Source organism: Ruegeria sp. CL7, from assembly GCF_056536445.1.
In genome coordinates, this window is record NZ_JBQFPQ010000005.1 from 57672 (window position 1) to 112316 (window position 54645).

At 59.5% G+C, this 54645-nt stretch carries 62 protein-coding genes (2 of these 62 running past the window's edge); 37 read left to right on the forward strand and 25 right to left on the reverse strand.

Annotation, left to right across the window (positions count from 1 at the left end; translation table 11 throughout):
- A protein-coding gene (locus tag ACR0LI_RS13595; RefSeq protein WP_171724317.1) for a DMT family transporter crosses the window boundary here: on the reverse strand, positions 1–456 show its 5' portion. 429 nt of this gene lie to the left of the window's left edge; 456 of the gene's 885 nt are visible here — the first part of the coding sequence; it begins with the start codon at positions 454–456; its stop codon lies beyond the left edge, outside the window.
- A 173-nt stretch (positions 457–629) separates the two neighbouring features.
- Between ACR0LI_RS13595 and pgsA the strand changes: the two genes are divergently transcribed.
- From pgsA to ACR0LI_RS13610, 3 genes are read left to right on the forward strand one after another with little or no spacing between them, the layout of a single operon-like run.
- Positions 630–1298 carry a CDP-diacylglycerol--glycerol-3-phosphate 3-phosphatidyltransferase gene (gene pgsA, locus ACR0LI_RS13600; protein ID WP_117872882.1) on the forward strand — a complete coding sequence of 223 codons (669 nt, stop codon included), beginning with the start codon at positions 630–632 and terminating at the stop codon, positions 1296–1298.
- 3 nt (positions 1299–1301) lie between these two features.
- Complete coding sequence (gene moaD / locus ACR0LI_RS13605; protein WP_210093373.1) at positions 1302–1547, forward strand: molybdopterin converting factor subunit 1; 246 nt, start codon at positions 1302–1304, stop codon at positions 1545–1547.
- A 3-nt stretch (positions 1548–1550) separates the two neighbouring features.
- On the forward strand, positions 1551–1994 hold the full coding sequence (locus tag ACR0LI_RS13610; RefSeq protein ID WP_480718685.1) for a molybdenum cofactor biosynthesis protein MoaE: 444 nt from the start codon (positions 1551–1553) through the stop codon (positions 1992–1994).
- A gap of 35 nt (positions 1995–2029) precedes the next feature.
- Here ACR0LI_RS13610 and ACR0LI_RS13615 read toward each other — a convergent pair whose 3' ends face one another.
- Entirely contained in the window at positions 2030–2749 is a 720-nt protein-coding gene (locus ACR0LI_RS13615; RefSeq protein WP_480718686.1) for a helix-turn-helix transcriptional regulator, read from the reverse strand.
- 84 nt (positions 2750–2833) lie between these two features.
- Here ACR0LI_RS13615 and ACR0LI_RS13620 point away from each other — a divergent pair, with 84 nt between their 5' ends.
- Entirely contained in the window at positions 2834–3265 is a 432-nt protein-coding gene (locus ACR0LI_RS13620) for a RidA family protein (protein ID WP_480718687.1), read from the forward strand.
- 11 nt (positions 3266–3276) lie between these two features.
- Here ACR0LI_RS13620 and ACR0LI_RS13625 read toward each other — a convergent pair whose 3' ends face one another.
- From ACR0LI_RS13625 to ubiA, 3 genes are all read right to left on the reverse strand, one after another.
- Positions 3277–3597: a hypothetical protein gene (locus tag ACR0LI_RS13625; RefSeq protein WP_117870533.1), complete on the reverse strand. Its 321-nt coding sequence runs from the start codon at positions 3595–3597 to the stop codon at positions 3277–3279.
- Between the two features lies 1 nt (position 3598).
- Entirely contained in the window at positions 3599–5536 is a 1938-nt protein-coding gene (locus ACR0LI_RS13630) for an OmpA family protein (RefSeq protein WP_480718688.1), read from the reverse strand.
- Between the two features lie 64 nt (positions 5537–5600).
- Positions 5601–6563 carry a 4-hydroxybenzoate octaprenyltransferase gene (ubiA, locus tag ACR0LI_RS13635; protein ID WP_171724312.1) on the reverse strand — a complete coding sequence of 321 codons (963 nt, stop codon included), beginning with the start codon at positions 6561–6563 and terminating at the stop codon, positions 5601–5603.
- Between the two features lie 12 nt (positions 6564–6575).
- Here ubiA and ACR0LI_RS13640 point away from each other — a divergent pair, with 12 nt between their 5' ends.
- From ACR0LI_RS13640 to ACR0LI_RS13675, 8 genes are all read left to right on the forward strand, one after another.
- Positions 6576–7301, forward strand: coding sequence for a 16S rRNA (uracil(1498)-N(3))-methyltransferase (locus ACR0LI_RS13640; protein WP_480718689.1), 726 nt, complete (start codon positions 6576–6578; stop codon positions 7299–7301).
- A 9-nt stretch (positions 7302–7310) separates the two neighbouring features.
- The gene (locus tag ACR0LI_RS13645) at positions 7311–8036 is read left to right on the forward strand and encodes an endonuclease NucS domain-containing protein (protein WP_171724310.1); all 726 of its coding nucleotides are present in this window, start codon (positions 7311–7313) and stop codon (positions 8034–8036) included.
- Positions 8033–8560 (forward strand): hypothetical protein, encoded by a 528-nt coding sequence (locus tag ACR0LI_RS13650; RefSeq protein ID WP_171724309.1) that lies wholly within the window; start codon positions 8033–8035, stop codon positions 8558–8560. Before ACR0LI_RS13645 ends, ACR0LI_RS13650 begins: the two co-directional genes overlap by 4 nt.
- A 66-nt stretch (positions 8561–8626) precedes the next feature.
- Positions 8627–9997: a glutamate--cysteine ligase gene (locus ACR0LI_RS13655; RefSeq protein ID WP_152456747.1), complete on the forward strand. Its 1371-nt coding sequence runs from the start codon at positions 8627–8629 to the stop codon at positions 9995–9997.
- 70 nt (positions 9998–10067) lie between these two features.
- Entirely contained in the window at positions 10068–11141 is a 1074-nt protein-coding gene (gene pheS / locus ACR0LI_RS13660) for a phenylalanine--tRNA ligase subunit alpha (protein WP_171635078.1), read from the forward strand.
- A 529-nt stretch (positions 11142–11670) separates the two neighbouring features.
- Positions 11671–12465, forward strand: coding sequence for a CE1 family esterase (locus ACR0LI_RS13665; protein ID WP_171724308.1), 795 nt, complete (start codon positions 11671–11673; stop codon positions 12463–12465).
- Between the two features lie 78 nt (positions 12466–12543).
- Complete coding sequence (gene pheT, locus ACR0LI_RS13670) at positions 12544–14940, forward strand: phenylalanine--tRNA ligase subunit beta (RefSeq protein WP_171635071.1); 2397 nt, start codon at positions 12544–12546, stop codon at positions 14938–14940.
- A gap of 81 nt (positions 14941–15021) precedes the next feature.
- Positions 15022–15468: a YtoQ family protein gene (locus ACR0LI_RS13675; RefSeq protein WP_171119768.1), complete on the forward strand. Its 447-nt coding sequence runs from the start codon at positions 15022–15024 to the stop codon at positions 15466–15468.
- Positions 15469–15518: 50 nt separating this feature from the next.
- Here the strand turns inward: ACR0LI_RS13675 and ACR0LI_RS13680 are convergent, their stop codons facing one another.
- Positions 15519–16217, reverse strand: coding sequence for a glutathione S-transferase family protein (locus tag ACR0LI_RS13680; protein ID WP_480718690.1), 699 nt, complete (start codon positions 16215–16217; stop codon positions 15519–15521).
- A 210-nt stretch (positions 16218–16427) separates the two neighbouring features.
- On the opposite strand from ACR0LI_RS13680, the gene ACR0LI_RS13685 reads away from it, so the two are divergent.
- Positions 16428–17240 carry a mechanosensitive ion channel domain-containing protein gene (locus tag ACR0LI_RS13685; protein WP_174829446.1) on the forward strand — a complete coding sequence of 271 codons (813 nt, stop codon included), beginning with the start codon at positions 16428–16430 and terminating at the stop codon, positions 17238–17240.
- A gap of 189 nt (positions 17241–17429) precedes the next feature.
- Here ACR0LI_RS13685 and ald read toward each other — a convergent pair whose 3' ends face one another.
- A complete protein-coding gene (gene ald, locus ACR0LI_RS13690) occupies positions 17430–18548 on the reverse strand; it encodes an alanine dehydrogenase (RefSeq protein WP_152456755.1) in 1119 nt (372 codons plus the stop codon).
- Between the two features lie 135 nt (positions 18549–18683).
- Here ald and ACR0LI_RS13695 point away from each other — a divergent pair, with 135 nt between their 5' ends.
- On the forward strand, positions 18684–19142 hold the full coding sequence (locus ACR0LI_RS13695; RefSeq protein WP_152456756.1) for an Lrp/AsnC family transcriptional regulator: 459 nt from the start codon (positions 18684–18686) through the stop codon (positions 19140–19142).
- Between the two features lie 3 nt (positions 19143–19145).
- Here ACR0LI_RS13695 and ACR0LI_RS13700 read toward each other — a convergent pair whose 3' ends face one another.
- The gene (locus tag ACR0LI_RS13700) at positions 19146–19985 is read right to left on the reverse strand and encodes a CPBP family intramembrane glutamic endopeptidase (protein WP_480718691.1); all 840 of its coding nucleotides are present in this window, start codon (positions 19983–19985) and stop codon (positions 19146–19148) included.
- 280 nt (positions 19986–20265) lie between these two features.
- Here ACR0LI_RS13700 and ppk2 point away from each other — a divergent pair, with 280 nt between their 5' ends.
- Positions 20266–21183 (forward strand): polyphosphate kinase 2, encoded by a 918-nt coding sequence (gene ppk2, locus ACR0LI_RS13705; RefSeq protein ID WP_371419726.1) that lies wholly within the window; start codon positions 20266–20268, stop codon positions 21181–21183.
- Positions 21184–21250: 67 nt separating this feature from the next.
- On the opposite strand, the gene ACR0LI_RS13710 is transcribed toward ppk2, so the two are convergent.
- Complete coding sequence (locus ACR0LI_RS13710) at positions 21251–22228, reverse strand: CAP domain-containing protein (RefSeq protein WP_480718692.1); 978 nt, start codon at positions 22226–22228, stop codon at positions 21251–21253.
- A gap of 297 nt (positions 22229–22525) precedes the next feature.
- Complete coding sequence (gene rpsU, locus ACR0LI_RS13715; protein WP_005614280.1) at positions 22526–22732, reverse strand: 30S ribosomal protein S21; 207 nt, start codon at positions 22730–22732, stop codon at positions 22526–22528.
- A gap of 111 nt (positions 22733–22843) precedes the next feature.
- Here rpsU and ACR0LI_RS13720 point away from each other — a divergent pair, with 111 nt between their 5' ends.
- Together ACR0LI_RS13720 and ACR0LI_RS13725 are read left to right on the forward strand one after the other, a co-directional pair.
- Complete coding sequence (locus tag ACR0LI_RS13720) at positions 22844–23536, forward strand: COQ9 family protein (protein ID WP_171635060.1); 693 nt, start codon at positions 22844–22846, stop codon at positions 23534–23536.
- 61 nt (positions 23537–23597) lie between these two features.
- Positions 23598–24584, forward strand: a complete 987-nt coding sequence (locus tag ACR0LI_RS13725; RefSeq protein WP_480491831.1) for an NAD(P)H-quinone oxidoreductase — start codon at positions 23598–23600, stop codon at positions 24582–24584.
- Positions 24585–24614: 30 nt separating this feature from the next.
- On the opposite strand, the gene ACR0LI_RS13730 is transcribed toward ACR0LI_RS13725, so the two are convergent.
- On the reverse strand, positions 24615–25472 hold the full coding sequence (locus tag ACR0LI_RS13730) for a DUF2189 domain-containing protein (protein ID WP_480718693.1): 858 nt from the start codon (positions 25470–25472) through the stop codon (positions 24615–24617).
- A 192-nt stretch (positions 25473–25664) separates the two neighbouring features.
- Between ACR0LI_RS13730 and ACR0LI_RS13735 the strand changes: the two genes are divergently transcribed.
- A complete protein-coding gene (locus tag ACR0LI_RS13735; protein WP_171635052.1) occupies positions 25665–26648 on the forward strand; it encodes a quinone oxidoreductase family protein in 984 nt (327 codons plus the stop codon).
- 39 nt (positions 26649–26687) lie between these two features.
- On the opposite strand, the gene ACR0LI_RS13740 is transcribed toward ACR0LI_RS13735, so the two are convergent.
- From ACR0LI_RS13740 to ACR0LI_RS13780, 9 genes are all read right to left on the reverse strand, one after another.
- Positions 26688–27221: an outer membrane protein gene (locus ACR0LI_RS13740; RefSeq protein WP_480718694.1), complete on the reverse strand. Its 534-nt coding sequence runs from the start codon at positions 27219–27221 to the stop codon at positions 26688–26690.
- 260 nt (positions 27222–27481) lie between these two features.
- The gene (locus tag ACR0LI_RS13745; RefSeq protein ID WP_171635047.1) at positions 27482–27958 is read right to left on the reverse strand and encodes a YHS domain-containing (seleno)protein; all 477 of its coding nucleotides are present in this window, start codon (positions 27956–27958) and stop codon (positions 27482–27484) included.
- A gap of 183 nt (positions 27959–28141) precedes the next feature.
- The gene (locus tag ACR0LI_RS13750) at positions 28142–28411 is read right to left on the reverse strand and encodes a hypothetical protein (protein WP_171635045.1); all 270 of its coding nucleotides are present in this window, start codon (positions 28409–28411) and stop codon (positions 28142–28144) included.
- Complete coding sequence (gene plsY / locus ACR0LI_RS13755) at positions 28408–29013, reverse strand: glycerol-3-phosphate 1-O-acyltransferase PlsY (protein WP_171635042.1); 606 nt, start codon at positions 29011–29013, stop codon at positions 28408–28410. The genes ACR0LI_RS13750 and plsY overlap by 4 nt, the downstream gene beginning before the upstream one ends.
- Positions 29013–30293, reverse strand: a complete 1281-nt coding sequence (gene pyrC, locus ACR0LI_RS13760) for a dihydroorotase (protein WP_171724302.1) — start codon at positions 30291–30293, stop codon at positions 29013–29015. The genes plsY and pyrC overlap by 1 nt, the downstream gene beginning before the upstream one ends.
- Positions 30290–30676 (reverse strand): hypothetical protein, encoded by a 387-nt coding sequence (locus tag ACR0LI_RS13765; protein ID WP_480718695.1) that lies wholly within the window; start codon positions 30674–30676, stop codon positions 30290–30292. The genes pyrC and ACR0LI_RS13765 overlap by 4 nt, the downstream gene beginning before the upstream one ends.
- Positions 30661–31179 carry a hypothetical protein gene (locus ACR0LI_RS13770; protein WP_480485840.1) on the reverse strand — a complete coding sequence of 173 codons (519 nt, stop codon included), beginning with the start codon at positions 31177–31179 and terminating at the stop codon, positions 30661–30663. The genes ACR0LI_RS13765 and ACR0LI_RS13770 overlap by 16 nt, the downstream gene beginning before the upstream one ends.
- Positions 31176–32111, reverse strand: a complete 936-nt coding sequence (locus tag ACR0LI_RS13775; RefSeq protein ID WP_050604003.1) for an aspartate carbamoyltransferase catalytic subunit — start codon at positions 32109–32111, stop codon at positions 31176–31178. Before ACR0LI_RS13775 ends, ACR0LI_RS13770 begins: the two co-directional genes overlap by 4 nt.
- 59 nt (positions 32112–32170) lie before the next feature.
- The gene (locus ACR0LI_RS13780) at positions 32171–32785 is read right to left on the reverse strand and encodes a scavenger receptor class F, member 2 (protein WP_171171233.1); all 615 of its coding nucleotides are present in this window, start codon (positions 32783–32785) and stop codon (positions 32171–32173) included.
- Between the two features lie 83 nt (positions 32786–32868).
- On the opposite strand from ACR0LI_RS13780, the gene ACR0LI_RS13785 reads away from it, so the two are divergent.
- From ACR0LI_RS13785 to ACR0LI_RS13810, 6 genes are all read left to right on the forward strand, one after another.
- Positions 32869–33636 (forward strand): uracil-DNA glycosylase, encoded by a 768-nt coding sequence (locus tag ACR0LI_RS13785; protein ID WP_480718696.1) that lies wholly within the window; start codon positions 32869–32871, stop codon positions 33634–33636.
- On the forward strand, positions 33633–34232 hold the full coding sequence (locus ACR0LI_RS13790) for a metallophosphoesterase family protein (RefSeq protein ID WP_171635026.1): 600 nt from the start codon (positions 33633–33635) through the stop codon (positions 34230–34232). The genes ACR0LI_RS13785 and ACR0LI_RS13790 overlap by 4 nt, the downstream gene beginning before the upstream one ends.
- Complete coding sequence (locus ACR0LI_RS13795) at positions 34229–34849, forward strand: LysE family transporter (RefSeq protein WP_171724297.1); 621 nt, start codon at positions 34229–34231, stop codon at positions 34847–34849. Before ACR0LI_RS13790 ends, ACR0LI_RS13795 begins: the two co-directional genes overlap by 4 nt.
- 6 nt (positions 34850–34855) lie before the next feature.
- Positions 34856–35398: a molybdenum cofactor biosynthesis protein B gene (gene moaB, locus ACR0LI_RS13800; protein WP_480718697.1), complete on the forward strand. Its 543-nt coding sequence runs from the start codon at positions 34856–34858 to the stop codon at positions 35396–35398.
- Positions 35399–35504: 106 nt separating this feature from the next.
- Positions 35505–36953, forward strand: a complete 1449-nt coding sequence (locus ACR0LI_RS13805) for an efflux RND transporter periplasmic adaptor subunit (protein ID WP_171724295.1) — start codon at positions 35505–35507, stop codon at positions 36951–36953.
- A gap of 5 nt (positions 36954–36958) precedes the next feature.
- Entirely contained in the window at positions 36959–40360 is a 3402-nt protein-coding gene (locus ACR0LI_RS13810) for an efflux RND transporter permease subunit (protein WP_209834714.1), read from the forward strand.
- On the opposite strand, the gene ACR0LI_RS13815 is transcribed toward ACR0LI_RS13810, so the two are convergent.
- Positions 40327–40776 carry an NUDIX hydrolase gene (locus ACR0LI_RS13815; RefSeq protein ID WP_209834712.1) on the reverse strand — a complete coding sequence of 150 codons (450 nt, stop codon included), beginning with the start codon at positions 40774–40776 and terminating at the stop codon, positions 40327–40329. The genes ACR0LI_RS13810 and ACR0LI_RS13815 overlap by 34 nt on opposite strands.
- Before the next feature lie 4 nt (positions 40777–40780).
- Positions 40781–41593, reverse strand: a complete 813-nt coding sequence (locus tag ACR0LI_RS13820; RefSeq protein WP_371732240.1) for a protein-disulfide reductase DsbD domain-containing protein — start codon at positions 41591–41593, stop codon at positions 40781–40783.
- Between the two features lie 145 nt (positions 41594–41738).
- Between ACR0LI_RS13820 and ACR0LI_RS13825 the strand changes: the two genes are divergently transcribed.
- Positions 41739–42293 carry a YqgE/AlgH family protein gene (locus ACR0LI_RS13825; RefSeq protein ID WP_171724292.1) on the forward strand — a complete coding sequence of 185 codons (555 nt, stop codon included), beginning with the start codon at positions 41739–41741 and terminating at the stop codon, positions 42291–42293.
- Here the strand turns inward: ACR0LI_RS13825 and ACR0LI_RS13830 are convergent, their stop codons facing one another.
- Positions 42294–43244, reverse strand: coding sequence for an L-threonylcarbamoyladenylate synthase (locus ACR0LI_RS13830; RefSeq protein WP_480718698.1), 951 nt, complete (start codon positions 43242–43244; stop codon positions 42294–42296).
- Between the two features lie 138 nt (positions 43245–43382).
- On the opposite strand from ACR0LI_RS13830, the gene ACR0LI_RS13835 reads away from it, so the two are divergent.
- The 7 genes from ACR0LI_RS13835 (at position 43383) to ACR0LI_RS13865 (ending at position 49887) form a co-directional block, all read left to right on the forward strand.
- Entirely contained in the window at positions 43383–45086 is a 1704-nt protein-coding gene (locus ACR0LI_RS13835; RefSeq protein ID WP_171635005.1) for an acyl-CoA dehydrogenase, read from the forward strand.
- The gene (locus tag ACR0LI_RS13840) at positions 45086–46132 is read left to right on the forward strand and encodes an MBL fold metallo-hydrolase (protein WP_210093398.1); all 1047 of its coding nucleotides are present in this window, start codon (positions 45086–45088) and stop codon (positions 46130–46132) included. The genes ACR0LI_RS13835 and ACR0LI_RS13840 overlap by 1 nt, the downstream gene beginning before the upstream one ends.
- Before the next feature lie 4 nt (positions 46133–46136).
- Positions 46137–46589, forward strand: a complete 453-nt coding sequence (locus ACR0LI_RS13845; RefSeq protein ID WP_170346311.1) for a DUF6173 family protein — start codon at positions 46137–46139, stop codon at positions 46587–46589.
- A 56-nt stretch (positions 46590–46645) separates the two neighbouring features.
- Positions 46646–48487 (forward strand): glycerophosphodiester phosphodiesterase, encoded by a 1842-nt coding sequence (locus ACR0LI_RS13850; RefSeq protein ID WP_480718699.1) that lies wholly within the window; start codon positions 46646–46648, stop codon positions 48485–48487.
- Positions 48474–49013 carry a hypothetical protein gene (locus ACR0LI_RS13855; RefSeq protein ID WP_171206075.1) on the forward strand — a complete coding sequence of 180 codons (540 nt, stop codon included), beginning with the start codon at positions 48474–48476 and terminating at the stop codon, positions 49011–49013. The genes ACR0LI_RS13850 and ACR0LI_RS13855 overlap by 14 nt, the downstream gene beginning before the upstream one ends.
- 89 nt (positions 49014–49102) lie before the next feature.
- Entirely contained in the window at positions 49103–49237 is a 135-nt protein-coding gene (locus ACR0LI_RS13860) for an aa3-type cytochrome c oxidase subunit IV (protein WP_050604020.1), read from the forward strand.
- A 17-nt stretch (positions 49238–49254) separates the two neighbouring features.
- Complete coding sequence (locus tag ACR0LI_RS13865; RefSeq protein WP_171206074.1) at positions 49255–49887, forward strand: hypothetical protein; 633 nt, start codon at positions 49255–49257, stop codon at positions 49885–49887.
- Here the strand turns inward: ACR0LI_RS13865 and ACR0LI_RS13870 are convergent.
- Both ACR0LI_RS13870 and ACR0LI_RS13875 read right to left on the reverse strand, forming a co-directional pair.
- Complete coding sequence (locus ACR0LI_RS13870; RefSeq protein WP_480491857.1) at positions 49876–50208, reverse strand: AzlD domain-containing protein; 333 nt, start codon at positions 50206–50208, stop codon at positions 49876–49878. The genes ACR0LI_RS13865 and ACR0LI_RS13870 overlap by 12 nt on opposite strands.
- Positions 50205–50921: an AzlC family ABC transporter permease gene (locus ACR0LI_RS13875; RefSeq protein WP_480718700.1), complete on the reverse strand. Its 717-nt coding sequence runs from the start codon at positions 50919–50921 to the stop codon at positions 50205–50207. The genes ACR0LI_RS13870 and ACR0LI_RS13875 overlap by 4 nt, the downstream gene beginning before the upstream one ends.
- A gap of 49 nt (positions 50922–50970) precedes the next feature.
- Here ACR0LI_RS13875 and ACR0LI_RS13880 point away from each other — a divergent pair, with 49 nt between their 5' ends.
- The 5 genes in view from ACR0LI_RS13880 to ACR0LI_RS13900 are tightly spaced (at most 20 nt apart) and all read left to right on the forward strand, a layout consistent with a single transcriptional unit that may run on beyond the window.
- A complete protein-coding gene (locus tag ACR0LI_RS13880) occupies positions 50971–51858 on the forward strand; it encodes a formate dehydrogenase accessory sulfurtransferase FdhD (protein ID WP_480491946.1) in 888 nt (295 codons plus the stop codon).
- The gene (locus tag ACR0LI_RS13885) at positions 51855–52394 is read left to right on the forward strand and encodes a hypothetical protein (protein ID WP_480491859.1); all 540 of its coding nucleotides are present in this window, start codon (positions 51855–51857) and stop codon (positions 52392–52394) included. Before ACR0LI_RS13880 ends, ACR0LI_RS13885 begins: the two co-directional genes overlap by 4 nt.
- The gene (gene mobA, locus ACR0LI_RS13890) at positions 52391–53035 is read left to right on the forward strand and encodes a molybdenum cofactor guanylyltransferase MobA (RefSeq protein WP_480491861.1); all 645 of its coding nucleotides are present in this window, start codon (positions 52391–52393) and stop codon (positions 53033–53035) included. The genes ACR0LI_RS13885 and mobA overlap by 4 nt, the downstream gene beginning before the upstream one ends.
- Positions 53032–53523 (forward strand): molybdopterin-guanine dinucleotide biosynthesis protein B, encoded by a 492-nt coding sequence (mobB, locus tag ACR0LI_RS13895; protein ID WP_480491862.1) that lies wholly within the window; start codon positions 53032–53034, stop codon positions 53521–53523. Before mobA ends, mobB begins: the two co-directional genes overlap by 4 nt.
- A 20-nt stretch (positions 53524–53543) precedes the next feature.
- A protein-coding gene (locus ACR0LI_RS13900; protein WP_480718745.1) for a molybdenum cofactor synthesis domain-containing protein crosses the window boundary here: on the forward strand, positions 53544–54645 show its 5' portion. Its footprint extends 944 nt past the window's final position; only the first 1102 of its 2046 coding nucleotides appear in the window; it begins with the start codon at positions 53544–53546; its stop codon lies beyond the right edge, outside the window.

Sequence of the window (54645 nt, forward strand, 5' to 3'; positions counted from 1 at the left end):
GCTGTCTCCGGTGGGTTGCAGGATGACGACAACGCCGATCATGCCGACAAAGATAGCGCTCCAACGCCGCCAACCGACTGTCTCGCCGAAGAACAACGCGGCGCCTGCTACAACGACCAGAGGCGTGGCTTGCAGAATCACCGTGGCCGAGGACAACGGCGTTAGTGCGATGGCCAGAACATAGAACAACCGACCAAAGACCTCGAACAGCACCCGAATTTTCATCGGGCGGGACAGAACGTCAGGTTGCAGCAGCCGCTGCCCGCGGGCCCGGGCCACCGCAGCGAAAATCACCGACCCGCCCGCGCCGAAAAAAACCAGGACCTGCCAGATCGGCAGCGCGGCTGAGGCTGCCTTCAGCAACGCATCCTCCAGCGCAAAACCGGCCATCGCGGCAACCATCCAGAGGCTGCCAATCATGTTTGACCGTGTGTCGGTTTGAATATGCGCTGTCATCTGGTACTTTCCGGCTGGGCTTGCGCGGCAATCTGACCGCAAAGCCGGGAAAGGCCAAGAGGTACTGTTCTGAGACGTCGGGCCTGCGGCGCTTTGACCAAGCGTTTGTGAGTGATGCAGTTTTTTGTCTGATTGGCTTTTCTGTCCCGGACCGGCGATATAGGGTCCAAGCCATGAAGTGGAATTTACCTAATCTCCTGACCGTCCTGCGCCTGCTGGCCGCGCCCGGGCTGGCAGTTATGTTTCTGTATTTCACCCGTCCCTATGCGGACTGGTTTGCACTGATCCTGTTCCTGTCAGCGGCGATTACCGATTGGTTCGATGGGTATCTGGCCCGCGCATGGAAGCAGGAGACCAAGATCGGAGCGATGCTGGATCCGATCGCCGACAAGGCTATGGTGGTGATCGCGCTTATGATCCTTGTGGGCTATTCGACCGAGCACTGGACGCCGTGGCTTGTCCTTCCTGCAACCGTGATCCTGTTTCGCGAAGTCTTTGTCTCGGGCCTGCGGGAATATCTGGGCGATGTGGCCGGGACGCTCAAAGTCACCAAACTGGCCAAATGGAAGACCACGGCCCAGATGGTCGCCATCGCGGTTCTGTTTTCGCAGGGTATCTTCGAGCACTATGCCGTGATGGCAAGTTTTGGCATGGATGCCGAGCTGGTCGAGCAGATCATTGCGGGTCAGGTCGAAGACGTGAACCACCTGCGCCTGAATGTCGATGGCATGTATTGGGCGGGTCAGGTCGGGCTGTGGCTGTTGTGGATTGCGGCTACGCTTACATTGATCACCGGCTATGACTATCTACGTAAGGCCATGCCTCATCTGAAGGAGAGCTAACCGATGGATGTTCTGTATTTCGCCTGGGTGCGCGAACGCATCGGCTTGCCAAAGGAAAAGGTCGAAACGCAAGCGGCCACGGTCAGCGAATTGGTGGCAGAACTGAGCGCTCGGGAAGAGCGCTATGCCGCGGCATTTGCCGATCTGTCCGCGCTGCGCGTTGCGTTGGATCAGGAGCTGTCGGATTTCGATGCGTCGCTGTCAGGTGTTCGGGAAGTTGCGTTTTTCCCGCCGATGACGGGCGGTTGACCGATGCGGATCGCGGTTCAGGAGGAGGCATTTGATCTGGGGGCCGAGGCCAATGCCTTTGCCGCCGGGTATGATTCCAACGGCGCCATCGTCACCTTCACCGGCGTTGTGCGTGATCTGGCGAGCGGTGATCTGGATGTGATGGAGATCGAGCACTATCCCGGTATGACCGAACGCGCCCTGACCAAGATCGCCGAAGAGGCGCAGGCGCGTTGGGCATTGGGCGATGTGCTGGTGATTCACCGCCATGGACGTCTGGCCCCGGGCGACAAAATCATGATGGTGGCCACCGCTGCACGGCATCGCAAGGATGCGTTCGAGGCGGCGGAGTACCTGATGGATTACCTGAAATCCCGTGCTCCCTTCTGGAAGAAAGAAATCACCCGGTCGGGTGCGGAATGGGTTGCCGCCAAGGATGAGGATGAAGACGCGCTGACCCGGTGGTGAGGATGCGTCGAGCGGGCGGATCGGCTGACGCGGCCTTATTTCGGCAGATCATTGAACGGGCAAACATCGTCTTCGAACGGAACTCTCTTGCGGCGGAACATGGCACCCTCAACGCATTCCGGGTCGCTGATCCTGTCCATGCGGAAATGCCGAAAATCATCCCGCTGCGGATCCCAGGCAACCAGGTACCAGAGCGGTGGCAGGATCAGCATAGCTTGCGGTTCAACTTCGCGAAAACTCTGGACACCTTTGGCGTCGCGATAACCAAAGCGCAGGTAAAGCCGGTTCAGAAACGCCTGTTCGAAGGCGGGCAGAAGGGCCGCATCCATGGGTCCGAGGTCTGACAGGTTCTGCTGAGGCGACAATTGTCCAACGTAGAGGCAATCGAGAAAGCGACGCAGATCGCGCACCCGGTCCGCTGGCAGGGATTTTTCGATCTTGGCCAGACCTGCATCCGCCAGATCCGAGAACGGCAATGCACGTGCCGCCCGCATTGACGCCACGCCGAGCAGCAGGGCAAAAACCTCGGTTGCCGACAACCGGGCGGTTGTTTGGACGGATTGCGGATCAAGTTGCAGCCCGCCACCCCGGCCACATTCGGAATAGATTACAAATCCCTGATCACGCAGTGCAGCGATGTCGCGCAGGATGGTGCGGCGCGAGACGCCGACCTCTGCGGCCAGCGCATCTACGGTGGAACTGCTGTTGCGTCGTAGGATACGGGCGATGGCGTCTTGTCTGGTCGCGGCTTTCATTAGCCCAACCTAGCATATTCAGTGACAAAATTTGGCACTAATACCGTCTAGACCTGTCCTTGCACCTCAGCAAGGATTTCGAACATGACACTTGAAAAACAAAATCTCGAAACGACCCTGCGTCCTCAGATCGTCAATCCCGGACACCTCCACGACCCATCCCCGAACGGCTATAGCACCGCCGTTGTAACCCCGAGCGCCGGTCGGTTGGCCTTTGTCTCGGGTCAGGGTGGGCAGGATCAAACCGGAGCGTTGTCGCCGGATTTCGGCGCGCAGGTCGAACAGGCCTATACCAATCTCAAGGCGGTGATCCACGCGCTTGGGGCGCAGTGCGATCAGGTTGTGAAGTTGACGGTTTACGTGGTGGACCACGACTTGTCGAAACTCGGCCTGCTGACTGACGCCGTCAAACGCGTGTTTGGAGATACTCTGCCAGCGCAAACCCTGGTTCCGGTGCCAAAGCTGGCAATCGAACCGATGCTGTTCGAAGTTGAGGCTGTCGTTTACCTGAACTGATACTGTAGCGTCTAGTCGGCGTTGTTGATCCGACCGCGCATTTCCTCGGCCTCTTGCCGCGCGGCGCGCAGACCGTCCATGGCTGCGGCCAGTTCTGCCTCTGTCTGGGTCAGCTGGTTGGTCAGCTCGGCTTCACGTTGCTGAAGATAGGTTATGGCCTGATCGCGGGTTTCTTCCGCTTCGTGCAGTTCCTGGCTCATGCGATCCAGATCGGCAACGTCGCTTTGGCGGACGCGGGACAGGCGGTGTGCCAGCCAGTTGGCAAACCAGCCCATGCAGAAGGCCGCAAACAGGATGACGGCTGTGGCAATGATGAATTCGGTTCTGTTCAACTTACTGGTCCTCTGCGTCCGTGTCTGGTGCGGTCGATTCGGTCTGATCCGTTTCAGGCGCGTCAGCCTCAGCCCCAGCCTCGGCCTCAGCCTCGAGCGCTTCGAGACCTGTTTCGGAGGCTTCGACCGGCTCGGGACGGATCAGCCGGAACTCGATCCGCCGGTTGGCTTCGCGGCCTTCTTCGGTGTCGTTGTCCGCGATGGGCTGTGTTTCACCATATCCAACGGCAGTGTAGCTGCTGGTGGGAATGCGCCGCCCGCGCAGCTCGTTCAGAATCGATTGCGCCCGTGCCTGGCTGAGCTGCTGGTTCATCTCTTCGCGGCCCTGGCTGTCGGTATGGCCCTGGATCTCCAGCCGGATCGGCCCGCAGTCGCGCAGGATGTCGGCGATCTGGTTCACCGTATCGCGCGAGTCGGATGCGATCGTCGCTGATCCGGGTTCGAACGCAATTTTGCTGACGGTCTGGATTTCGGCGATCTGCGCTTCGCAGACTTCAGGATCGGGCAGCGCGTCTTCGGGCTCTGGCGGAGGCTGATAGGTGATCGTCAGGGTGAATTCCTGCCCTTCGCCCAGCTTGTCCGACAACTGACCTGCGATACGGGCCTTGGCATCCTCTTCATGGCTGAGGCCGGTCAGTTCGACCGAGCCTGGTGTTACGGTCAGGGCCCCGTTGTGAAGCTGGGCCAACGCCTCGAGGCCGGCCAGAACACGCACCGGCCAATCTGCCGGAAGCCCCGGCGCGATGCGGGTCGCGGTATAGACCTGATCCGAGCCGAAGGCCGCGCGGGCATAGCTGTCGACCATGTCCCGCAACGTTTCATCCCCCAGGCGCCCTCGTAGTTGCACAAGCCCTTCGGGGCTGCGGGTCGCCGAGAACTCGACGGGTCCGGTCTGTTCGCTGGTTTCAGGTCCCGGCAGCACGGCATGCAGGGCAAAGACCTGAGGCAACGCTGTTTCAAGTTCACCTACAACCCGGTCGAACAAGGCTGGATCCGTGCCTTGCGCCGCAACCAGGGTGATGTCCGCATCCGACATCGTGACCGAGCCTTTGCCGATTCTGGCCAGTGCCTGAATGCTCTTCTCGGCGGCTTCGGGCCAGCGTGGCGAGGGCTCGCCCAGACCGATGGTGCAGGAATATGTTCCCGACAAGCCGGCATCGCGCGCAGCGGTCACGATCCGGTCGCGTGCTTTTGCATCTTGTGCCGAGCAGGCGTCAAATTGCCCACCGTTTTCGTTGATCAGAAAACGCAGCGTAAAGGGCGTTATGACGGGACGAGGTGCCGAGATCGCCAGCCCGATCCGCAGGCTGGGCGGCGCGGCGCGGGTCAGATCGCGTTCGAGACGTTGTTTTTCCTGTTGGCTGTCCGCAATGGCGGTGATTTTGACCAAATCGGCGTTTGCGGAAATTTTGGCACGTGGCAGGCTGGCAAGCGCCTCGATGGCATATGATATCGCGGCATCCCAACCGTCGGGCTTGGGGTAATCCGCGGTTTCCATCAGGTCCGAAACTGCGATGTTGCGGTCGAGGTTGCCCAGCCTTCTGATCAGGGCATCTCTGTCTTCGCTGGCCGGGATCAGGCCGATGATCGAGATGCCGTGATCGTTGCGCAGAATTTCCGCCGAAAAGCGCGGCGGCGCCAGGGCAGAGGTCGCTTCAACCTCCATTTCATCGATTACGCGGGACGCATCGACCTCGGTTCCGGCTGCGGTCAGTGCGTTGAACCGTGTCGCCTCATCGGGTGCAATCCCGGTCAGGACCACGCGTAAGCCGTCCGACTCGACCTCGGCCCAGTCGTGCCCTTTGAGGTCAAGCGCCCGGCGCACGGCGAATTCCGATGTCTCTTCGATCTTTGTGACGGCATAGCTGGCTGCCAAAAGCGACAGCCCGGCTGATACAAGAAAGATCAGGGAAACAACGATAAAATACGGCAGACGCATATTTGGGTTTGACACTCCTCAGGCGGTTGGGCCGATCTTTACAGGCCACGTTCAGCAGGTGCAATCAGAGCAACAGGGCGACGCAGAGGAAGATCAGCGGAATCAAGCCAGTGTCGCGGTTGACCCTGAACAATTGCAACAGCCTGGCATTGTCTTCGATGTCCAGCGCGCGGAGTTGCCACATCATGTGCCAGCCCATTGCCCAAGGCCCACAGAGCGCAACACCCAATGCCAGCATCGAGGTCTCCGGCACCCCTGCATCGACGATGGCCAGCCCCATCAGCGACACGGTCGCCACCAAAAAGTACTTCAGCCACCGCGCTGTATCGGCTCCGAACAGACGAGCGGTTGATTTGATGCCGATCAGTTCGTCATCCTCGGCATCCTGATGCGCATAGATGGTATCGTAGAACAGGGTCCACGCGATTCCAGACAGGTAAAGCGTCACCGCTGGCCATCCCACGGAACCGCTATGGGCCGCCCAGGCCAGAAGGGCGCCCCAGTTGAAGGCCAGCCCCAGAAACACCTGAGGCCACCAGGTAAATCGTTTGGCAAACGGATAGATCGTCACGGGCAACAGGGACAGAACACCCATTGCGATTGCCGCCTGATTGAAGCTGAGAAGGATACCAAGCGCCAGAATGCATTGCAGGATCATCCAGACCACGGCCTGCCGGACACTGACCTGACCCGACGGAATCGGGCGCGAGCGTGTGCGTTCGACCTGCCCGTCGAATTCCCGGTCCGTAATGTCATTCCACGTGCAACCGGCGCCCCGCATCAGGAAGGCCCCAAATGCGCATCCCACGGCGATCCACAGATCTTCCCAACGCGGCTGACCATCATGCAGGATCGCCAGCGCCAGCCCCCACCAACAGGGAATCAGCAGCAGCCATGTCCCGATGGGCCGGTCCGCGCGGCTGAGGCGCAGATAGGGGCGGGCAAAGGCCGGGGCGTGGGTGTCGACCCAGTTGCCGCTGACGGCATCGGCGACTTGACCATCTGGTGTTGGGGCATTGCCTTGCATATGTAGGGTCTCATGAGTGCGAAGATCAGACTGTATGTAGAGCAGCCCTTGGGTCAGGGGCAATCGGTTCCTTTGACGCGCGACCAGGCGCACTACCTCTTTGGTGTCATGCGCCTTGCGGTCAAAGGGCAGGTCGCCCTGTTCAACGGACAGGACGGAGAGTGGTTGGCCGAAGTCTCCGAGGCGGGAAAACGCGGCGGGACGCTGACTTGCCTTGAACAGACGAAACCGTTGCAGTTGCCGCCCGATCTGTGGTTCCTGTTCGCGCCCATCAAAAAGGCCCGCACCGATTTCATCGTGGAAAAAGCCGCCGAAATGGGTGCGGCGCGTATCCTGCCTGTTCAGACCGAGTTCACCAATTCCGAACGCATCCGTCAGGACCGCTTGCAGGCCCATGCCGTCGAGGCGGCCGAGCAGTGCGGCGGAACCTTCGTGCCCGAGGTTGCCGATTTGCAGCGGTTGGATCGGCTGCTGGATGCATGGCCCGAAGATCGGCAACTGATGTTCTGCAACGAAGCCGAGGTTGGATCGGCCCTGCGACTGGCCGCCAATGAAAAAGGACGGCCCTGGGCGATTCTCATCGGCCCGGAAGGCGGGTTTTCGGACAGGGAACGCGCGCGTCTGACAGGGTTGCCATTCGCGCATGTGGTCAGCCTTGGCCCTCGTATCCTGCGGGCCGACACGGCAGCGGTGGCTGCATTGACCATGTGGCAGCAGGCGCTGGGGGATTGGGGTTAGGTTGGAACAATGAAAGCGCAATATCGGGATTGGCTTGTTGCCGAGGGCTATGCAGAAAACACCTGTGTCGCTCAAATTCACCGGGTCCAGAAAGTCGAAGCGCATTATGGCTCATTGGACGAAGCCTTTGACCTTGGGAAACTGGAAGACGTTCTGGCAAGTCTGAGCTATTCGACTTCGGACGAGCGCAGCGACAAAGAGAACCCCTCACGGATTCCGATCAATGGAAATCTGCGAAACGGGTTGCAATCCTACAAGAACGCAGTTCAGCGCTACGCACGGTTCTTGCGTGAAATCCAAGCTGGAACCAGTTTGACAGCCGCGAACGAAAGACTTGAAACTACAGGACAGACGAAGCCTGAAAGGCAGCGGTTTACGCTTGAGCGAGATATGCAAACCGCAATTCGGCAAAATATCTCTTTGTTGGATACCGGATTCGAAATCGTGGATGACGGTGCTGAACGGGCAGTGGCCTCGGGCTTTATCGATATTCTGTGCCGCGGCGCGGATGGCAGCCTGGTCGTTGTGGAGTTGAAAGCCGGCAAAACCGATTCGAAGGTTGTCGCCCAGATATTGGGGTACATGGGTGATTTGGTCGAGGAAGGCGAAGAAGCCGTCAGAGGGATTATCGTCGCTCATGAGTTTGACCGGCGCACGATCTCGGCCTCAAAGGCAGTCCCCAACCTAACGTTGGTTCGTTACTCGGTTTCGTTTGCGTTCGAGGCTTTGTCATGAGTTTCATCCGACCCGAGGCAAAACTGGCCCTGTGGCGCTGGCGCGAAGTGCTGGTTGCCGGGTTTGTCCTGATCCTCGGTCTCAGCTGGATCAACGGGCCCGGTGGTCTGCTGGGGTGGATCGGCTGGCTGCTTGTCGCTGTCGCAATCGCCCTGGCGGTGATCGGGGTGCAGCGCGCAAGGTTCAGAACCGGCACTGGCGGACAGGGTGTCGTGACCGTCGATGAAGGTCAGATCACCTATTTCGGCCCACTGGATGGCGGCACCATCGCCACGCGCGAGATTGAGCGGCTGGCGCTTGATCCGACCTCGACGCCGGCGCATTGGGTGTTGGAACAACCGGGTCAGGCGGTGCTTCACATTCCTGTGAATGCGGAAGGGGCCGAGGCGCTGTTCGATGTCTTCTCGGCGCTGCCGGGTCTGAAAACCGAGCATATGCTGGCCGAACTGAACGGTGGATCGGCCCATCCGGTCGTGATTTGGGAGCGTACGCCCTCGCGCCCTCCACACCTTCGGCTGCATTGACACTGGCGCGGTTTGCCCCCACGACTGGCCAAAAGACAGACACATCAGGATCGGAGCACGGGTCTCATGTCCATCCCCCAGTCCGGCGGCGGACCAATCGAACGCCACGAGCAATTGGCCGAATATCTGGAGTCGGGCTGCAAGCCCAAGGCAGACTGGCGCATCGGCACCGAGCATGAGAAGTTCGGCTACTGTAAAGACACGCTGAAACCGTTGCCGTTTGAGGGTGCGCGATCCATCGTGGCGGTGTTGGAGGGCCTGCGCGACCGGCACGGTTGGGCCGAAGTCCGTGAAGCGGGTCATCTGATCGGTCTGGAAAAGGATGGCGCCAATGTCAGCCTGGAGCCGGGCGGCGCGCTGGAGCTGTCGGGTGCTCCGCTCGAGACCATCCACGAAACCTGTGATGAGGTGAACACCCACCTGCGCGAGGTGAAGGACATCGCTGATGAGATCGGCGTGGGTTTCATCGGTCTGGGCGCGGCACCGACCTGGACACATGAGGAAATGCCGCTGATGCCCAAGGGGCGGTATCGGCTGATGAATGACTATATGGAAAAGGTCGGCACCATGGGCCGCGCCATGATGCGACGGACCTGCACGGTTCAGGTTAACATCGATTTCGGGTCCGAGGCCGACATGGTGCAGAAACTGCGCGTGGCGTTGGCCTTGCAGCCGGTGGCAACGGCGTTGTTTGCGAACTCGCCCTTTTTCGAAGGCAAGGTAAATGGCCAGAAAAGCTGGCGCAGTTACATCTGGCGGCATCTGGACGATGCGCGTACGGGCATGCTGCCTTTCGTGTTCGAAGACGGCTTCGGGTTCGAGCGTTACGTGCAATACGCGCTCGATGTTCCGATGTATTTCGTCTATCGCGATGGCCAGTACATCAATGCGCTGGGCATGTCGTTCCGCGACTTCCTGAAAGGCGAACTGCCCGCTCTGCCAGGTGAAACGCCCACGCTCAGCGATTGGGCCGACCACCTGACCACCGCCTTCCCCGAGGCGCGGATCAAGAAATTCATGGAAATGCGCGGGGCCGATGGCGGCCCATGGCGTCGTCTGTGTGCCTTGCCCGCCTTCTGGGTTGGCCTGACTTACGATCAAACGGCCCTGGACGCGGCCTGGGATCTGGTCAAAGGCTGGGATACCGAGACCCGCGAGGCGCTGCGTGTCGCGGCTGCCAAAGACGGCCTGCAAGCGAAGGTCGGCACCATCAACATGCACGATCTGGCGCGTGAGGTTGTGGCGATCTCCGAAGCCGGCCTGAAAGCCCGCGCCTATCCCGGTGCCGGTGGCCTGGTTCCGGACGAGACCCATTTCCTCAACGCGCTCAAGGACAGCATCCAAAGCGGGAAAGTGCCTGCGGATGAGTTGCTGGAACACTACAACGGCGACTGGAACGGTGATCTGACCCGGATTTTCCCCGAATACAGCTATTGATCCGCCCGGTCCCGCTTGCATTCGCGGGGCTGGCCCGATAGCAGGTTGGCGACCAAATTCAGAGGGCGTCATGGACGATCTTAAGGCAAAATATCTGGGCCAAATCGCCGAGGCAGGCGACGAGAACGCGCTTGAGGCGATCCGTGTCGCCGCCGTGGGCAAAAAAGGCGAGGTCGCGCTGAAGATGCGCGAGTTGGGCAAAATGACGCCCGAGGAACGCCAGGTGGCAGGCCCCGCGCTGAATGCCCTGAAGGATGAGATCAACTCGGCCCTGTCCGCCAAGAAGGCCGCTCTGGCCGATGCCGCGCTGGATGAGCGTCTGCGCACCGAATGGCTGGACGTCACCCTGCCGACCCGCGCGCGCCGTCAGGGCTCGATCCACCCGGTCAGCCAGGCGACCGAGGAACTGACCGCGATCTTTGCCGAACTGGGTTTCTCTGTGGCCGAAGGTCCGCGGATCGAAACCGACTGGCACAACTTCGACGCCCTGAACATCCCCGGCCACCACCCCGCGCGGGCCGAGATGGACACGTTCTACATGCACCGCGCCGAGGGCGACAATCGCCCGCCGCATGTGCTGCGGACCCACACATCCCCTGTGCAGATCCGGTCGATGGAGAAACAGGGCGCGCCCATCCGCGTGATTTGTCCGGGCGGCGTCTATCGCGCCGACTATGACCAGACCCACACGCCGATGTTCCATCAGGTCGAAGGGCTGGCCATCGATAAGGACATCTCGATGGCGAACCTGAAATGGGTTCTGGAAGAATTCGTGAAGGCGTTCTTCGAGGTCGACGACGTCGAACTGCGCTTCCGCGCCTCGCACTTCCCCTTCACCGAGCCGTCGGCCGAGGTCGATATCCGCTGTTCCTGGGATAACGGTCAGCTGAAGATCGGCGAGGGCGACGACTGGATGGAGATTCTGGGCTCGGGCATGGTCCACCCCAAGGTGATCGCCGCCGGTGGCATCGACCCCGAGGTCTATCAGGGCTTTGCCTTTGGCATCGGCATCGACCGTCTGGCGATGCTGAAATACGGTATTCCCGATCTGCGGGCGTTCTTTGATTCCGACCTGCGCTGGCTGCGCCACTACGGGTTCGCAGCGCTGGATATGCCGAACCTGCATGGTGGTTTGAGCCGGTAAGTGTACCCGTTGGGTTTATTTCTGGCGCGTTATGTCGATTGGTGCAAAAGGCGCACCAAAGGTATTCGGTTGTGGCAAATATTTGGATTGTTCACGCTCTCATTTGTCGCAATGCTCTTGGTTTTCGGGTTTGGCGGGGAGTTGTTCGGCTACTTGTTCACAGTCGTAGTTGTTCTTCCTGTAATGCACTTTTTGCAAATCGCCGGGGACGTTTGGTTAAAGGACAAAACTCGCCGCCAAGACGAGAATGAGCAGCTTCAGAAGACTAGAAAGCACTTGAAAGATTTCCGGAAGTAGAATGCGCGGAGCAAAGGCCGATAGGCCGCCGCGCTATCGCCAGACCGCCCGTACGGGCTAGCGATTTGTCTCCGCAAGTACAACGCTCGAACAGCGCGCGGATTTGGCAATCATAAACCGCCCAACTCAAACCACGGATCGCCACCCTGCGGTCTGGCGACAGCGCGGCTTGTCACAATCTCGCACGGGGTTGTGACGTGACAGCGGGCGCAGGCTCGTTAGGGTTCGGCAGATGATTTACCGACTGCTCTGCCTTCTCCTGCTGACCGCCACCCAAGCCGTTGCCGTGGATACCTGCCACGGTGATACCGCCTGTCAGGTCGGGGACCGCTCGTATCATGTGTTGGAGCCGGATGGGTGGGACGGCGAAACGCCTCTGCCGGTGTTGCTACATTTCCACGGTTGGGCACGGCAGGGGACCGTGGTGGTGAACCACGAGCGCATCGCCGGAGCCACAAAGCTGCGCGGTGTGCTGCTGGTGGCTCCGAACGGGTTGGGCAAAAGCTGGGATTTCTGGACCTCGGACACGGGCGACGTGCCTTTTGCTGATCGGGTGCTTGAGGATGTAGCCCAACGCTATCCGATTGACCCGGATCGCATCTATGTCTCGGGCTATTCCTTTGGCGGCGCGATGGCGTGGCGTTATGTCTGCCAGTCGGGCAATGACACTGCCGCGCTCTTGGGCATTGCAGGCACCATTCGTCAGACTGAGCACTGCCCGCAGGCCCCGGCCGAGGTGCGCCATGTGCACGGAACCAGCGATACCGTAATGGACTTCCCCTTTGGCCCGGGAGGGGACACGACCTATCCGGTGGCGCTGTGGCGGCAGAAATTCGGCTGCGAAACAGCGACGCCGCGTGGCGATTGGAGCGTGGTGCCGATCCTGACGCTCAGCCGGGTGGAGTGGACCGATTGCACGCAGGGGCAGGTTTCACTGGACACGCATCCGGGTGGGCATTTCATCCCACACGGCTGGATCGGACGGCAGCTGGACGAGCTTTTGGGCCGCACCCCTACCTATCCGTGACGCGCAGCGCTTGCACCTTGGCGCATTCTTTGTCATTGCCTGTGCCGACTGGATATCTGCCAAAAAAGGCCCCGAGCAATGAAATTCACTCTGTCCTGGCTGAAAGACCACCTCGACACCGATGCGTCGGTTGATGAGATCACTGAGGCGCTGACCGACCTTGGCCTTGAGGTCGAAGAGGTCATCAACCCGGCTGACAAGCTCAAGGACTTTACGCTGGGCTATGTGAAACACGCGGAAAAACACCCTGACGCCGACAAGCTGCGTGTCTGCAAGGTGGACACGGATGAAGGCGAGTTGCAGATCATCTGCGGCGCGCCAAACGCCCGCGAAGGGATCACTGTCGTCGTCTGTAAACCGGGCATGTATATCCCCGGTCTGGACCTGACGATCAGCGTTGGCAAGATCCGCGGCGTCGAAAGCTTTGGGATGATGGCTTCCGAGCGCGAGCTGGAATTGTCGGACGAACATGACGGCATCATCGAATTGCCCTCGGGCGAGGTCGGTGACAGGTTCGTTGATTGGCTTGCCGAGAATGACCCGTCGAAAGTCGATCCCGTGATCGAGATCGCAATCACTCCCAACCGGCCCGATGCGCTGGGCGTGGAAGGCATCGCGCGTGATCTGGCGGCGCGTGGGATCGGCACTTTGAAACAGCGCGACTACGTGCCGGTGCCCGGAGATTTCGAAAGCCCGATCAAGGTGACGATTGACGACGACACGCTGGACGGCGCGCCGCATTTCACCGGCCGTCTGATCCGTGGTGTGAAGAATGGCCCCAGCCCGCAATGGTTGCAGGATCAGTTGAAGGCGATTGGTCTGCGTCCGATTTCGGCGCTGGTGGATATCACCAACTATATGACCTTTGACCATAACCGCCCGCTGCATGTGTTTGACGCGGACAAGGTGCAGGGCAACCTTCGCGTTCACCGCGCCAAAGGCGGTGAAACCCTGGTGGCGCTGGACGAGAAGGAATACACGCTACAGCCCGGCATGATGGTTATTTCCGATGACAAAGGCCCGGAATCCATCGCAGGCATCATGGGCGGTCAGGAAACTGGCTGCACCGAGGATACTGTGAACGTCTTCCTGGAAAGCGCGTTCTGGGATCATGTGCAGATCGCGCTGACGGGTCGGGCGCTGAAAATCAATTCGGACGCGCGGTATCGGTTCGAACGCGGCGTGGACCCTGAATACACGCTGGAAGGGCTCGAGCACGCAACCCAGTTGATTCTGGACATCTGCGGCGGCGAAGCGTCCAAAGTGGTCGAGGCGGGCAAAGCGCCGAACCACGCGCGTGCGTACAAGCTGGATGCCGAACGGGTGCAGTCTCTGGTCGGGATGGACATTCCCGAAAGCGAGCAGCGTCAAACGCTGACCCGTCTGGGTTTCCGTCTGGAGGGCGAGATGGCCCACGTGCCCAGCTGGCGCCCCGATATCATGGGTGAGGCCGATCTGGTGGAAGAGGTCGCACGGATCGCCTCGTTGACCAAGTTGCAGGGCAAACCCTTGCCGCGTGTCACCGATGGTATTCCCAAGCCGGTGATGACACCGACGCAGCGCCGCCAGTCCATGGCGCGCCGCACCTGCGCCGCGCTGGGTTACAACGAATGCGTCACCTATACGTTCATCGATCAGGCTTCGGCTGCTTTGTTCGGTGGCGGGGATGACGCGACCATGCTTGAAAACCCGATCTCGTCCGAGATGAGTCACATGCGCCCCGATCTGCTGCCCGGATTGTTGCAGGCCGCAGCCCGCAATCAGGCACGCGGATACGCCGACGTCGCCCTGTTCGAGGTTGGCCCCGTTTTCCATGATGGCGAACCTGGCGAGCAGAAAACCCAGATCGCCGGCCTGCTGGTTGGCCGCAACGGCCCCAAGGATGTGCACGGGGCCTCGCGCCCGGTGGATGTCTTTGATGCCAAGGCGGATGCCGAGGCCGTTCTTGCGGCGATCGGAGCACCGGCCAAGGTGCAGATTCTGCGCGACGGCGATGCCTGGTGGCATCCGGGTCGTCACGGCAAGATCTGTCTGGGTCCCAAAAAGGTGCTGGGTGTTTTTGGTGAGCTGCACCCGCGCGTGTTGCAGGCGATGGATATCAAGGGTCCGGCAATGGCCTTTACGATCTGGCCCGACGAGGTTCCCTTGCCCCGCAAGTCCGGCGCCACACGTGCCGCATTGGAATTGCGTGACTTGCAAGCGGTTGAACGTGACTTTGCCTTTGTCGTTGATGACAACGTCGAGGCGCTGACATTGGTGAACGCGGCGGCAGGTGCCGACAAGGCGCTGATCGAAGATGTACGTGTCTTTGACGAATTCATCGGCGGCAGCCTGGGTGAAGGTAAAAAATCGTTGGCCATAACGGTACGTTTACAGCCGACAGAGCAGACGCTGAAGGAAAAGGACATCGAAGCGGTGGCCGAAAAGATCATCGCCAAGGTCACCAAGGCAACCGGCGGTGTTCTGCGGGGCTGATGCAGGACCGCCTCCGGCGGGAGTATTTCAGAAAAGATGAAGGGGCGGTGGCGCCCTTTCCGTGTTTACGGAGGACGAAAGATGCTGAACGTGTACCTCTCTGGCGAAATCCACACCGATTGGCGCGAACAGATCATCGACGGCGCGCAGGGGTTGGACATCACATTCAACAGCCCGGTGACGGACCACGCGGCCAGCGACGATTGCGGCGTTGCCATTCTGGGGGAAGAGCCGAACAAATACTGGCATGACCACAAGGGGGCGATGGTCAACGCGATCCGGACCCGAAAGGGCATTTCGGATGCCGACGTGGTGGTTGTCCGGTTTGGCGACAAGTACAAACAGTGGAACGCAGCTTTTGATGCGGGCTATGCCGCAGCGCTGGGTAAATCCATTATCGTGCTGCACGGTCCCGAGCATCAGCACGCGTTGAAAGAAGTGGATGCAGCCGCGCTGGCCGTGGCGGAAAAGCCCGCGCAGGTTGTCGAAATCCTGCGGTATGTGCTGACGGGTGCACTGCCGGGCTGAGCTTTGCGAAGAGGGTGCCAATTTTGGCACCCTTCCAATCGTGAAACAGATTAAGCGCGTGCGGGTATGGTCTTGCCGCGCTGCACCGCCGGGCGTTGCATGAAACGGTCGACATAGGCGACGACATTGGCGTAGCCGTCCCAGCCGACAACCTCTTTCGCGCCGTAGAAGTCCAGAGCATTCAACCAGGGGGCAAGAGCGATATCGGCGATGGAGTAATCGCCGGCGATCCAGTCTTTCCCTTCCAGTTGCGTGTTGACCACGTTCAAAAGGCGTTTGGCCTCGTTGATATAGCGTTCGCGCGGTCGGGGGTCTTCGATTTCGCTGCCCGCGAATTTGTAGAAAAAGCCAAGCTGGCCAAACATTGGCCCCACGCCCCCCATTTGGAACATCAGCCATTGGGTAATGCGATGCTTGTCTGCTGCGCTTTGTCCCAGCAACTTGCCTGATTTCTCGGCCAGATACAGCAGGATTGCCCCGCTTTCGAACAGGGCCAGCGGCTCACCGTCCGGCCCGTTGGGATCGATGATGGCTGGGATTTTGTTGTTTGGGTTCAGCGACAGAAACTCGGGGCTTTTGACATCCGCATCCGACAGCGTCACCAGATGGGGCTCATAGGGCAGGCCGGTTTCCTCCAGCATGATCGACGCCTTCACGCCGTTTGGAGTCGGATAGGAATACAGTTGAATCCTGTCCGGGGATTGCGCGGGCCAGCGCGCCATGATCGGATGCGGTTTGTTGTCCAGCATTGGGGGCTCCTGTTTGGCTGTCCCTGTAAAAGCTAGGGGCCACGCCTGATTTATTTAAGCCCTTGGCGATGTGCATTTCTGGTCAGGCCGTGTTTTCTGACGAACAAAGGGGAAATCCCACGAAACTCGCACCTAGACCGGAAGCCAAACTTGGCTCACAATCTGGTGACCCCCGCGAAAACCTCGCGGGTTTCTTGCTGTTGAAAGGAGATGGGCGTGGATGAGGTCGTAACACAGGTGGGTGCATTTGCCCCGCTGATCATGAGTGCCGTCAAGGCGCTTGTCGTTCTGATCCTGGGCTGGATCGTGGCTGGTGCAATCGGGGGCATGGTTCGCCGCCGGATCAATTCGACGCCGCATATTGATCCGACGCTTGGGAACTTTATGGCAAGCCTGGTCAAATGGGCCATTCTCGCCATGGTTCTGGTTGCGGTTCTAGGCATCTTCGGAATTGAAGCCACCAGCATCGTCGCCATTCTGGGTGCTGCGTCCCTGGCTATCGGCCTGGCGCTGCAAGGCACACTCAGCGATCTGGCGGCCGGTGTGATGCTGGTTGTCTTCCGGCCCTACAAGCTGGGTCAATTTGTTGATATCGGCGGCACGTCGGGCACCGTAAAGGACCTGAACCTGTTCACCACCGAACTGGTGACGCCGGACAACGTGCAAATCATTGTTCCGAACGGTCAGGCATGGGGCTCGATCATCACGAACTACTCTGCCCATGACACGCGTCGTGTCGATCTGGTATTCGGAATCGACTATGGTGACAGCGCTGACAAAGCCATGCAGATCATTCTGGATGTGGCCAAAGCGGACAGCCGCATTCACAGCGACCCGGAACCCTGGGTTCGGGTAACGAACCTGGGTGACAGTTCGGTGGATCTGACGGCACGGCTGTGGTGCTCGGCGCCAGACTATTGGGATGTCAAATTCGAGCTGACGAAAACGATCAAAGAAGCCTTTGACGACAAGGGTATTTCGATCCCTTACCCTCATTCTGTGGAGATCCAGAAACAGGGGTGACGGCTCCCGCCCGTCGATCGGGCATTCGAAAATGCCCTCCTCCCGTTGGGCCGGGCACCGCGCAAGGGCGCGGTGCCCTTTTCTTTGTTCAAACCATCGCTTTGAGTCCAACCGCGCCACGCCTGTGGCGTGGCGCTATGCCCAACGCTGGAAACCGCTTTTCAAAAACGATTTCAGGGGCAGGAGTGGTTACGACTTGACGATCACGTTGGGCGAGACGACGTCAATACCAAGGGCCTTGCCGACCGCATAGTAGGTCAGCTTGCCAGCGTGGACGTTCAGACCTTCCAGCAGATGCGGATCGTCCTGACACGCCTGTTTCCAGCCCTTGTCCGCCAGAGACAGCATGAACGGCATTGTTGCGTTGCCCAGGGCGATGGTCGAGGTGCGCGCCACCGCGCCCGGCATGTTGGCAACGCAGTAGTGCATGATGCCGTCGACGTCGTAGATCGGGTCGGCATGGGTGGTGGCTTTCGACGTTTCGAAGCACCCGCCCTGATCGATGGCAACATCGACAAGCACGGCACCGGGTTTCATCGTCGACAGCTGGGCGCGCGAGACAAGTTTTGGGGCCGCAGCGCCGGGGATCAGAACGGCACCGATGACCATATCGGCATCCTGGATCAGTTCGGCCGTGGCACCTGCGGTCGAATACTGGTTCTTGAAGGTGCCGCCAAAGACGTCGTCCAGATAGCGCAGCCGCGGCAATGAGCGATCCAGAACGGTGACATCCGCGCCCATACCGGCGGCGATCTTCGCCGCATGGGTTCCTACGACGCCGCCGCCGATTACGACCACTTTGGCAGGGCCGACACCGGGTACGCCACCCATCAGCACGCCGCGCCCGCCATTGGCCTTTTGCAGGGTCCACGATCCGACCTGAGGGGCCAGACGACCGGCGACTTCGGACATCGGTGCCAGCAGGGGCAGGCCGCCGTTCGCATCGGTCACAGTTTCATAGGCGATGGCAGTACAACCCGATTCCAGCAGGTCATGCGTCTGATCCGGGTCCGGAGCCAGGTGCAGATAGGTGAACAGCAGCTGCCCTTCGCGCAGCATCTTGCGTTCCACGGCCTGGGGTTCTTTGACCTTGACGATCATGTCGGCGGTGGCAAACACCTCTTCCGCAGTGTCGATGATACGTGCGCCAGCCGCGACATAGGCGTCGTTGTCAAATCCCGCGCCGATGCCTGCGCCGGATTCGATCAGGACTTCGTGACCACGTGCAACTGCTTCCTGAGCAGCATTGGGCGTCATCCCGACGCGGAATTCCTGAGGTTTGATTTCCTTGGGGCAACCGATTTTCATTGGGCTCTCCGTTCATAAGCTGCTTAAATTATGTGCATTTTGTCGCGCAATTTCTGTGAAAGAAAACGTGTCAATGCGTTTTTCTTTGGAAGAATTTCGCGCAATGTGTAAAAATATCGCAAAGGACTTGCGCAAATGAGCTTGGATACGACTGATCGAAAGATTCTGGCGGCACTGCAAAAAAACGGCAGGATGTCGAATTCGGAATTGTCTGAACAGGTCAACCTGTCTCCGTCGGCTTGCCACCGGCGTGTTCAGCGGCTGGAGGTTGAAGGCTACATTCGCAACTACGTGGCGCTGCTGGATGCGCGGAAGATGAACGTGCCGACAACGGTCTTTGTCGAGATCACGCTACAGGGTCAGGCCGAAGAGGTTCTGGATGCGTTTGAAAAGGCGGTAGCCCGGATACCGGATGTGCTGGAATGCCATCTGATGGCCGGTACGGCGGATTACATTCTGAAAGTTGTGGCGGAAAACACCGAAGATTTCGCCCGCATCCATCGGCAATACCTGTCGCGCCTGCCCGGGGTGGCGCAAATGCAAAGCTCGTTTGCCTTGCGTACCGTGTTCAAGACCACTGCCTTGCCCGTCTGATTGTCATAAAGACCCGGGATAGGTGAACAGAAAAAGGTGGGTCAGGTTGAACCCAAAATGCATCATCACAGGCACCCACAGGCGTCTGGTTGCATAGTATCCCAATCCGCAGGCCAGCCCGAGAATGGAAGCAAAAACCACCAGCGCCGTACCCCCGGCGACATGGGCCAGTCCGAACAGCAGGCTGGCTGCGATCACGCTGCAAGCGGCCCCGAAGCGCGAGGAGATGGCCGATTGCAGATAGCCACGAAAGAAGGCTTCTTCCGTCAGGCAGGTCAGAAACAGGTTGGACAGGGTAAATACCAGCCACCAGGGCGGGACCGAAAATTCCGGCTGCACCGCGCCAAAGGCAAGCCCCAACAGAAACAGCCCCGGCAAGAGCAGCAACCCTGCCAGCAAAGCCGTGCGTTTGATCTGCGTTTTGCCGCGCAGCATCCGGGGCCAGGCCAGAAGAACGGCAAAGAAGACCATCGGTTTGTCCAGGTTCAGATGCAGGGTGAAACTGGCGCTTCCCGCACCTGCCTGTACCTGGTCCAGAATTTTCAAATTTTCGAATCCCGGCAGCAGATGGGCACCCATGACCAGGCACCACAGGATCAACAACAGGTGTCCGGCGACAGCAGGCCACCCTTTCAGATGGGGCAGCAACAAAGCTCCGACCAGACCAAAGGCCACCGCGGCGATCGCCATGGGTGACATCAATCCTGTCGCCGAGGCAAAGCTGATGAACAAAGCCAGCAACGAAAAGCCGATGCCTGTCCGCCGGATCAGCACCATCAATTGCGCTGATATCAGAACAAGCCAGGGCCAGATCGCGGGCATCACGGAAAGAAGGAATGTCACAATCGCCTCGTCTTTGTCATGCGCACCGTGATGCCGCACCAAAACGAGGCAATGCAAGCAGCCATGGCCAAGCGCCGTGCATTGCGTCAATTCAGACGCTTGTATCCCGCGGGCCAGATGTACAAATTCAGGGGAAAGACCGTATACCCGCGCTGGACCTGATTTGTAGGCGTGACAACAGCCGCAGGACTCGTGACCCTCGCATCAATTCATCTGGTGACATCAGACGGCAACACGGGCCCGATATGGTCCGAACCCGAAGACCGAGAAGGAGCTGACCTTGGACAACGAAAACACTGGCGCCCCTAAAGACTGGCTGGAAGCCGAGCTGGAGGACACGCTGGACGAAGATTTCGAGATAGAATTCAGTGAGCCGATGCTGTCGATGGAAGTCCGCAAAATCTATCGGGAACAGCATCCGGATATGTTGGATCGCAAGGTTTACTTCCGCAACCTGCTGCGCCTGCAAGCCGAACTGATCAAGGTTCAGGACTGGGTACAGCATACCGGGGCCAAGGTTTGTATCCTGTTTGAAGGCCGTGACAGTGCCGGTAAAGGGGGAGTGATCAAGCGGATCACCCAGCGTCTGAACCCGCGCGTCGCGCGCGTGGTGGCATTGCCGGCACCCAGCCGCCGAGAGCAAAGCCAGTGGTATTTCCAGCGCTACGTACCGCATCTGCCGGCGGCGGGTGAAATCGTTCTGTTCGACCGCTCCTGGTACAACCGGGCCGGCGTCGAGCGGGTGATGGGTTTTGCGTCCGAGGACCAGGTTGAACAATTCTTTCAGGACGTTCCGGAATTCGAACGGATGCTGGTGCGGTCAGGGATCATTCTGCTGAAATACTGGTTCTCGATCACGGATGAAGAACAGCAGTTGCGATTCCTCATGCGTATTCACGATCCGATGAAGCAATGGAAGCTGTCACCGATGGATCTGGAATCCCGCATCCGCTGGGAATCCTACACAAAGGCCAAAGAGGATATGCTTTTCCGAACCAATATTCCCGAGGCCCCGTGGTACATCGTCGAAGGCAATGACAAAAAACGCGAAAGGCTGAACTGTATCGAGCATCTTTTGACAAAAATCCCTTACGAGGACGTGCCTCAAGAAAAGGTCAATCTGCCCGATCGCAAGTACAACCCGGAATACGAACGCCGCGTTTTGCCGGATGAACTTTATGTACCAAAGATCTACTGAAGCAAAATCAGGCTCTGAGCCGGAATATGCGAGGCCGACACGGCCGGCCTCGCACAGGGTCAACTGATCAGGCTGCATCCATCATGCAGTCAAAGTGGAAGAAGTTGACCATTGTGATGTCACAGTCATCGACGTCGGCTGTTTCGGTACCCGCAGGCTCGGGTTCCGTTTCCGGCGTGACGTCGACGGTCGGCATCATGTCGACATCATCGGTGTCCGCCACGTCCGTGTCGCCGTTCATATCGTCACCCCAGTTGAACTCGTCAAACTGCGCTTGCAGGTTTTCGAGGAAACTGGCGATTTCATCCAGGAAGGCCTGAACGTCAAAGCAGAACGTCTCGGCCTCACCGCCGTCAACCACGTCCACGTCCGGCGTTTCGGGCTCCGGTTCCTCGGTCTCGGTGACGTCGGTGTCGGGTGTTTCGGGCTCCGGTTCCTCGGTCTCGGTGACGTCGGTGTCGGGTGTTTCGGGCTCCGGTTCCTCGGTCTCGGTGACGTCGGTGTCAGGTGTTTCAGGTTCCGGCTCTTCCGGAACGGCAACTTCGTCCGGCGTGGTTGGCGGAACGGGCGGTGTGTTCGTATTGCCGTTGTCCAGCATGACTGCCGCGTCGGTTGCGGCAAAGTTCTGGGTGACCATCACCGCGTCAAAACCCTGCATATCGCCGGTTTCGATACCGATCCCGATATATTTGAAATCCGGGTTCAGAATATTGGCGCGGTGGCCCGGGCTGTTCATCAGGTTCTGGTGCAACTGAGCCACGTCATCGCTGATGCCGGGCTGCCCGCGTTCGGACTGCCATGCGATGTTTTCGCCGGTTCGCCAGTTGCCCTCAAGATCGAACCCGGCGTTTTGCATCCGCTGGGTCGCACTGGAACCGCCCGAACCGGTGTGGCTGAACGTGTCTGTGTCCAGCATCCAGGTGCTGTGATCTTCGGATGAATCGTTCAGCTGCGTCTCAAGCTGAAGCGGGTTGAGCCCGCGGGATGTGCGTTCCTGGTTGATCAGCTCCAGCATCTCGCGTTCAAATGTACTTGCAGTCGACATTTTTGCCTCCGTTTGTGTTTGTGTCCTTCCGGACGGGCTCACTTAGAGGTCGGGATATCGACGGTGGTAGGGGGTGGTTCACTACAGGCGAGTTTTGGCGGCGCGATGCTACCGGTGCGGGATTCGCTGCGCTGCAAAATGCCGGGCAAAATGTTGCTGGTGAGGAAATGGCGGCTTGCCGCACAGCCGGTACCACGAGTCGGCGGATTGAAACCGATCCCCGAAACGACAAACCCCCGGGCGATGCCTCGGGGGTCGTCAAATAGTGTCATCCAAAGCTGGACGAGACCAAAGGTCTTAGAGCAAACCTTCGCGCTGTGCTTTCTTACGTGCCAGTTTACGGGCACGACGGATCGCTTCAGCCTTCTCGCGCGCTTTTTTCTCGGACGGTTTCTCGAAATGTTGCTTAAGCTTCATTTCACGGAACACGCCTTCGCGCTGCAGCTTTTTCTTCAGGGCACGAAGCGCCTGATCGACGTTGTTGTCGCGAACACTAACCTGCATGTGGTTGTCACCACCTTTCTAGATAGAGTTGCAAGGAAATTGCAGGAGTTGGCCGTATAGCAAAGCCGCTCTAACTTGTCTAGTACTGGGCCCGACAACCGGAGAACCGCCATGACGACCACATATGAAGATGCAAAACAGCGGCTTTTGGATGCGATGCTGATCCATGTTCCCTTCGATGGGTGGTCGGAATCCAGTTTCCGCGCCTCCATTTCCGACTGTGGTCTGGATGACGGTCTGGCACGCGCGATTTGTCCGCGCGGCGCGGTGGATCTGGCGCTGGCCTACCACGCGCGCGGGGATCAGGCGATGCTGGACCGCATCAGGTCCGAGGACCTGAGCGAACTGAAATTCCGCGACAGGATTGCAGCTGCGGTTCGGTTCCGGTTGCAGGCCGTCGAGGACAAAGAACTGGTGCGCCGGGGCATGACGCTGTTTTCCCTGCCAACCCATGCGGCCGACGGTGCCAAGGCGGTTTGGCAGACCTGCGATCTGATCTGGGATGCGCTGGGCGACAGCTCGGATGATGTGAACTGGTACACGAAGCGGGCCACTTTGTCGGGTGTCTATTCCTCGACCCTGCTGTTTTGGCTGGGCGATGACAGCCCGGATCATCAGAATACGTGGGAGTTTCTGGATCGCCGGATCGCAAATGTCATGGAGTTTGAAAAGCTCAAGGCGCAGTTGCGCGACAACCCGGTGTTGAAACCGTTCCTGGCGGTTCCGAACTGGCTGGCGGGTCAGGTGAAGGCTCCGGTAAAAATGCGGGCCGATCTTCCGGGAATGCTGAACCCCCGAAAGTAGCGCGTCTTGGTGCTGGGCCTTGGCCCTGATGCCTGCTAGGCATTGGGCAAAGGAGGTGCCTATGACCCAGATGATGCGCGCTGTTGAGATCACCGAACCGGGTGGTCCCGATGTTTTGCAACTGACCGAGCGACCGATTCCCGAACCGGGTGCGGGGCAGGTCGTTCTGAAAGTGGCCTATGCCGGTGTGAACCGTCCGGATGCGTTGCAGCGCGCGGGCGCTTACGATCCGCCGCCCGGCGCCAGCGACTTGCCGGGGCTTGAGGCTTCGGGCGAAGTGGTCTCGATCGGGGCCGGGGTCGAAGGACTGTCCGTCGGGGATCAGGTCTGCGCGTTGCTGCCGGGCGGCGGCTATGCCGAATATGTCGCCACCCCTGCTGCCCATTGCCTGCCGGTTCCTGCCGGCATGGGAATGAAAGAGGCGGCCTGCCTGCCCGAGACCTTTTTCACCGTCTGGTCCAACGTGTTTACGCGGGGCGGGCTGAAGGCCGGTGAACGATTTCTGGTCCATGGCGGCTCGAGCGGGATTGGCACGACGGCCATCCAGTTGGCCAATGCCTTTGGCGCCCGCGTTTTTGCCACCGCAGGGTCGGATGAAAAATGTCAGGCTTGCGTCAAGCTGGGTGCGGAAAGGGCGATCAACTACCGCGATGAGGATTTTGTGGCCGTCATGCGGGCCGAAGGTGGGGCAAACTTGATCCTCGACATGGTCGGAGGCGACTATATCCCGCGCAACGTCAAAGCTCTGGCCGAGGATGGGCGGCTGGTCCAGATCGCGTTTCTGCAAGGCCCGGTGGTCGAGCTGAACTTTGCGCTGATGATGGTCAAGCGCCTGACCCTGACCGGCAGCACCCTGCGCCCGCAAAGCGATCTGGCCAAGGCCCGGATTGCGCAGGACCTGCGCGAAGCTGTCTGGCCTCTGCTTGAGGCTGGCAAGGTTGCGCCTGTCATGGACAGCGAATTTGATCTGGCCGAGGCTGCGGCCGCCCATGCACGCATGGAAAGCTCGGGCCATATTGGCAAGATCGTCCTGAACGTGGCAGGCTGAACTCTGCGCGCGCGGGGCAGACCCGCGCGTTCACGCAACCGCGCGGCGGTACAGGTGCCATGTGGCATGGCCCAGAACCGGCATCACTATGATCAGGCCCAACAGCATCGGCAGGGCACCCACAAACAGAAGGGCCGCCACGATGAACCCCCAGGTCAAGATGACGCCGGGGTTGTGACGCAACACGCGAAACGACGTCACGACCGCCACCGGCAATCCGACTTGCCGGTCCAGAAGCAACGGAAAGCTGACGACGCTGATCGCCAGAGCGCAAAGAGCGAACACGAACCCAACGGCGAGTCCGACAACCATCATGGTCCAGCCTGCAACCGTAGTGACGGCCTGCTTGGCAAAAGTGCCAAGTGACGCGGCGGCTTCTGGCCCCATTGTATGCGTGTAAATGCTCTGCGCCACCATCAGCCAGATCAGCAGAAGCATCACCAGATAGAAGCCCAAAACCAGAATTGCGCCGAAAGCCGGAGAGCGGAATACACCGAACGCATCCAACCAATGCACCGTGCTGCCTTGTTCTCGTTTGCGGCTGATCTCATACAGCCCCACAGCTGCGACTGGACCGATCAAGGCAAAACCGGCGATCAGAGGCGCCAGAAGTGGCACCATGTTGACGTTCAGGGCAAAGCCGAACATCAAAAGTCCCGCGATCGGGTAGATCAGCACAATGAATATGGCATCCGCCCGTGTTTCGACAAAGTCGTGATACCCCGCCTTCAGACAGGCGCGCAGATCTTGCATCGTCAATGTCTGCACCATCGGCAAATGCTTGGTATCTGCGCTTCCGAGTTTTGAAACGCTATCCGAGACATGATCACTGGCCGCCCCCAGATTCTGGGCTGCCCAACTGATCGGATTTCCGATTGTTTTAGCCATTTTCATCCCCTTTCCTGGCGAGATTTGCGCCGCGGAATGGATCCGGCATAAAGTTGTCCGTGGCCGGACCAGCCGACAACGCCTGATCGCAGTATAGCACAGTTTGGCGGAATCCTGATCAACACTCTGATATCGGACGATTGCTCCGCATCGCAGTCATGTTAGCTTGATGTCAGGCAAGAGGAGGTCAGGATGCAGACAACAGCGAAAACGGTGGTATTGCACGAATTCGGCGGGCCCGAGGTTCTGCGGATCGAAGACAGGCCATTGGGCGACCCCGGACCGGGTGAAATACGTATCCGTCATCATGCCTGCGGTCTTAATTTCATCGATGTTTATCAACGCACTGGATTGTATCCTCTGGAACTCCCCCATGCGTTGGGGATGGAAGCGGCGGGTGTCGTCGAGGCCGTTGGGGAAGGGGTAACGCACCTGCAACCCGGTCAGCGGGCCGCGTATGCGGCAGCCCCACCCGGCGCGTATTGCGAGGCCCGCGTAATGCCTGCGGCACAGGTGTGCCCTTTGCCGGATGGCATCTCTTTCGACGCTGCTGCGGCAATGATGTTGAAGGGTTTGACAGTTGAATACCTGTTTCACCGAACCACTCCGCTGAAACGCGGGGATACGGTGCTGTTCCACGCAGCGGCGGGTGGGGTCGGACTGATCGCCTGCCAATGGGCGAAGTCAGAAGGGATTACTCTGATTGGCACGGCGGGAACCGACGAGAAATGCAGCCTCGCCCGGTTCAACGGGGCCGCGCATTGCATCAACTACCGCTCTGAGAATTTCGCCGAACGGGTGGCCGAGATCACCAAAGGCAAGGGTGTGGATGTGGTTATGGATTCCGTGGGGGCGGACACGTTCGAAGGATCGTTGAACTGCCTGAAACCCTTGGGAATGATGATTTCCTTCGGCAACGCCTCAGGGCCGGTGCCGCCATTCGATATTGGTGTTCTGGGCCAGAAAGGATCGCTCAAGATCACCCGCCCCACTTTGTTCACCCATATTGCGGACCACTCCGTCTGTCAGGCAATGGCGCGCCGCTTGTTCGGCAAGGTCGAGGGCAGAGAAGTCAAGATCCACATCGATCAGCGCTTTGCACTTGACCAGATCGCCGATGCACATCGCGCGTTAGAAGCGCGGCAGACGACCGGCAGCACAATTCTGGACCTTTGAACTGAGACCCGGCTTGAAAAGCCGGGTCCAATAAGCAGGTCAGAACCGGTAAGAGACACGAACCTGCAATGTGGTTGCGTCGACATCCACATTGTTTCCGTTGAAGTTATCGAATTCGTGGTACAGCAACTCTCCACCGACGCTCACGTTCGGTGCAACGATCTGTTCATAGCCTGCGCCGATGAACCACCCGTCATCACTGCCCAAGGTGTCGGTGCTCGCTTCGGCGTAGCCTGCCGTGCCGTACAGCAGACCTTGCGGGTTTACCTTGTAGCCGGCGCGCGCTTTCAGCCGCCAGACATCTTCGACAGTTGCGGCGCCGGACAGACCCACGTCAGTCCAGTCATAGTCAAATCCGCCGCCAACGACCCAGTCGCCCAGATCATAATCATAGCCCAGGATGACACCACCGATCACGCCATCGCCATCGACACCCGACAGGCTGGTGTCTACATCGGCATAACCCAGTTGCAGACCGCCATAAAACCCGGTCCAGTTGCCCGAGGATTGTGCCATTGCCGATCCCGCGACCGCGGTTGCGACAGTAGTGATGAGAGCCAATTTCAAAGTCATCTCATTTCCTTTCGATTGTCACTCTGCTCCAGTGAAATTCGGTTCACTTATGCAGACAGTTACGATCCGCGAACGTCATCGGATCAGTGATACCTACGAACCCCTGCCCGAATTCTGCCTCTGAAACGTGAAAAGACACGCCGGGGACCTTTGAAGTCGGGCACTTCTGATACTGATGAGATAGGTAGAGATGAGAGGTCTTCAAACGATAAACGGCGGCGGAACATTCCGCCGCCGACACATCTGAAGATTTAGGCGGATTATTGCTTTTGCAATTCAGCAGGGGTCTTGTCCGCGATGTTTTCCCAGTTTGCGCTTGCGCTTTCGATAAAGCCCGGGATGTCGCCTTCCCAGCGTTCCTGGATGTCTTCCGACAAGTTCAGGTACAGTTTGTTGTCGACGATTTTCCAGTGGTTCGGGTCACCGTCGAATTTGAAGCCCATGGCTGTACCAAAAGCACAATAGCCGCCATAGGCAGGCAGGTAAGCTTCCGGGTTGGCTTCGAAGGCGGCTTTGTTCTCCTCGGACGAGAAACGGTACAGCGCATCGTCGTGCAGCGTGGTGATGCGGTAGTCACCCTTGGTCGCTTCACCGACGGTGAAATAGGCAACCGGGTCATACCCCTGCATGGCCAGACCGGTCGAGCTTGCGTTGATGTCCACTCCAGCGGCCAGAGCGGATGTTGCCAGTGCAACGGACAGAGCGACGCCACCGATCAGAGATTTAAACTTGTTCATTGTTCCACCTTTCGTGAAAGGAGCTTCGTCTGTGTGCCGATCGAAGGCTCCGGATTGTTGTCCTGTGTGGCCCGTAATTGACCGTCACGACAGCGATCTGGGAAGCAGACGGATCACGTTCAAAACAATGAATCGTGATTGTGCGTCAGAGAGGAACGTCTGTTCAAAAATGCAGGCCTGACATTACGCGTCCGGTTCAAAATCCAGAACAAACGCGATGACTTTGCACGCCGCCATTTCACAAGGCCTCAGCAGCGTGCCGCTGATGCGTGTCTGATACAGGTTCATGCTGATATAGTCGGTGCCGCCCAGTTCGTGCGCAACCAGCTTGTGGGATTTCCCCTTTGCCAAATGTTGGCGCACGACGACATAGCGCCGATCCCCCGATGTACCGGTAAAACTGCCTTCGGGCAGTGCGAAAAACGCGGAAACGAAAGCGTCCGGCGGTGTCACGACTTTCCGATTTTCGGTTCAGTTCCGGCCTTGATCCGTGCGACATTGGTGCTGTGACGCCAGTAGATCATAAGGGTCAGGATAATCCCAAGGATAAAGGAGTGTCCGTTTGTCAGAACCAGTACCCAGGTCGTTGAAAGCGCGGCCGCAGCCAGCGCGCCGACCGAAGATATCCGCCAGATCGCCGCCGCCACCAGCCAGCTGAGACAGCACGCAACTCCGACGCGCCAGTCCAGCGCCAGCCAGAGGCCCAGAAAGGTGGCCACGCCTTTTCCGCCCTTGAAACCCAGCCAGATGGGAAAGCAATGACCCAGAAAGGCAAAAAGGGCTGCGATCTGCGCGGCGTCTTCTCCTGCATAAGCACGGGCAATCAGAACCGCGACCGCGCCCTTGGCCGCGTCGAACAGCAAGGTCAGCGCCGCGGCGGCTTTGTTGCCGGTGCGCAGGACGTTGGTCGCGCCGATATTTCCGGATCCGATTTCGCGCAGATTTCCCAGCCCCATGACCTTTGCAAGCAGCAGGCCGAAGGGAATGGAGCCCAAGAGATATCCAACCACCGCCCACTGGAGCAGTTCGCTAGTCGAGTTGTCGATCGGGGGCATCAGGAACTCCGGAACACTTCTTTACCTGCAACATAGGTCGAAATGACCTTACCTTGCATCCGCTGGCCGTCAAATGGCGTGTTCTGAGATTTGGATTTTAAGGCAAAGCGATCAAGCACAAAAGGCACATCCGGGTCGAACAGAACCAGATCCGCCGGGGCGCCTTCCGACAATCGGCCGCTTTCCAGACCCAGCCGTTTGGCCGGGTTCAATGCCATCGCCCGGAACAGGGTCGGCAGGTCCAACTGGTCGGCATGATACAGGCGCAATGCCGCCGGCAAGAGCGTTTCCAGCGCCACCGCGCCCGAGGCGGCCTCTTCGAACGGCAGGCGTTTGCTTTCTTCGTCCTGCGGCGTGTGCATCGAACTGATCGTGTCGATCAGGCCGGTGCGCACCGCCTCGATCACCGCCTGCCGGTCATCCTCGGATCGCAGCGGCGGCTTGACCTTGAAGAAGGTGCGATAGTCGGCCACGTCCAGCTCGTTCAGCGTCAGGTGATGGATCGAGGTGCCGGCGGTTATATCCAGCCCGTTACGCTTGGCCCGTTCCAGCGCGGGCAGGGCGCGGGCGGTGGTGATCTGGTCGGCGTGATAGGCCGCGCCCGTCATTTCCAACAGCGCGATGTCACGGTCCAGTCCCATGCGCTCGGCCATGGGCGAGACCGCAGGCAAGCCGCGCAGGGCGGCGAATTTGCCGCTGGTGGCCGCGGCGCCATGGCTCAGGCCCGGATCCTGTGGGTGGGCAATCACCAGCGCTCCGCAGGATTTTGCATAGGTCAGGGCGCGGGAAAACACCTTGGTATTGGTGATGACGTGATCGCAATCGGTGAAGGCCACGGCGCCTGCGTCCTGCAAAAACCCGATTTCCGTCATCTCTCGCCCGTCGCGCCCTTTGGTCAGCGCGGCCATCGGCAGAACATTGACCGGCGCATCCGCCTGAGCACGCCGGGTCGCGAATTCCAGCGTTTCCGGCGTATCGACCGCGGGCAGTGTATCCGGGCGGGTGACAATGGTGGTGACACCACCGGCTGCGGCAGCGAGGCCTGCGGATTTGTAGCTTTCCTTGTGTCGTTCGCCCGGCTCACACACCTTGACGCCGATATCGACGATGCCGGGGGCGAGGCACTTGCCGCCGCAGTCGATGACCTGGGCGTCAGCGACGGGCACGTCCCCGTTGCCCTTGCCCTGAATGAGGCCGTCGGCAATGTGCAGCCAGCCGGGACTGTCCGTGCCGCTATCAGGGTCGATCAGGCGGGCATTGGTGAAGATCAAGGTGGTCATGGAATGGCCCTTTCAATCGCGGCTTTGGTGGCGGCCGGGTCTGACTGGTACTTGATCAGATGCTTGTCGCCGGTTTTGGTGACAACCTGGACGAAGCTGCCCATGATATTCACGGCGGTGATCTGGTTAAGCGGCATGCTGCGTCCGCCGGGACTGGTCAGTGCGGTGTCTGACAATTGCCAATTGGCGACCATCTCTTCCGACGCCAGATACCAAGCGCGTATGCCAATGGCGGCAAGGCCAGCAGGCGCTCCGGTCCAGACGTAAGGATTGCCGATCAGCCACAAAACGATCATCGCACCGGCCATAGCAACAGCAGCCAGCCATGTATTTGTGCGGATATAGGCCCCTTTGTCCGGGGTGAAGATCACAGGATCAGCCATAAGATGCCTCCGATGACCAAAAGCGCGACCAGTGCCAGAATGGCCGATCCTACGCGGCGGGGGGTGTCACCCGCTGTGACGGTTTGCGGGGCGGAAAAGGGTTTGGCGCTTTCGGTTTCGATGATCCCCCCGGTCCAGTTCGTGGCTTCTTCCGTGAACAGGCCGATCAGGCGCAGGCGCGGATCGGGGTTCAGCGTCGCCGGGTGTCCGTTGAAAGCCGCGCTGCGAAGGACCATGACCCAACCGTCGACAGAGGCCAGAGCGTTCCGGTCCAACTGATCCGCAGACACGCCGCAGCCCTCGGTCAGATAGCCGTAAAGCCCGAGATCTTCGAGGTCGGAGACCGGGAAAATATCGATATGGCTGGAATCCAGCCCGTCGACCCCAAGCACCTGATCGGCGGCACCCGGTTCGCGCAGGAATTTCGCCTCTTCCGGGCGCATGTCCAGCGTGAACAGGCGCAAAACGCCGCGTTCATGGGGGGCGACGGTCAGATCGCTCATGCGGCCTCGCGCAGGTTGCGGGCCAACAGATCCATCGCCGCCATGCGGACGGCGACACCCATTTCCACCTGTTCCTGAATGACGGATCGGTTGATATCATCGGCCAGCGTACCGTCGATCTCGACCCCGCGGTTCATCGGGCCGGGATGCATCACGATCGCGTCCGGCTTGGCCTGCGCCAGCTTTGCGGCGTCCAGCCCGTAGCGGTGGTAATATTCGCGTTCCGAGGGGATGAACCCGCCATCCATCCGCTCTTTCTGAAGGCGCAGCATCATGACGACGTCAACGTCCTTGAGGCCCTCGTTCATGTCGTCATAGATTTCGGCCCCGAACTCGGCGAACTGGCTGGGCACCAGCGTCGGCGGGCCAATCAGGCGGATGCGGTTTTCCATCTTGCCCAGCAGAATGAGGTTCGATCGGGCGACGCGGGAATGGGCGACATCGCCGCAAATGGCAATGTTCAGTCGGTGCAGGCGACCTTTGGCCCGACGGATGGTCAGGGCGTCCAGCAGGGCTTGCGTGGGATGTTCATGTTTGCCGTCACCGGCGTTCAGAACGGCGCAATTGACCTTCTGCGCCAGCAGATCCACCGCGCCGGAATGTGGATGACGTACCACCAGCAGATCGGGATGCATCGCGTTCAATGTCATCGCCGTGTCGATCAGGGTCTCGCCTTTTTTGATCGAGCTTGCCTGCATCGCCATGTTCATCACATCCGCACCCAGACGCTTGCCTGCCAGTTCGAAACTGGCTTGCGTGCGCGTCGAGTTTTCAAAGAACATGTTGATCTGGGTCAGCCCCGACAGCACGTCGGAATGCTTGGTCGACTGGCGGTTCATGGCGACATAGGTCTCGGCCAGATCCAGGATTTCGGTGATATCGGATTGCGACAGATGCTCGATGCCAAGAAGGTGACGATGGGCGAAACGCATGGGCGGGCTCCTGTCTGACAATCGCGCCGCTTATAGGAAGCCGGGCGGCGCAAGGCAACCTAAGGTTCCGTACCCTCAGGCAGTTTTTCGCAGCCGCCGTCGGGCAGGCATTGCTCGCCCGGCTTGCACCACTTGCCATAACCACAGTCGATGGCCTTGATCGGTACGCAGCCTTGATGCGCCGAGCATTTGAAACCGGGGCGGCATTGTGATCCGGTTTCCTCGCACAGGAACCACCCCGGACGAGAGCAGCCCCCGCCGGGCAGGCAGGCCGAACCGCGTGCGCAGGTTCTGCCATCAGCGCATGTGGTCGGTGGCGTCGTATCCAGTTCGGGTGCGCTTCGTTCACACTCGCCACGGCCATTGCAGAAACTGTCGCCGGGACAATCCAGCCGTGATGCGCATTTGTTCAGGCCAGCGGGCGCACATCTGAGTCCACCGGCAACGCAGCGTTCGAACGGACCGCAACTGCGCCCGCCGCCGCAATAGGTGCCGCCCAGTGGAATGCAATGGCCATCAAAACTGCATCTTTGCCCGCCTGAACAACATGTGCTGCCACATTTGAACTGACCCGCACGGCACTGCCCGTGTTTGTCATGAAATGTGGCCCATGCCGGATCATCGGTGACAACCAGCACTAATCCAATGATGAGGAATCGCAGAAATCTGAGCATCGCATGCCGATGGTCGGCGCGACAGAGCGACCGATCAAGCCCTATTCGCTTTCCCTCAGCCCTCAGGCGGGTAAGTTATCCCTATGGAATCGGGCTTGGACTATTATTCTGCGCAGGCGCTGCTGGAATGGCAGATCGAACTGGGTGTGACCGAGGCAATCGGTGATGCGCCGGTTGACCGGTACGCGTTGCCCGACACCACGGCCAAACCCAGGAAACCGGAAACGTCCGCCGCCGCCCCGGCAAAGCCAAGGGATGTGGACCCGGTAGAAATCGCTGGATCCGCAGCACGGGGCGCGGGATCGCTGGATCAGCTGCGCGCAGCGATGGACGCGTTCGAACATTGCGAGCTCAAGCGCGGTGCGCGGCAATTGGTCTTTGGCGACGGGACCCCCGGCGCGCGTGTGATGATCATCGGCGAGGCGCCGGGTCGCGATGAGGACCGCGAGGGCAAACCCTTTGTCGGCCGTGCGGGTCAGTTGCTGGACCGGATGCTGGCGGCAATTGATCTGGATCGTCGCGAAAACGTCTATATCACCAATGTGCTGCCATGGCGGCCCCCGCAGAACCGCGACCCCAAACCCGAAGAGATCGGGATGATGAAGCCGTTTCTGGAACGCCACGTGGCCCTGGCCAGACCCGAGGTTCTGGTTGTGATGGGGAATATCAGCTGTCAGGCGGTGCTGGGCAAACGCGGCATCACCCGCCTGCGCGGCAAATGGGATCAGGCAATGGATCTGCCGGTGATTCCGATGTTCCACCCGGCTTATCTGCTACGACAACCGCAGATGAAACGGCAGGCCTGGGCGGATCTGCTGGAACTGAAAGCGCGGCTGCGAGGTGCAACATGAAGGTTCTGGCATTCTCTGATCTGCACATGGCGCGCAACCGGGCAGCCGATCTTGTTTCCGCCAGCGCCGAGGCTGATCTTGTCATCGGTGCCGGTGATTATTGCAATTCGCGTCAGGGGCTGGACGAGGCGATGCAGATGCTGTCCGGCATTTCGACGCCGCTGGTCCTGATCCCTGGGAACGCGGAAAGTGCAGAAGAGCTGGGCAATGCGGCCCCGAACGGTGTCCATGTCCTGCATGGGTCTGGCATGACCATAGACGGCTTGCGCTTGTTTGGTCTTGGCTATGGCGTACCACCGACCCCGTTCGGAGACTGGTCCTGTGACCTGACAGAAGGTGAGGCGACCGAGATGCTCGACCGGTGTGAAACGGCGGATGTCCTGATCGTTCATTCTCCGCCCAAAGGGTATGGGGATCAGACATCGCAAGGCCTTTCGGTCGGATCGACTGCCATACGGGATGCGGTGGAACGCCTTCAGCCGGGATTTGCGTTCTTCGGTCATGTGCATGAAAGCTGGGGCTATCGCGGGTCCCTGGGGCGAACGCATTTGGCCAATCTGGGCCCGATGCCAAGTTGGTTCGAGGTGGATGCGTGATCGAATTCCAGACCTTGCTGGTCTTTGTTCCAGCGGCACTGGCACTGAACCTGACGCCCGGTGCTGATATGATGTTCTGCTTTGGCCAAGGGCTGCGATCCGGGGCGTGGCCTTCGGTATCGGCAAGCGCCGGCGTGTCCGTGGGTTCGATGATTCACGTGCTGCTGGCAGGGCTTGGACTGGGCGCTGCGGTGTCGGCGCTGCCCTGGCTTTTTGAAGTGATCCGCTGGATGGGTGCCGCTTACCTGATGTATCTGGCTTGGGGTGCGGTCCGGCATGGCGCTTCGACGGGGGATACGCCTGTGCGGTCGACGCGCATGGCCTTTCGGGATGGGATGTTGGTCAACCTGACCAATCCCAAGGTCATTCTGTTCGTGCTGGCGTTCATACCGCAGTTCGTCGACCCGACCGCGGGATCGGTTCTGGTGCAGTTCCTGATCTTCGGGCTGATCATCGCGTTTGGCGGGTTCTTGGTGAACGGGCTGGTCGGGGTTTTTGCCGGCGGGGCAGGCAAGGTGCTAATCGGCAACCCGCGCGCCGCGCGTATTATTGGTTGGATCACGGGGGGTATTTTTTCCGCCCTTGCGATCCGGCTTGTCATGATGGAAAGGGCCTGACGCAAGATGTCGCACATTGACGAAACCAAGGAGTTCATCCCCGTCAGAATTGCCGTTCTGACCGTTTCGGACACCCGATCGATGGACGAAGATCGCTCGGGGCAGACATTGGTGGACCGGATCGAAAAAGCGGGCCATGTGGTTGCGAACCGCCAGATCATCCGGGATGAGCGCGACCAGATCGCCGATCAGTTGCGGGCATGGGTGGCTGATGAGCAGATCGATGTCGTGATCTCGACCGGTGGAACGGGTTTGACCGGGCGGGACGTGACGGTCGAAGCGCATCGGGACGTGTACGAAAAAGAGATCGACGCATTCGGTACTGTCTTTACCGTCATTTCGATGGAGAAAATCGGCACTTCGGCGGTGCAGTCCCGCGCAACCGGGGGGGTTGCGGGGGGAACATACCTTTTTGCATTGCCCGGCAGCCCGGGGGCCTGCAAGGATGCGTGGGATGGGATTTTGGAAAAACAGTTCGATTACCGGCATCGCCCCTGCAATTTTGTGGAAATAATGCCCAGATTGGACGAACATCTGCGACGGAAGTAGACTGGTCGTACGTTCAATTCCGTATAACCGCTTTGTGGCTTGGCATAATTCGTGATCCGGCTACATGTTGTGGACGGCAGCTTGGTGCAACCGGGGTAACTGTTTGATGCGATTTCTACGGCAGAGTCTTGTCGGTATCTTTCTGGCGTTCCTGACGCTTGCTCTGCTGTTTGTTGCCGCGCAGATCATCATGGGTGCCGTTCAGGACGTCCTGACGCGTGAGGACCAGGCGCCCGCGGCCCGCGAACGGGTCTTCGCGGTTGCCGTACGTCAGGCCGAGGCGGAAACCGTAATCCCATATCTCGAAGCATTCGGAGAGGTCCAGAGCCGGCGCAGGCTGGAATTGCGCGCGGCACTGGGTGGCCGCGTTGTCGCCTTGGCAGAGGATTTCGTGGATGGCGGAACGGTAACTGCCGGGGAAGTTCTGGTTGAACTGGATCCGGCGGATGCCCAATCCGCGCTGGATCGGGCCAAGTCCGATCTTTTGGACGCACAATTTGAAGAACGTGATGCCGAACGGTCTTTGCTGCTGGCGCAGGACGAATTGAAATCGGCCGAGGCGCAAGCCGAACTGCGGGAACGGGCGCTGCAACGGCAACGCGATCTGGAGTCCCGAGGGGTAGGCGCGGCTGCCAGCGTGGAAGAGGCGGAACTGGCGGCTGCTTCGGCACAACAGGCCGTGCTGGCGCGTCGTATCGCGCTTGCACAGGCTGAATCTCGCGTCGATCAGGCAACGACGTTGTTGGCGCGCGCGGTGATTGCCTTGGAGGCAGCGGAACGCGATCTTGACGATATGACCATTCGGGCCGGATTCAGCGGTACGCTGACCGATGTGACGCTTGTGGAAGGGCGGTTGGTGTCGGCGAATGAAAAACTGGCTGAACTGGTTGATCCAAACGCTCTTGAAGTGGCGTTCCGGGTGTCGACGGCACAATATGTACGTCTGTTGGACGAGAATGACAGGCTGATCAACGCACCGGTCACGGTTTCGCTTGAGGTGACGGGCACCGATCTGACCGCGACTGGTCATATCAGCCGCGACAGCGGTTCTGCGGGCGAGGGTCAGACCGGACGTTTGATCTATGCGCGTCTGCAAGAGGCGTCCGGTTTCAAGCCCGAAGATTTCGTCACCGTCTCGGTTCAGGAACAACCGCTTGCCAATGTGTTCCGCTTGCCGTCTTCGGCATTGGATGCATCGGGAACGGTTCTGGTGCTGGGTGCGGATGACCGCCTGGAAAGTTTGCCGGTGCAGCTTGTCCGCAGACAGGGTGACGAGGTTTTGCTGCGGGGCGAAGGGTTGGAAGGGCGCGAGGTTGTGATCGGACGCACGCCGTTGCTTGGATCTGGCGTGCGGGTGCGCCCCTTGCGGCTTGAGGCCGGGGCAGACCCGGGCATGGTCGAACTGTCAGATGCGAAACGCGCTGAACTCGTGGCCCGGGTCGAGGCCAGCGAATTCATGCCTCAGGATGAGAAAACTCAGGTTCTCGGTCAGTTGCGCGAAGCGCGCGTCCCTTCATCTCTGGTGCGGCGCATTGAAACCAAGGCCGGGGGCTGAGCGTCATGATGCGCGAGATACCTGGCGCAGCGGGTGGCCTTCTCAGCTATTTCACACGGCACCGGACGGTGGCCAATTTGTTGTTGCTGGTGATGCTGGTTCTGGGTGCGGCAGCTATCCCGAACATGCGGGCGCAGTTCTTTCCGGATGTCATTCTGGAACGCGTTGATGTGACCGTCTCGTGGGAAGGTGCAGGCCCCGAGGACATGGATGCCGGTATCGTGCAGTTGTTGGAACCTGCGCTGCTGGCCGTTGAAGGGGTAACCAGTACCGAGGCCAGTTCCCATCCAGGTTGGACCCGCGTCAGACTGGAGTTTGAGCCGAACTGGGACATGTCCCGCGCGGTCGAAGACGTCCGGACCGCGATAGACGGTGTGACGGATCTGCCCGAAGGCTCGGAAGAACCTGAAATTCGACGCGGCGCTTGGCGGGATCGGGTAACGGATGTCGTTATCAGTGGTCCCACCGACACCAATCAACTGGCGAAGCTGACGGATGAGTTCATCAACCGTTTGTTTTCGGCAGGGGTTACGCGAACCGAAATCAGGGGCATTGCCGCGCCTCAGATCATTGTCGAGATCACAACGGCGCAATTGATCGCCAATGACATCACCATGGAAGAGATCGCGTCCGCGATTGCGGCCGAGGTCAGCACCGATCCCGCTGGTGAGGTTGAGGGCGCAGGTGCGCGTATCCGGGCCGGAACCGAAAAGAGGACCCCGGAGCAGATCGAAGACATCGCGCTGCGGACCTTTGCCAACGGGTCGAAGCTGAAGGTCGGTGATATTGCCAGGATTCGGGTCGAAGGTGTCACACGGTATCGCAGTTATTTCGTCGGCGACGATCCGGCCATGTCCATCCGGGTTGATCGGTCAAATCTGGGCGATGCGATAGACATCCAGCACACGGTCGAAGATGTTGCCCGTGAAATGCAGGCCAGCTTGCCCGAAGGTGTGAAGATTGAGCTGATCCGCACCCGCGCCCAGGCCATAACCGACCGATTGAACATCCTGGTCAACAACGGGTTGATGGGTCTTGGCCTTGTCGTCTGCCTGCTGTTCTTGTTCCTCAACGCGCGCATCGCCTTCTGGGTTGCGGCGGGTATCCCCGTGGCGATGTCGGCCGCAATCGCATTGATGTATCTGGGGGGCTTGTCGCTGAACATGGTCTCGCTGTTCGGCCTGATCATCACGCTGGGCATCGTGGTTGATGACGCCATCGTGGTGGGGGAACACGCGGATTTCCGCGCCCGGCGTTTGGGTGAGCCGCCTGTTGTGGCTGCGGAACGTGCGGCGCGGCGGATGGCCATGCCGGTTCTGGCTGCGACTGTCACGACGGTAATCGCGTTTTTCGGTCTGACCCTTGTGGGCGGACGTTTCGGAGAATTGATCCGCGACATTCCCTTTACGGTGATCGCCGTTTTGATCGCTTCGCTGGTCGAATGCTTTCTGATCCTTCCCAATCACATGGCACACGCCATCGCGCATTCGGCCAAGGAACACTGGTATGATCTGCCCAACCGGGTCGTCAATCGTGGTTTCCGTTGGGTTCGGGATCACCTGTTCCGTCCCTTGATCGCCTGGGTGATATGGGCACGCTATGTCGTCGTGGCGCTGATGATCGCGGTACTGGCCAGCCAGGTTGCACTGTTCATTCGCGGCGACGTGAACTGGCGTTTCTTCAATGCACCAGAGCGAAGTTCCGTGACCGGCGGCTTTATCATGCGCGAAGGTTCGACGCGATCGGATACGCTGGAAATGATGCGCCTTCTGCAAAAGGCGGTCAATGACCTGGGCCAGATCTATGAAGAGCGTCATGGGCGCAATCCGATCGACTATGTCCTGGCCGAGGTTGGCGGCAATGCAGGCCGCCAGCTGGCTGCTGCGGATGGCAAGGATGGCAGTTTGTTGGGTGGTATCTCGATCGAACTCATCGATGCCGATCTGCGCCCTTATTCGAGTTTCGAATTCGTCGGAGAGTTGCAGGAATTCGCGCCGCGCCATCCCAAGCTCGAAGTGATCAGCTTCCGGGGGTGGCGCTCTGGACCGGGTGGCGACGCCATCGACGTGCAGTTTTTCGGTTCTGACGTGAGCGTTCTCAAGGCGGCGTCCGAAGACTTGCAGGCCGAGCTGTCGAAATTTCCCGAAGTCTCGGCGCTGGAAGACAACCTGGCTTATGACAAGGAAGAGTTCATCCTGGACCTGACTGCACAGGGAGAGGCGCTGGGATTCCGGATTGAAACGCTTGGTCGCGCCCTGCGCAATCGCCTGAACGGTATCGAAGCGGCAACTTTCCCGGACGGGCCGCGCAGTGCCGAGATCCGTGTGGAACTGCCTGAAGGCGAACTGACGGCAGATTTCCTCGAGCGTACACTCATGCGGTCTCCTGACGGGGTTTACGTACCGCTGGCCGACATCGTTTCGGTCGAGCGTGAATCCGGTTTCTCGACGGTTCGGCGCGAAAACGGCCTGAGGGTTGTTTCGGTCTATGGCGACATCTCCGAGGATGATCCGGCCCGCGCGGCTGAAATCGAACGGGCGATGCAGGAAGAAATCCTGCCGAATATCGCTGCCGAACGGCAAGTCGAGTGGCGCATGTCGGGCCTGAGTGAACAGGAAAATGAATTCCTTGCCGAAGCCCGCACCGGTTTGATCCTGTGCCTGACAGGTATCTACCTTGTTCTGGCCTGGGTGTTCGCCAGCTGGACACGGCCAGTGGTTGTCATGGCAATCATACCCTTTGGCCTCGTTGGTGCGATCTGGGGCCACTACATCTGGGATGTGCCGCTCAGCATGTTCACGGTGGTCGGGTTGCTGGGCATGACGGGGATTATCATCAACGACTCGATCGTTCTGGTGACGACGATAGATGCGTATCAAAAAGACCGTGGTCTGGTTCCGTCCATTGTCGAAGGTACCGCAGACAGGTTGCGTCCCGTGATGCTGACCACTTTGACCACGGTTCTTGGACTTGCACCGTTGCTTTATGAAGGTTCGCAACAAGCGCAATTCCTCAAGCCGACCGTGATCACGCTGGTTTACGGGCTTGGGTTCGGGATGTTGCTGGTTCTGATTCTGGTGCCTGCCCTGCTGGCGATCCTCAATGACGTGGCGCGTCCGATGACAGCCATGCGCCGTGCCGCGCGGGCACCCGACCGGGTGGTTCGCGGGGCGCTGGCGGCAACCGGGGCCGCATTGGCTGTTTGGTTCGGCCTGACGATGATTTGGCCCGCGGTTACAGGCGCACCGCTTGGCGTGCTGCAAGGCCTCTATGCGGGTGGAGATGGCATTGCGGTGCTGCGAATGGGGTTGGGTGCATTCCTGGCCGGGGCAATTCTGATCGTGGTCCTGAGCGTGATCCTGTCAGGTTTGCTTTATGGGCGGCTGACAAGATCGGCCGATGCCTGATCCGCGCGGATCGCGTGTTCTAAAAGGTCGATGACCCGCGCGCTCATCGGCAGGTCGCCCCGGCGTATCTGCTCGATGGCAAACCAGCGGGCATCCAGCGCGTCATCACCAGCCTGCGGTGTGCCGGACTGATAGCGGCAGGCAACGCCGACCAACAGGTAATGGGACAAAACCTGCCCCGCCTTGTCGTGACGCAGCAGATCCAGATTTCTCAGGTAATGAGACGGTTCCGCAATCACCGAGGTTTCTTCCCGCAACTCACGCTGCGCCGCCTGCAGAACGGTTTCACCCCACTCTACGTGGCCGCCGGGGAACCCCCACAGCCCCTTGTCCGGCTGTTTGCTGCGCTGAACCAGAAGAACCTTGTCCTGATGCAGAACAACCGCCAATGCACCGATCTTGGGGGATTGGCTCATGCATTCAGCCCGCGCTACAGCCCAGAATATCCACCGCGTGGTCAGACCCCAGAACGGTGATCCGGATCTCGGACCGGTCCAGCGCAAAAGGTGCACCTGATGCGTGTATGATTTCTGCTTCGGCCACCAATGTATCCCCCTGCCTTAGAGATACGGGTTGCGAGGCCCAAAGCGAAGGATTGCCGGGTTCGATCACGGCGACTTCTCGACCGCCCGCGGATGGCATCGTCATCCGCGCCTCGATCCGCATCCCATCTTTCGTGGGCGTCAGGTTGCAGGTGGTCTTGGTGACACGGGCTTCGCGCGCGGAATAGGGCCTTTGCGCCATCGCTGCGGCAATCGCCGGGTTGCGATCAGCTTCGGCGTCCAGCGTGTGGTCGAAATCCAGGCGTTCCGGTATGCAAACGTCTTTGCAGACCCCCAGATCCATCTTGCCTTTCAGACGGACCGGTTTTGCCGGGTTGCGCGGAGTGACCTTGATGGGCAGGACCAGCTGATTTTCATAGCCAATCGATTGCAGGCCATTCTGATCAAAGATTTCGGGCGAGGGCCAGATGATTTCCACCTGGCCGACATTTCTGGATCGCTTCCAGTCGAACTCGGGCGGGATGCCGGAATCTCCTGGCGCGCGCCAGTAGGTTTTCCAGCCATCCTTGAGCGTCAGTTTCAACGCGGACATATAGGTGCCGTTGGCCGTCCGACCACCATCCAGAACATCCAGCCGAACCACGTTGTCCAAATCTTGCGCGGCAACTGGAACGGACAGGCTCAGACACGCGAGCGCGGCGACGGCGGTGGGTTTGATCGGCATCTTCATACCCCATAAATGCGCGTCGATGGCGCGGATTCCAAGTCACGATCCGGTCACCGCGCTGAAATCTGTCGAAATACGGGTTGGTCTCTTGCAAACTGGGGTGCGGCAGGGCCATTGTTGACGTGAACGGACAAAGAGATGAAGGCCCATGGACCTGACCGGAAAACTGTTGATTGCGATGCCCGGAATGGGCGATCCGCGATTCGACCATTCGGTGGTGTATATGTGCAGCCATGGCGACGATGGCGCCATGGGATTGATCGTGAACAAGCCTTCGGATCTGCGAATCAAGACGTTGCTGGGGCAACTGAACATCGCCTGCAGTATCCCGGTGATCGGAGAGCGCCTTGTGCATTTCGGTGGCCCGGTCGAGATGTCGCGCGGATTTGTCCTGCACAGCGCCGATTACGAGGCCAATCTGCATTCGATGCATATTTCCGCGGATTTCAGCATGACGGCGACGCTGGATGTGCTTGAAGATCTGGCCTCTGGCAGCGGACCACTGAATTCGATGCTGACGCTGGGCTATTCCGGCTGGGGGCCAGGTCAGCTTGAGGACGAAATCGCGATGAACGGCTGGCTGACCACCGAAGCGACGACGAAACTTGTCTTCGACGTGCCTGATGACGAAAAATGGGAAGCTGCCTTGGCGACGCTCGGGGTGGACCCTCTGACGTTGTCCGCCAGCGCAGGCCGGGCCTGATCAGCTGTCGCGTGGCGCAGCGGCGCGGCGCAGCCGGTCGTTGATTGCAGCCCCCAATCCGGTGTTCGGGATCGGAGATACGGCAATTGGTCGGCCGGTCTCGTTCAATCTGTGAAGGGCTGCAAAGAGGTTCGCGGCCGCCTCGGTCAGACGTCCTTCGACAGACAGGTTCAGGTCGCAATCCACCGCTCCAAAGCCCAGCAGAACCTCATCCCCGTGACGCGCAGTGGCGTTCAGGCGGACCGGGGCGTCGGGCGCATAATGCGACTGCAACTGTCCCGGAGCGGTCAGCAGATCGCCGGATTGGTGCAGGTGCAGGTGCAGGTTCAGCACGCTTTCGATCCGGTCCAACGCAACGCCGCCCGGACGCAGCAATGTGAGCTCTCCGGCCAGACCGACAATGGTGGATTCCAGCCCCACCGCACAGGGGCCGTCGTCCAGAACAGCCGCGATCCGTCCGCCAAGACCGGACCACACATGAGCCGCCGTCGTGGGGCTGATCTGACCCGAGGGATTAGCCGAAGGGGCCGCGACCGGTCCGTCAAAGTCGGCCAGCAGCGCACGCGCCGTCGGATGCGCAGGCACCCGCACGGCCAGAGTGTCCAGCCCGGCGGTCACCAGCGAGGAAACCCCGTGCCCTTCGCGCAACGGCAGAACCAGGGTCAGAGGACCGGGCCAGAAGGCCTGTGCCAGCTGCTCGGCCAGATCCGACCATTGCACAAAGCGCTGGGCCGCTTCGACCGAGGCGACATGGGCGATCAGCGGGTTGAAGCTGGGCCGTCCCTTGGCCTCGTAAATCGATGCGACGGCCTGTCCGTTGCGGGCATCGCCGCCAACGCCATAGACCGTTTCGGTCGGAAAAGCGACCAGAAGACCCTGGCGCAAAAAATCGGCAGCCTGCGCGATGCCGCCGGGATCTGCCGTCAATTCCTGTGTGCCGGATGAGATCATATCTGATGACGCCGCGTTTTGGTTGCCTGGAACTTGAGGTAAGGTACGTAATCGGTTCAGGCCCACACGCTTACCGGCGCTTGCATTTGATTCCAAGCCCGCCGATGTATTCTGATCCGTTAGACCCCGAGAGAAATCATGCCATATCGCGCCCCAATCTCAGATTATCAATTTCTGCTGGACCATGTCGTCGGGTTCGACCAGGTCGCCGCCACCGAGATTTTCGAAGATGCCAGCGCCGATGTCGTCACGGCCATCCTGACCGAAGCGGCCAAGATGAGCGAAGAGGTTCTGGCCCCGTTGCAGCGTGCCGGTGATCTGGAACCGGCTCGGCTTGAGAATGGCGTGCTGCGCAGCTCTCCGGGTTATGCCGATGGCTGGAAGGCGATTGCCGAAGGCGGGTGGATCGGGATCAGCGCTGATCCCCAATTCGGCGGAATGGGCCTGCCGATGGCTGTCACCACTGCCGTGAACGAGATGATGAGCGCCGCTTGCCTTTCGCTGCAACTTGCTCCGCTGATGGCGCAGGGCCAGATCGAGGCGTTGGAACACCACGCCAGCGACGAATTGAAGTCGCTGTATCTGCCCAAAATGATTTCGGGTGAGTGGTCTGCGACCATGAACCTGACCGAAGCTCAGGCCGGATCGGATGTGGGTGCGCTGACCTCGAAGGCCGAGCCAAATGGTGATGGCACATACTCGGTGACCGGGCAGAAGATCTTCATCTCTTGGGGCGACAACGACTTTGCTGAAAATGTCTGCCATCTGGTTCTGGCCCGTCTGCCGGATGGTGTGCCCGGCACCAAGGGCATTTCCTTGTTTCTGGTGCCGAAATACATCCCCGATGCGGATGGCAATCCCGGCCTGGCCAACGACCTTAAGGTTGTTTCCGTCGAACACAAGATGGGCCTGCATGGCTCACCCACCTGCGTGATGCAATATGACGGCGCCAAAGGATGGCTTGTCGGTAAGGAACATGGCGGTATGGCGGCCATGTTCACCATGATGAACAACGCCCGCCTGGGCGTGGGTGGCCAGGGTGTGGGCGTTGCGGAAGGCGCCTATCAGCACGCTTTGGCCTATGCGCTGGAACGCAAGCAGGGCAGGACGCCTTCTGGTACGATCATCGATCATGCGGATGTGCGTCGCATGATCATGGATATGCGCGCCGATATCTTTGCCGCTCGGGCTATTCTTCTGGCCAATGCGACCGCGATTGACATGGCGAAAGCCACCGGCGACGCCGATTGGGCCGCGCGGGCCGCGTTGTTGACGCCAATCGGCAAGAACTTTGGGGCCCGGACCGGGATACGCGTGGCCGAAACCGGCGTACAGGTGCATGGCGGAATGGGCTTTGTCGAAGAAACAGGCGCGGCGCAATATTCCCGCGATGTTCGCGTGACCGCGATTTACGAGGGAACCGACGGCATTCAGGCCATGGACCTTGTTGCACGCAAAATGATGGACGGGGGCGAGGCGGCGTCGAACCTTCTGGACGAGATCGAAGAACAGGCCGAGCGCGCGCGCGCGACGATGCCCGATCTGGCCGGTCCAGTGTGGGAAGCAACAGAAACCCTGCGCGAGGCAACCGAATGGTTGGTGGCACAAGACGACATGAACGACCGATTTGCAGGCGCAACGTCCTATCTTCAGGCGTTTGCCCGGGTTCTTGGCGGGCATTATCACCTGTCCGCGGCACTGGCCGATCCGGAAGGACCGCGGGCCAAACTGGCGCGCTACTACATCAACGCCTTGTTACCCGAGCATTCCGGGCTTCTGACGCGGGTGCAAAGCGGTGCGGGTGACCTCTTTTCGCTCAGCCCGGATGAGTTGGCGGCGTGATGGACGGGGATCGCGTATCGGGGATCAGATATCCGTGGGCTGAACCGCCCGCGCCGGGTGAAGCCGTCGAAGTTGCCGAGGGTGTACTGTGGATGCGCCTGCCTCTTCCGATGGCGCTGGATCACGTCAATATCTACGCGCTGGACGATGGCGAAGGTTGGACGGTGATTGACACCGGGCTGTCGTCAAACAAGACGCGGCGTATCTGGGAAACCCTGATGGGCGGGCCTTTGAAAGGCAAACCGATCACCCGTGTTGTGGTGACGCATCATCATCCAGACCATGTCGGCAATGCCGGGTGGTTTCAGTCGGAACACGGGGCTGAGCTGGTCACAAGCCGCACCTCATGGCTGTTCGCGCGGATGCTGACGCTGGATGTGCAAGAGACATGGCCGCAGGAAACGCTTGATTTCTATCGCAGCGCCGGCATGGCACCCGAGGTTCTAAATGCGCGGATGAAGGATCGTCCGTTCAACTTTGCCGACACGGTTTACCCCATGCCGCTGGGCTTTGCCCGGATCAAGCAGGGCGACGTGATCCGAATGGGAGGGCGCGACTGGGATGTGCATATGGGCAATGGCCACGCGCCGGAACACGCCACCTTCTGGAGCCGTGACGACAATCTAGTGTTGAGCGGCGATCAGATCCTCAGCTCGATCAGTCCCAATCTGGGCGTCTATGCCACGGAACCGATGGCCGATCCGGTTTCAGCGTGGCTGGAGGCCTGCGAGCGGCTGCAGGCGCTTGCCCGGCCCGATCATCTGGTTCTGGGCGGGCACAAGCTGCCGTTTTCGGGCCTGCCGCTGAGGATGAAACAGCTGATCGACAACCACCACGGCGCGTTGGGCCGCCTGTTGAAACATCTAGATCAACCCAGAGCGGCCGCAGATTGTTTTCTGCCCCTGTTCAAACGCACGATCCGCGAAGGCGAATATGGGCTTGCGCTGGTTGAGGCGGTTGCGCATGTGAATCATCTCTACCACATTGGTGCGGTAACCCGGACGCAACGCGCTGACGGGGCATGGCTGTACCAGCGCAAAGGGTAGAAGAATGCAGGACCAGATCGAAACCTCGGCCGAGGCCGCCGAAGCCGCCGCTTTGCCGCGGTGTCACGAGGTGCACGCGGATCCCAATGCCGAATCCGGAGCCAAGGACCTGCCCGAGGGGTTGAAAAAGCCTGTTGCCAACAAAAGCCCGGCGCAATGGGCTTACGAGCGTTTGATCATGTATATCCAGAACTTTGAAAAGACGCTGGACGGCGATCACGAAGTCGCCATGGGCTTTACCGGCGGCGATGCCGGCGTCATGCGGATCGAAGGGATGGGGTATTTCGACCCCGACATGATCACCTTTTACGGATCCGACGGAACCGGGGCCCGCACGCAATTGGTGCAGCATGTCAGCCAGTTGAACGTGATGCTGCGCGCCCTGCCCAAATCGGTCGAGGACAAACCCGCCAACCGCATCGGTTTCCGTCTGGCGGCGGATCTGGAAGACAGCTGACTTGCAATTCACGCTTGCGCGCCTTTGAATGACTGCATCAGTCCGGAGGCGCCCACGTGACAAGATTTTTTCAAGCAGTAACACATGCCTATGCAGGTGCCTGGGAACGGCGCCGGGTCTTTGTGCCAATTTATGTCGCTGTGCGCTTGCTGCTGGTGGCGCTGATCGCGCCGGGTGTGGCTGTGGCGGTCAATCTGGCGGTCTCACTGTCAAATCAGACCGCTCTGACCGATCAGGACATTGCGATGTTCCTGCTGTCTCCGGCAGGGTTCATTGCGGGTGTTGCGGTACTCAGTCTGTTTTTGCTGGCTGAGGTTATTGTGTTCGCGGTCATGGCCGGGTCCTTGCGTATGGGAGAAAATGACCCTTGGCGCGCAGGCAGTGCGGCATTCGCACTGAACCTGTCCCGCTTTCCGGCGCTGTTCGGATTTGCCGTTCGGTTCATCCTGCGCGTCCTGCTGCTTGCCCTGCCGTTTGTGGCCGTCGCGGGGTTGATCGCATGGTGGACGCTGACGGAATATGACATCAACTATTACCTGACATTCCACCCTCCGGCCTTTCAGGTGGCTGTGGTACTGATCGGGCTTGTCGTTCTTGCGTTGGCATGGGTGTTGATCCGCCGTCTGTCGGGATGGGCGCTGGCGTTGCATCTGGTCCTGTTCGAGGGGGCCTCACCACGCGGAGCATTTGCGAAAAGCGAACAAAAGATGGAAGGCAAGCGCGGGCGTTTGAAGATCGAGCTTGCCCTTTGGCTGGGACTGCGGCTTGTGATTGCAGCTTTGATCGCGGCGGTGGCCAGTCTGTTGTTTGCAGTTGTGCCCTTGCAGGAAGGCGGCAGCCTCAGACTGGCGTTGATCCTCAGCCTGATCATTGCGGGGCTTTGGTCCCTGGCGGGGTTGGTTCTGGCGGCGACGGCGCTGGGCGCATTGGCGGTCTTGCTGGACGGCTTCTTTGAAGCTGAGACCAAGGACGTTCCCCATCCCGAACCCCGAAGGATTCGCGTGCCGGTTCTTGTCACTGTCGCGACGGCCTTGGCCGCATTGGGCGTGGGCTTCTGGCTTGGGCAAAGCTTGCTGGAACGCGTGCAGGCGCCGGATCAAGCCGAGGTCATCGGCCATCGGGGCGCTGCGGCCTTGCGACCTGAAAACACAATGGCCTCGGTCCTGAAAGCGATCGAGGATGGAGCGGACTGGGTTGAGATAGACGTTCAGGAAACGGCGGATGATGTAGTTGTCGTGGCCCATGACAGCGATTTCATGAAGTTGGCCGGCGTCAACCTGAAGGTCTGGGATGCGACGATGCAGGATGTTGCTGATATCGACATTGGCAGCTGGTTCGGACCGGAATACGCCGCAGAGCGGACCCCGACCCTGCGAGAGGTTCTGGAAGCGGCCAAGGGCAAGTCGAAGGTTCTTATCGAGCTGAAATATTATGGTCACGACGTCGATCTGGAAAATCGGGTGATCGGCCTTGTCGAAGAGCTAGGGATGCAGAACGACGTTGCCACCATGTCGCTGAAATACCCGGCCGTGCAAAAGATGGAAAAGTTGCGGCCCGACTGGCGCTCTGGTGTGCTGGCGGCCACGGCCATTGGGGATCTGTCGGGGCTGGAAGGTGAATTTGTCGCCGTCAATGCAGGCATGGTTACACCTGGGCTGATCCGCAAAGTGCAGGACGCTGGTAAGGATATCTATGTCTGGACGGTGAATGATCCGTTGCAGATGTCCAGGATGGCCTCGATGGGTGTGGATGGTTTGATTACCGACCGCCCGGCCATGGCCAATGAGGTTTTGCGCGTCCGCGCTGAAATGGGGCCGGGCGAGCGGCTGTTGCTGTGGCTGGCAACCACCTTTGGATTGCAGGTCGATACAGAGGCAATGCGCGATGAAAGTCCTTAACATGGCGCTGTTTCTGTCTCTGCTGCCACTGTCGGCATGGGCACAGGATCTGATGCGCGGATTTGAGATGCCGGGCCACCGCGCCCTGATCGAGCAAAGCAAGGACGCCGAACTGACGCCGTTTGAAACCGATGGCTGTTCAGGCGGGTTGTCAGCCAGTTGGCGCTGGGTGGCAAAGCAATTCCCACAGGTTGGCGCGCTATATCAAGAGCACCCGCCGTGGGAGTACTGCTGCGTCATCCACGACCGGGCATATCACAATGCTGGCGGTGCAGAGACAGCCAGCGAAAGCTATGAGGCACGTCTGGCAGCAGATGACGCCTTGCACGCCTGTGTGGTGCAGCACGGAGACAACCATGCCGAGGACTATGCCGACCAGTACGACATGTCGCCTGAACAGATTCGCAGCGTGCACGCGATCACTGCGGATGCAATGTACGGGGCGGTGCGATTCGGTGGCGGGCCGTGCAGCGGCCTGCCCTGGCGGTGGGGGTTCGGGTATCCCGGTTGTTCGGTTCTCAAGTAACAGCGTCCTGCGCGCGAATGACGTGGTGACAGGCCTTCTGTTTTCTATTATCCAACAGATCAAACACGCGAATTGGGAATCTGAGACTCATGGCTGAACACAAGCACGGCGAAATGGACATCACGGTCCAAACCAAGACATTCAACGGTTTCATCAAAGCCACCACGTGGTGTGTGGTCGCCATTGCCTTCCTTTGCCTGTTCCTGGCGGTTTTCGCCTCCTAATTGTTTCGGGGGCTGACTTGCTCAGGATATTGATTGCTTGCTTGCTGGCAGCGACAGTGGCGGGCTGCGCCAATTCGAACCGACCACAGGCGGATCGGAACGAAATCGTGTCCCGGTCCTACCGTGATCCGGGGCCAGCGACCCTGACGCTGTACACAATGATCAACACACGCACCGGATCGGGCGCGCATACGTCGTTGATGATCTCGGGCAGCGAGCGGGTGATCTTTGACCCTGCCGGTTCCTTCCGGGCGGATGTGGTTCCGGTGAAGGATGATGTGCTTTACGGCATTACCCCGGCGGTCGAACGAGCTTATCGCAGCTCGCACGCGCGCGAGACGCATTATGCCCGCATACAGACCATTCAGGTGAGCCCGCAACAGGCTGAAATCGCCTTGCAACTGGCAAAGCAATCCGGTCCGGTCGCTGGCGCGTTCTGCACCAACTCGACTTCCCAACTGTTGAAGCAGGTACCGGGGTTCGAGCAGATTGATGTGACGTTCTATCCGGTGAACCTGTCGGAACAGTTCGCGCAGATTCCGGGCGTCGTGACCGAAGAATATCGGGAAAATGACGATGCGGATCTGCAAAAAGGTTTGGCGGCAAACAATGCGCGTCTCAACCAGCTCGACGCTGTCTCAACTCAGTAGATAAAGCAGACCATAGAGCGTGGCGGCCCCGGAAAAGATGGCCGCTATCACGTTTTTGCTGATCACTCCTACCGCCAGGGCAACGGCTGCCGCCGACATACGTGGCAGATCAGGTTGCCCTTCGGTGGCAGAGGGCCAAACGACCAGCGGTGCGATCAATGCAGGAAGGATGGCCACTGCTGTATATCGCAGGTGACGCAGCAGCCAAGGCGGCATCGGGCGATCACCCACAAAACCGATAAAGACAAAGCGCAGCGCATAGCTGCCTATGGCAAGCCCGATGATAATGGCCCAGATGGTGACGGAATTGGGCTGAGTCATAACTGCGTCTTTCTACGTTCGAGGATCAGTTCCGCCTGTGCTCCGGCAATCATTCCAGCGCATCCGGCGATCAACAGGCCCAGATTGAACGGGATTACGACGGTCAGCAAAGATACCGCAATGGCCACAAGGGCCGCGACCACATGTGCAAAGGTCCGCATCATCGGCCCCATCATGGCCAGAAAGGTGATCGGCAGGGCAAAATCCAGTGCCCAGCTTTCCGGTATTTGCGCACCCAGCACTGCGCCCAGATAAGTGCCCAGAATCCAGAGCGGTGTGATCGGCGTGACAGAGCCCACGAAATAAGCCATCCGTTGCGGCACTGACAGGTCGGGCTCTTTCTCGAACCGCACGATCGAGCAGGCATAAGATTGATCCACGGTCAGGTATGCCGCAAAGGCACGCTGCCACATGGGCGCGGAACCCAGGTAAGGTGTCAGTGATGCGGAATACATCGCCATACGCAGATTCACAGCCAGCGCCGAGACTATGATGATCACGGTCGGGGTGTTGTCCTGCAACAATTGCAACGCCGCGAATTGCGCGGCACCTGCAAAAACGGTCGATGTAAAAGCCATCGTCTGGACAAGGGTCAACCCGGCTTCGGTCGCAAAAACACCGAACAGAAGGCCAAAGGGCACGGCGACGAAGACAAACGGCGTCCCATCCCGAAAACCTTTCCAGAAGTATGACTTGGATGTGGCAGAGGCCATGGCTAAATCCTATGGTGATTCATGCAGCAGTAACTGTCTTGGGAAGGGGTTGCAATTGGCCACGGAATTCGATCTGTCGGACTATCTTATCGCCCCTGATCCGGCTGCGATGCGCCTGACCCGAGCGGTCGAGGGTGTGGATCAGAACGGTGAAATCAGCCAGATTTCTGTGGTCGAGGAACGCCCGCTTACGATCTTTCTCAATTCGCAGGAAATCGTGACGGCGATGACGATTGGCGATTATCCCGAATATCTTGCGCTGGGCTTTCTGCGCAATCAGGGGATGCTGCTGTCGGATGATGAAATCACGCGCGTGGAATATGACGACGACCTTGAAACCGTGATCGTCCGAACCGCGCGCGAAACATCTTATGAAGACAAACTGAAGAAAAAGACCCGCACCAGTGGGTGTGCCGTGGGTACTGTGTTTGGCGACATGATGGAAGGCCTGGAAGACGTACAACTGCCACAGGTTCAGGTGCGAACTTCCTGGCTGTATGATCTGGCCTCGAAGATCAACCGCACTCCGTCGCTGTACCTCGAAGCCGGAGCGATTCACGGCACGGTCCTGTGCCGTGAAAACCGCCCGCTGGTCTATATGGAGGATGTGGGCCGCCACAACGCCGTCGACAAGATCGCAGGTTGGATGTTGTCCGAAGGCGAGGGTGCGGTGGACAAGATCCTTTACACTACAGGTCGCCTGACATCCGAGATGGTGATCAAAACGGCTATGATGGGTATTCCTGTATTAGCGTCTCGTTCGGGTTTCACCGCTTGGGGCGTCGAGATCGCGCGCGAGGTTGGGCTGACTTTGATTGGTCGGATGCGCGGACAGCGCTTTGTCTGCCTGTCGGGCGAGGACCGCCTGTTGCGCGACGTGGATCCGTCAACCGTTGCGGTCGAAGACAAGAAGCATCGTCGGAAGAGTGCGGGATGAGCGCGATGTATTTCTTTCTCTTGATCCCACCGTTTGTGATTTCTATCGGGTTGCTTTGGCTGATGCTCCGCGCCCATCGTCGCTATGAACTCTGTAAAAAAACGCTGGTCGATGGCATGGGAGTGCTTGATGAAGACACGCTCAGTGTTTTGGGCTGGAAAAGCCGCAGGTTCGTAAGTGGCTGGGAAACCCTTGCCGTATGGATGCCTGGATGGCAGTCCGTTGGGCTAGACTACCAACTGCAACAGCAAGACCTTCAGCGCGTGGCGATACAAGGGTTGCCAAAAGCAATTGCCCACATTCCAACAGTAGAACTATCAGCGCGGATGTATCGCTTGGTGTTCTGGTGCTTTGTAGCTCCTGGAACGTTCATAGTTCTAACTTTTGGATCGGTGCACATTGCGCAATGGCTTGACGCTTCTTTGTCAATTTCACCAAGAGTTTCTTATTTGGTTCTTTTGGTTGTCTTTCTCGTTTCTGTTCTTTTGCCTATGACCAAGCTCAAAAGATGGCCTGACATCGAGGACCAATCATGACCAAACCCCTCGGCATTATCCTCGCAGGTGGACAGGCGACCCGGATGGGCGGCGGTGACAAGGGCCTGTTGCAGATCAATGGGCAAAGCTTGCTCTCACATGTGATTGACCGTTTGTCCCCACAGGTCAGTGGGCTGGCTCTGAACGCCAACGGCGACCCCGAGCGGTTTTCGGACCTGAACCTGCCTGTGCTTCCTGACACAATCGAAGGGTTTGCGGGGCCTTTGGCCGGGGTTTTGGCCGGGCTCGACTGGGCGGCAGAGCGAGGCGCGGACAGCATTGTGACCGCCGCTGCAGACACGCCATTCTTCCCGCGCGATTTAGTGGTGCGGTTGCAAGATGCGGCAGCGGGGCAGGTGCACCCTCTGGTTCTGGCCACAACCCCGCGCACCGGGGACGAGGCGCTGAAATCCGGCGGTGGCAAGCGGGTTAACCGGCATCCGACCTTTGGCCTCTGGCCGGTAGCGCTGCGCGACGATCTGCGGGTGGCGCTGACGGACGGGCTGCGCAAGGTGGTGCTGTGGACCGATAAACATGATGGGCGCGAGGCTTTGTTCGACGCCGACCCGTTTGACCCGTTCTTCAACGTCAACACGCCGGAAGATCTGGTTCACGCCCGAACATTGTTGGAGCAGGCATGAGGGTCTTTGGCGTCACCGGCTGGAAGAATGCTGGCAAAACCGGACTGATGGAACGGCTGGTGGCCGAGATCACAGGCCGTGGCTTTACGGTGTCGACTGTCAAACATGCGCATCACAGTGTCGATGTGGATCAACCCGGCACCGACAGTCACCGCCACCGCATGGCAGGGGCCAGTGAAGTTCTGCTTGCCTCAGGTCAGCGCATTGCCATGATGCAAGAGCTGCGCGGCACGCCAGAGCCCCCTTTGGCCGATCTGTTGGCCCGGCTTTCACCGGTTGATCTGGTGCTGATTGAAGGTTTCAAGCGCGAAGACCATCCCAAGATCGAAGCTTTCCGCGCTGAGGCGGGCCATGCGCTGATGGCCCCAAAGAACACGACCATTCGGGCCGTGGCCAGCGACACTCCGCTGGATTTGGACCGCCCGGTCTATGATCTGGACGATACTGCCGGGATTGTTGACTTCATCCTGAAAGAGGTTGGTTTGTGAGCCTGTTCCAGACCTTTGCAATGGTGGATTGGTCTGGCGGAAACGACACCGGGCCGACCCCGCGCAAGGATGCGATTTGGGCCTGCATTGCACGAAACGGAAAAGCGTTTGACCCCGAATACCTGCGCAACAGGCGGATAGCCGAGCAGAGGTTGGATGCTCTGATCCGGGCCGAGCTTAAGGCCGGTCGCCGTCTGCTTCTTGGGTTCGATTTTCCTTTTGGATATCCTTGCGGCTTCGCACGGGCGATGACCGGAACGGACGATCCGCTGGTGTTGTGGGATTGGTTCGACCAACAAGTCGAGGATTCTCCGAAGGCCAACAACCGCTTTGATCTGGCGGGTCGGATCAACCTTCAGTTTGGCGGCCGTGGTCCGTTCTGGATGAATGGATTGCGCCGAGATATTAACGGCCTGCCGCGTACCAAATCGGACTATTCCAACCCGTTCCCGAACCGTCGTGTCGTTGAGACTTTGGCAAAAGGAAGCTTCACCTGCTGGCAGATGGCAGGGGCAGGCGCGGTTGGTGGCCAAGTCATGATGGGGCTGCCGATTCTGAACCGGCTTCGCCACCGGTTTGCCGGGCAAATCTCGGTCTGGCCGTTCGAGCCGCTGGATAAACCTGTTGCCTTCGTGGAAATCTGGCCGTCTTTGATCCTTGGCGCTGCACCGGATGGGCGGATCAAGGATGCCTGGCAGGTTGAACAGGTCGCCTTGACTCTGTCGCGTTTGACAGAGCAGGAGTTGGATGCGCAATTGAACGTCTCAGCGGCAGAGGAAGGTTGGATATTGGGTGTACCTCAGGACAAGCCGAACATAGCCCCGCCCCCGTTGCGGAACGATTGCTTCGCGTTGCCCGCCGGGGTCAACTGGACACCGGTGGATGAGGCGCTGGCCTGTTTGCGTGACAGGCTGCACCCGATTACCGCGTCTGAGACGATGGCGCTGACCCTGGCATGCGGGCGCGTTCTGACCGGGGATGTGGTCGCCCGACGCTCGAATCCGCCGCAACCGAATTCGGCCGTGGATGGGTACGGGTTTGCCGGTCCCGCCCCTGATGGCCCACAGATCATGCCATTGGTTGACGGGCGCGCGGCGGCAGGGATCCCGTTCGACGGTGACG

Coding starts and splice junctions, on each gene's coding strand:
- pgsA (WP_117872882.1), top strand. CDS start 630: ATGAAGTGGAATTTACCTAATCTCCTGACCGTCCTGCGCCTGCTGGCC.
- moaD (WP_210093373.1), top strand. CDS start 1,302: ATGGATGTTCTGTATTTCGCCTGGGTGCGCGAACGCATCGGCTTGCCA.
- ACR0LI_RS13610 (WP_480718685.1), top strand. CDS start 1,551: ATGCGGATCGCGGTTCAGGAGGAGGCATTTGATCTGGGGGCCGAGGCC.
- ACR0LI_RS13615 (WP_480718686.1), bottom strand. CDS start 2,749: ATGAAAGCCGCGACCAGACAAGACGCCATCGCCCGTATCCTACGACGC.
- ACR0LI_RS13620 (WP_480718687.1), top strand. CDS start 2,834: ATGACACTTGAAAAACAAAATCTCGAAACGACCCTGCGTCCTCAGATC.
- ACR0LI_RS13630 (WP_480718688.1), bottom strand. CDS start 5,536: ATGCGTCTGCCGTATTTTATCGTTGTTTCCCTGATCTTTCTTGTATCA.
- ubiA (WP_171724312.1), bottom strand. CDS start 6,563: ATGCAAGGCAATGCCCCAACACCAGATGGTCAAGTCGCCGATGCCGTC.
- ACR0LI_RS13640 (WP_480718689.1), top strand. CDS start 6,576: ATGAGTGCGAAGATCAGACTGTATGTAGAGCAGCCCTTGGGTCAGGGG.
- ACR0LI_RS13645 (WP_171724310.1), top strand. CDS start 7,311: ATGAAAGCGCAATATCGGGATTGGCTTGTTGCCGAGGGCTATGCAGAA.
- ACR0LI_RS13650 (WP_171724309.1), top strand. CDS start 8,033: ATGAGTTTCATCCGACCCGAGGCAAAACTGGCCCTGTGGCGCTGGCGC.
- ACR0LI_RS13655 (WP_152456747.1), top strand. CDS start 8,627: ATGTCCATCCCCCAGTCCGGCGGCGGACCAATCGAACGCCACGAGCAA.
- pheS (WP_171635078.1), top strand. CDS start 10,068: ATGGACGATCTTAAGGCAAAATATCTGGGCCAAATCGCCGAGGCAGGC.
- ACR0LI_RS13665 (WP_171724308.1), top strand. CDS start 11,671: ATGATTTACCGACTGCTCTGCCTTCTCCTGCTGACCGCCACCCAAGCC.
- pheT (WP_171635071.1), top strand. CDS start 12,544: ATGAAATTCACTCTGTCCTGGCTGAAAGACCACCTCGACACCGATGCG.
- ACR0LI_RS13675 (WP_171119768.1), top strand. CDS start 15,022: ATGCTGAACGTGTACCTCTCTGGCGAAATCCACACCGATTGGCGCGAA.
- ACR0LI_RS13680 (WP_480718690.1), bottom strand. CDS start 16,217: ATGCTGGACAACAAACCGCATCCGATCATGGCGCGCTGGCCCGCGCAA.
- ACR0LI_RS13685 (WP_174829446.1), top strand. CDS start 16,428: ATGGGCGTGGATGAGGTCGTAACACAGGTGGGTGCATTTGCCCCGCTG.
- ald (WP_152456755.1), bottom strand. CDS start 18,548: ATGAAAATCGGTTGCCCCAAGGAAATCAAACCTCAGGAATTCCGCGTC.
- ACR0LI_RS13695 (WP_152456756.1), top strand. CDS start 18,684: ATGAGCTTGGATACGACTGATCGAAAGATTCTGGCGGCACTGCAAAAA.
- ACR0LI_RS13710 (WP_480718692.1), bottom strand. CDS start 22,228: ATGTCGACTGCAAGTACATTTGAACGCGAGATGCTGGAGCTGATCAAC.
- rpsU (WP_005614280.1), bottom strand. CDS start 22,732: ATGCAGGTTAGTGTTCGCGACAACAACGTCGATCAGGCGCTTCGTGCC.
- ACR0LI_RS13720 (WP_171635060.1), top strand. CDS start 22,844: ATGACGACCACATATGAAGATGCAAAACAGCGGCTTTTGGATGCGATG.
- ACR0LI_RS13725 (WP_480491831.1), top strand. CDS start 23,598: ATGACCCAGATGATGCGCGCTGTTGAGATCACCGAACCGGGTGGTCCC.
- ACR0LI_RS13730 (WP_480718693.1), bottom strand. CDS start 25,472: ATGGCTAAAACAATCGGAAATCCGATCAGTTGGGCAGCCCAGAATCTG.
- ACR0LI_RS13735 (WP_171635052.1), top strand. CDS start 25,665: ATGCAGACAACAGCGAAAACGGTGGTATTGCACGAATTCGGCGGGCCC.
- ACR0LI_RS13740 (WP_480718694.1), bottom strand. CDS start 27,221: ATGACTTTGAAATTGGCTCTCATCACTACTGTCGCAACCGCGGTCGCG.
- ACR0LI_RS13745 (WP_171635047.1), bottom strand. CDS start 27,958: ATGAACAAGTTTAAATCTCTGATCGGTGGCGTCGCTCTGTCCGTTGCA.
- plsY (WP_171635042.1), bottom strand. CDS start 29,013: ATGCCCCCGATCGACAACTCGACTAGCGAACTGCTCCAGTGGGCGGTG.
- pyrC (WP_171724302.1), bottom strand. CDS start 30,293: ATGACCACCTTGATCTTCACCAATGCCCGCCTGATCGACCCTGATAGC.
- ACR0LI_RS13765 (WP_480718695.1), bottom strand. CDS start 30,676: ATGGCTGATCCTGTGATCTTCACCCCGGACAAAGGGGCCTATATCCGC.
- ACR0LI_RS13770 (WP_480485840.1), bottom strand. CDS start 31,179: ATGAGCGATCTGACCGTCGCCCCCCATGAACGCGGCGTTTTGCGCCTG.
- ACR0LI_RS13775 (WP_050604003.1), bottom strand. CDS start 32,111: ATGCGTTTCGCCCATCGTCACCTTCTTGGCATCGAGCATCTGTCGCAA.
- ACR0LI_RS13780 (WP_171171233.1), bottom strand. CDS start 32,785: ATGCTCAGATTTCTGCGATTCCTCATCATTGGATTAGTGCTGGTTGTC.
- ACR0LI_RS13785 (WP_480718696.1), top strand. CDS start 32,869: ATGGAATCGGGCTTGGACTATTATTCTGCGCAGGCGCTGCTGGAATGG.
- ACR0LI_RS13790 (WP_171635026.1), top strand. CDS start 33,633: ATGAAGGTTCTGGCATTCTCTGATCTGCACATGGCGCGCAACCGGGCA.
- moaB (WP_480718697.1), top strand. CDS start 34,856: ATGTCGCACATTGACGAAACCAAGGAGTTCATCCCCGTCAGAATTGCC.
- ACR0LI_RS13805 (WP_171724295.1), top strand. CDS start 35,505: ATGCGATTTCTACGGCAGAGTCTTGTCGGTATCTTTCTGGCGTTCCTG.
- ACR0LI_RS13810 (WP_209834714.1), top strand. CDS start 36,959: ATGATGCGCGAGATACCTGGCGCAGCGGGTGGCCTTCTCAGCTATTTC.
- ACR0LI_RS13815 (WP_209834712.1), bottom strand. CDS start 40,776: ATGAGCCAATCCCCCAAGATCGGTGCATTGGCGGTTGTTCTGCATCAG.
- ACR0LI_RS13820 (WP_371732240.1), bottom strand. CDS start 41,593: ATGAAGATGCCGATCAAACCCACCGCCGTCGCCGCGCTCGCGTGTCTG.
- ACR0LI_RS13825 (WP_171724292.1), top strand. CDS start 41,739: ATGGACCTGACCGGAAAACTGTTGATTGCGATGCCCGGAATGGGCGAT.
- ACR0LI_RS13830 (WP_480718698.1), bottom strand. CDS start 43,244: ATGATCTCATCCGGCACACAGGAATTGACGGCAGATCCCGGCGGCATC.
- ACR0LI_RS13835 (WP_171635005.1), top strand. CDS start 43,383: ATGCCATATCGCGCCCCAATCTCAGATTATCAATTTCTGCTGGACCAT.
- ACR0LI_RS13840 (WP_210093398.1), top strand. CDS start 45,086: ATGGACGGGGATCGCGTATCGGGGATCAGATATCCGTGGGCTGAACCG.
- ACR0LI_RS13845 (WP_170346311.1), top strand. CDS start 46,137: ATGCAGGACCAGATCGAAACCTCGGCCGAGGCCGCCGAAGCCGCCGCT.
- ACR0LI_RS13855 (WP_171206075.1), top strand. CDS start 48,474: ATGAAAGTCCTTAACATGGCGCTGTTTCTGTCTCTGCTGCCACTGTCG.
- ACR0LI_RS13860 (WP_050604020.1), top strand. CDS start 49,103: ATGGCTGAACACAAGCACGGCGAAATGGACATCACGGTCCAAACCAAG.
- ACR0LI_RS13870 (WP_480491857.1), bottom strand. CDS start 50,208: ATGACTCAGCCCAATTCCGTCACCATCTGGGCCATTATCATCGGGCTT.
- ACR0LI_RS13875 (WP_480718700.1), bottom strand. CDS start 50,921: ATGGCCTCTGCCACATCCAAGTCATACTTCTGGAAAGGTTTTCGGGAT.
- ACR0LI_RS13885 (WP_480491859.1), top strand. CDS start 51,855: ATGAGCGCGATGTATTTCTTTCTCTTGATCCCACCGTTTGTGATTTCT.
- mobA (WP_480491861.1), top strand. CDS start 52,391: ATGACCAAACCCCTCGGCATTATCCTCGCAGGTGGACAGGCGACCCGG.
- mobB (WP_480491862.1), top strand. CDS start 53,032: ATGAGGGTCTTTGGCGTCACCGGCTGGAAGAATGCTGGCAAAACCGGA.